The following is a 54,354-nucleotide window of genomic DNA, read 5'->3' on the forward strand; positions in this document are numbered from 1 at the left end:
ATGATGTGGGCGCGCAGCGCATGTCGGCAAGACTTGCCGAAGCCATCCAGAGCGTGGATACGTCGCGTTACGAGGCGATCTGTCTGGGGTATGGGCTCTGCAATAATGGGATCATCGGATTGACGGCCCGTGAGATTCCTCTCGTCATCCCAAGAGCGCACGATTGTATTACTCTCTTTCTAGGCAGTCACCAGCGCTACCTAGAGTATTTCCACGGAAATCCCGGAGTTTATTTCCAGACGCCCGGCTGGATCGAACGGGGTGATGACCTGTCGCAACATGGTCCCGATTCGATTGTCCGCAAAATGGGTCTTCTGGAAAGCTATGACGAATGGGTAGCCAAATACGGGGAGGAAAACGCCCGCTATCTCATCGAGCAATTGGGCAACCTTGCCAAAAACTATGGAAAAATCGCCTATATCCGAACGCACACCGGTTGCGACGCCATTTTCCAGGAAATCGCGCGGCGAAAAGCAGCGGAACGGGCCTGGCGATTCGATGTCCTGGAAGGCGATTTGAGACTCCTCCGGGCGTTAGTTGACGGTCAGTGGAACGAGCAGGAGTTTCTGATTATCCCCCCGGGTGGCCGTGTTGCGCCCTCATTTGACGAGCAGATCATCCAATTAGAAATCCTCAATGCTTAATCAGCCGATCTCCGAACGCTTGTCACCGAACACAGCTTTTCAGTCGGAATGTTCCAGCGCCCAGGACAAGCGTGCCCCCCCGAATAATCTTTCCGAAAGACCTGCTTCTCAGATCCGCATTCCAACATTTCGACAATCCGTTTCACCAATCGGGCGCCAATTGCTCGGTTCGGCTGCTGCCTAAACGGGAGGAGCAATGCATGAGTTGCCCTTACACCACGCCGAAGCTTTGGCCTCTCACGAGTCCTTATAAGCTGGCGAAACAGATCAGCCTTCACACCCGTTGCTGAAGCACATCATCACCATTATCATGAACTCCCGATCAATGACCACCGGAGGGCACACTGGGGCAAGGTATTGATCCCCAGAGGTGCCGGTCAGGATCAGCAATCTCTTTGCCGAATGGAGATCGAGCTGATGAATGGCCACGAACGCGTCATGGCAATGATCGAAGGCCGGGAGGTCGATCATTTGCCTCTCATGCCGATCACGATGATGTTTGCTGCTGACCAGATTGGCGTTCCCTACGGTCAGTATGTGCGAGATTACCGCGTTCTTGTCGAGGCCCAGTTGCGTACGGCCGAAAAATACGGATTTGACTATGTCTCGTGTATATCCGACCCCGCTCGTGAGGCCGCCGATTGTGGCGCCGTCGTGCAGTACTTCGAAGACCAACCTCCTGCTCTCGTTGAGGATAAAGCACTTCTCGCCGATAAGTCGAAGCTCAAGAACCTCAAGGTCCCCGATCCCTATGGGGGTGGCCGAATGGAGGATCGTGTGCGGGCAGCCGAACTGTTTCGAAAAAAGGTGGGTGGTGAACTGCTCATCGAGGGCTGGATTGAGGGGCCCTGTGCCCAGGCGGCGGACTTGCGCGGCATCAACACGCTGATGCTTGACTTTTATGACGATCCCGAATTTGTGCGGGATCTGTTCGACTTCGTGCTCGAAATGGAACTCGCCTTTGCTCAAGCACAGGTCGAGGCAGGGGTCGATATTATCGGAATTGGAGATGCGGCAGCCTCTCTCATTGGCCCCCGATTCTACAACGAGTTCGTGTGGCCCTACGAGAAAAAAATGGTAGACGCGATTCACCAAATGGGATGTAAAGTCCGCCTCCACATCTGCGGAAATACCAACAGAATTCTGGAAGGAATGGGACGGCTTGGATGCGACATCGTTGATCTTGATTTTCTTGTGCCCATGCGTGCCGGCCGGGAGGCCATGGGACCCAATCAGGTCCTGCTGGGAAATATCGACCCGGTGAAAGTGCTGCGAAACGGGACCCCAGAACTCGTAAAGGAAAAACTCGCCGAGTGTCACCATGCGGCGGGATTCCGATATATTGTGGGAGCCGGTTGTGAAGTTCCGCGCGGAACTCCCGATGAAAACCTGTTTGCCATGCGGGACTACGCCTGGGGACACGTCGCCGTCCCCTCTTCTTAGACTCGATGAACTCGACCAGGAGTTTGCGTGCCCTCAGAGTCACGAACCTCCACACACCGTGGGGACCTGATCAGGATGCTCGTTTTGAAGGAGTACAACCATGCTGCAAACGTGGTCCTTCCATTTGCCGACCCTCGTGCGCTTTGGGCCGGGGATGATTCGCAAATTGGGAGAGTTTGCCCAGGAGTTCGGTTGGAACGCCTTGCTGGTGGGGTATAAGGATCAGAAGGGAATGGAAAATGTGTACCAGCGGGCCCAGCGGTCCTTACGGCAAGCCCGGATGCACGTTTTCCCTTTCTTTGAGGTCGGCCCTGAACCCGTGGCAGATCTCGTCTCCCAAGGTGTGGAGCTTTACAAGAAGAACCGCTGCGAAGTTGTAATCGGATTAGGCGGGGGAAGTGTGCTCGATGTTGCCAAGGCCGTTGGTGCCCTCGTCAAAATGGAAGGCGAACCCTGGGATTTCGCCAACGCGAACGAGGGTCACCGTCGGATTACCGAATCGGCCCCCGTGATTGCTGTTCCCACCACCGCAGGAACCGGCAGCGAAGTGACGGCAATCTCTGTTCTCACCTTTCACGGAAAGGGATCGTTCCCCGATTCGCCTCTGAAAGCAGCACTGGTGGGAGAGGGCCTGCATCCCAAGATCGCGCTCGTTGATCCCGAACTGACGCTGGGTAAACCGGCCAATGTGACAGCGGCTTGCGCGGCCGACGCACTTCTCCAAGCGATCGAGGCCTGTTTAAGCCGGATGGCCAACCCATTTTCCACCGTGCTGGCTGGTCACACCGCATGTCTGGTTTTTCGCAGCCTCAAGAAAGCAATTGACGAACCGCAAGACGTCCATGCGCGAGCAGATCTGGCACTGGCGGCCTGCATGTCTGGAACGGCCTACGATACCACCGGACTGACAATTGGACATGCGCTGGCCCAGGCGCTGGGGGCGGTTTTCAACATTAGCCACGGTGTGGCGGTGGCGATCGCTGGGCCAGTCGCACTCCGCTTTTTACAGCAGTCCTGTTCCCAGCCTCTCGCCGAACTGGGGCGCCAGTGCCATATCCTGGCGGAGACTCCTGAACAACAGGCGGCTTTGTTTCTCGACAGATTGGAGAATCTGTTCCGTGATGTTGGACTGCCTGACAAGCTGACCGTTCCTCCCGATGCTCCCGGGAACTACCTCGATCGCCTGGTTCGCCATGCCCTTGAGGCCACCCCGGAAGCCTGTACGCTCACTCCAGTAAAAGTGGATGAAAACGTTCTCCGCGAGTTGTTCCAAAAGGTGCTGATCAAGTAGTAAGCGCCTTTGTTTGTTGGCGGGCATCCGGTTTCAGATTAACATTCGGGAAACGGTACAGCTTCCTACGCGTCGCTGCTATGGAGAAACTCCTCGATGAGCGTCACAAATTCACCCAGGATAAGGCACGTCGCGCCCCAGATTCGATGGCGTCCAAAGGCAAAATGTGGCGCTTCGTACGGTTGACCGCGGTATTCTCTCATGTGAGTACCAAAATTGGTTGGATCAAGGAGATGTAGCAGGGGCACCTCCAGAAGCTCCTCCACCTCGCACGATGACGCACACATAGGCGGGCGTGAATTCGCTACGGCTACCCAGGGATCGACTCGAAAGCCGCTGCGTTCGATGTAGATTGTTGACAGTTTCCCGAGGATCCGGGGCTGAAAGTTTTCAACCCCCAGTTCTTCGCAGAACTCCCGAACGGCGGCTTGACAGGAAGTTTCTCCCGGTTCCAAAGCTCCGCCGGGCAGACTGATTTGTCCTCCGTGCTCGGGCAGATCTCGCCGCCGCAACGTGAGCGGCAGCCACCACTCCGATTTATGCCAGTAAAGCAGAATCAGCACTGCCGCGGGCCGGGCGTCTGCCGGGATTTTCGAATAGTCGCGTCCGAGGGCGGGACGCGGCGCAAATCTTGTCCCCATCATGGGTCCCGGCAAAGGTTGTCGAAGGCGATTTTCGAGCCATGGAATGAGCCTCCATGATTGAGCCTCTCTGAAGCTTGCCGTCATAGAATCAGACAAATGTCCCTCTGTCAGCTCGACATCAAAGATCAAGGATATAGGCCATCCAATTTTGCACGCTCAAATGGATGGGCGAGCTATCAATCATATCGCTTCGCAATTCCACCAGGTCCTGTCGTCGGCGACGCCAACCGACTGTTCAGAGGAGAGATCAATATTCACTAATGCATTTCCGTTTTCACCTCAGCAAGCGCGGGCCGGTAAAAGTTGAACTGAACGTTGGGGTGCTCTGCCAGAAGCGACATCGGCACGGCAGAATCGGCAATTCCCTTGGAAATCATCAGTGTGGTCAGCCGCATACCGAAAGGATTGTCGTGCATGCCCGCATGCCAGATGGAAACCTTCTCAGCCTTCCACGTTTCCACCGGTCCTACTGTTGCTGCCTTGGTAGGTACTAGATGGACCTGTCCGCCGCCGGAGGTGCGTGCATTCTGCATGACGGTTGCTGGATGCAAATCGGTAATCCGCGTCTTAAGTTTGCGGTATTCCGCAGGCGGGGGCGGCTCGTCCTTCCATTTTCCCTGCCGCTTGGGCGGATCGTTAAAAGCCCAGTGTTTGATGTCTCCCTGCCCTCCTTGCATGACTACGCAGCGGATTTCATCAAAACTTCGAGAATAGGCGTCGAGATCGCCAATCGGAAACCGAATATGGTCCTTGGGCATCCTCAGCTTCGGGTTGATTCGGTTGAAACACAATTCCATGTCCGCCCGGGCAAAACTCAATGGATGATCTATCGGAACCGGCTGACCTGTCGTTTCATCCACCCATTCATCCATTCCCCAAAAGTGGCCCTCGCGCACATCGAGTCCCAATTCATTCACCAGCCGGGCGACCAGCGGCAACTGCTCAGTGGGACCTATCGGACCGCAGATCCCACAGGGATTGTCCGCGGTGGATTGCCGCCAGGCATTGATGTATTCGAGAGCTTCCGCCAGGTAGAATTCTTCCAGCGTGTCGTACATTACAATCTTGAACCCTGGCCGGGAAAGCCGTTCGATTTGGCGCACAGTGAGTTTGGCCGCATCCTGCAGCAATTCAGGATCCAAAGTCGTGTAGTCCCACCAATCTTTGGCGAGTTTGCTTAACGGCCGGGCCATAACTTGCTCCTTTCACGCAGAGCGCCTTCGCAACTGAACACTCTCCGAATTTTTGCCTCATTATCAGAAAAAGTTGGACGCAGTCAATCTCAACCCACGACAATTCCAAATGATCGAATTCGACTCTTTTCATATATGCCCCACGGTGTACGATATGGTTGTATCCGGGGTTGCTCCCTATAACGCACTTGCCTTTCCAGGTGGAAAATTGCCTAGAGGCCATGGCGCTCGCACGGCAGCCTATACGTGACGCAATTCACCGGGTCATGACTACCGATTCCACGGCAGTTCCCAAACAAGAGATTTGCGGCATCCTTGCACTCAATAAACCCAAAGGGATCACCTCGCGCGATGCCGTCAACATGATCCAGCGCTGGGCAACCGGCCTTCGCCTCGGCCACGCAGGTACCCTTGATCCACTGGCGACCGGCGTCCTTGTCGTGTGTGTCGGACGTGCCACGCGGCTGATCTCACTGATCCAGGAACTACCGAAGGTGTACCGGGCAACATTCCTGCTGGGCAGAAGCAGCCCCACCGACGATGTGGATGGCGAAATCACCATCCACGAGGGAGCGGTACCACCAACGCTCCAGCAAATCGAAACCGTCTTGCCTGAGTTCACAGGCAGGATCCTGCAACGGCCTCCAGTTTATTCCGCCGTAAAAATCCGTGGGCGACGTGGCTACGAATGGGCCCGGCAAGGAACACCCCAACTTCCGCAACCCCGCCCGGTGGATGTCTACGAACTGAAAGTCCTCCGATATGAATATCCGGAACTCGAGATGGAGATACGATGCGGCTCAGGCACATATGTGCGATCGCTGGGACGCGATCTTGCCGAGAACCTGGGTACACGGGCCGTTATGTCGGAGCTGACACGCTTGGCTGTCGGTCGATTCACGCTTGAAGAATCGGTTGATCCAAGGACACTGGACGAACGGCGATGGCTGGAGTACCTACGTCCGCCGATTGTGGCGGCGCAACATCTCCCGCAACTTCGACTCGATGAGGCCTCGCTTCGTGGTCTGTTGCACGGCCAGTGGCCCAGGTGCCAAGAAGAGCTTGTTCCCGGTCAGAAGGCGGCTGTTGTCGATCAGTTCAATAACCTTCTGGCGATTGTCGAAGTGCAGAAAGGATCTCGCCTCAAACCATTGGTCAACCTCGCGACGCCGGCGCACTGACCCACAGGCTCATCAGCCCGAACAGCACCCACGGTTGCTCGTGAAGGTTATCATATGCAACAATAAATGATTTCGTCTGTCGAAAAACGCAACCGAAGTGGCTTTGTCGGTAGCGTGACAAATTCACCATTCTGCACGCAAAGATTTTGCGAATTACTGGAGCTCAGCGTGACGCTTCTTAAGTCTACGCCTCTTGGGGATTGGCACAAAGAGCACGGTGCCCGCCTGACGGGCTTTGCCGGATGGAGCATGCCTCTGCATTATTCCTCCGGCATCCTTCAGGAACACCTTAGTGTACGGAAATTCGGCGGTCTTTTTGACATCAGCCACATGGGCCGCTTTCGAGTAACCGGGCCAGACGCCGTGTTGTTCCTCCGCAGTGTACTGACGAATGACGCAGCGCGGCTCGAACTGTGGCAAGCTCATTACACCATCCTCCCCCGGGAAGACGGATCTGCTTTGGATGATGCGTACCTTTTTCGGTTTCCAGATGGCTACTGGCTGGTTGTGAACGCGGCCAACGCCGAGCAGGACTGGCACCATTTGCAGGAGTACGCCCAGGGATTATCCGTCCTGCTGGAAGACATGACAGGCACAACAGGAATGCTGGCGGTCCAGGGACCACAGAGCGAAGAACTATTGAAAAAGGTGCTCACAGAGGGCACACTGCCACCACCTGTCCGAAATACCGTCTCTCAAGCCCGGCTTGAGGATATTGATGTGCGCATTTCCCGAACGGGATACACGGGCGAACCGGTCGGTTTTGAATTGTTTTTGCCAACTGAGGACACGGTCCGCGTTTGGGAAAGACTGGTGGAGGCAGGAGAATCCCTGGGAATTCAACCAGTTGGATTGGGTGCGAGGGATACCCTACGACTAGAAGCCGGTTTGACGCTCTTTGGGCACGAGCTCGGTCTGGCTCCCGACGGCACCCCCATCCCCATTTTCGCTGCTCCTTCCGCCAGCGTGGCTGTCCACCTTACACCAGATCGCGGCGATTTTATCGGTCGAGTCGCTCTTGAGGCCCAGGCCGCCGCTTATCAGAGTTATCGCCAAGGCCCCATCCAGCATAGTGAAAGTTTGCCGCGGCTGGTTCGTCCCCTGGCCGTTCTCGGACCCGGAATCGCTCGACAGGGTGACGAGGTGTACTGGAACGGTCAGCGAGTGGGCTGGGTCACTAGCGGTACCGTCGTGCCCTACTGGGTGTTTACTGGGCAGGAACCTGATGCCATTCCCACTGAGGAGACCGGACGGCGAGCGATCGCGCTGGCGTATATCAATGCTGACGTCCCGCGAGAGGCTGCCGTGGAAATAAACGTCCGTGGTCGTCTTCTTCCCGCCCGTGTTGTGCGGCGGCACGGTCGAAGCGATTTGCCTCCATACTTTCGACCTATCATCGTCCAGTGATGTCTTAAAAAGTTTCCTTTCTATTGAGGTCGCAATGACTATGTCGGACAAAGTCAAAACACTGCTGGAAAAAACGCTCGAAAACCACATATGGCGCCAGCAACAGTGCATCAATCTCATTCCCTCGGAAATGACGCCGTCCCCGCTGGTCCGTCTGATTCAGGTCACGGATCCCGTCGGCCGATATGCTGAACACAATTTTCTCCCGCAACTCAATCGTGAAGTGTATTACTATCAGGGCACGAAGTTTATTGAATGGGTTGAGCAGCAGCTCGTTCAGGAACTAGGTCAGTATCTTGGCACGGACCTTGTGGAACCACGCTTGATCAGCGGTCAAACAGCCAACATGGCGGTCTTTAGCGCTCTTGTGGCGTACCGAAATCAAGATAGAAAGCAGGGTGATTTGGAGCGGATTCATGGGGTTCTCAATCATCATCTGAATCTGGGCGGACATCTCAGTGCCCAGGCGATGGGGCCCCTTCGTGACTATGTGGCGAGAGATCCCGCCACCGGGCGATTCATGATCAAGCATTTCCCTGTGCGGCCGGATAACCCCTACCGCGTGGATGTCGAAGCGACGGTCTCTCTCCTCGAGACCTTTGCCCCCGAACTTATCATCTTTGGCAAGAGCATGTTCATCTGCCGCGAGCCGGTGAAAGAAGTCTGCCAAATCCTTTCCCAACTCAAGCTGAGGGCACTGGTCATGTACGACGCCGCGCACGTCCTGGGTATTCTGGGGCCCGCTTTCCAAAATCCGTTCGCTGAATGAGCAAATATCGTGACGGGCTCCACACACAAGACTTTCTTCGGAACCCAGCGCGGAATCATCGCGGCACGATTCGATCCAGACTCACCGCACGCAGCACTCTGGGATCACATCCGCCGGCGTGCTTTCCCGGGCTTTCTCAGCAACCATCATCTGGGGACTCTTCTCGGTTTGCTCCTGGCGGCCATGGAAATGAACACCTATCGAGAAAGTTATCAAACTCAGGTGCTGAAGAACGCCAAGGCATTTGCTAGGGCTCTTCACGACTGTGGGGTTCAGGTCGAAGGTGATCCCACCGTCGACTACACCGAAACGCACCAGGTGTTGGTTCGAGTGGGCTCCCATCAGGGAATCGAGGCCGCAGAGCGGCTGGAGGAATCCAACATTATCGTCAACTACCAGGCCCTGCCCGGTGACGAAAATTTCGCTGCCAGTTCAGGAATTCGCATGGGCGTGGCCGAAATGACACGCTTCGGTATGCGCGAGCGGGACTTTCAGGAACTGGCGGAACTCATCGCTGATGTGTTGCTCCGCGGGCGTCGTGTTGCCGAAGCAGTGGCCAAATTCCGTAGTCGGTTCCTGGAGATGCAATACTGCTTTGCTCCTCAAGATTGGCCGGAGCTGACCGAAAAACTGCTGGCGACATTCTGATAGCCAAACACTTTACTCCGTTGCCCTCCAGCGGTTGAACCAAGCACGTTTTTCGAACGGCAGTTTCTCTCTCTGTTGCCCTGGCTCTGCGGCAACGCCGATGGGCAAAAGGATCCGCACCTGGAGGTGGGGCGGAACTCCCAACATTTCCCCAATTCGTTCGGCAATCCGATTGTAACGCAGCGCGCCGTCGAGCCAAACCGTCGCATACCCAAGGGCTGTGATGGCCAGAAGCATGTTCTCCACGGCGGCTGCACAATCCTCGATATGGAAGGAGACATTGCCCATCACAGGCCGCGGATCCGTAACACACACAATCATAGCCTTAGCGGTGGTGCAAACAGGTTTATTTTCGAACAGCGAAGCGATCCGGTGAATGAGCTGAGGATCATCCACAATGACGAAACTCGTGGTCTGTGCATTCTTCCCCGATGGTGCACGAATTCCAGCCTCCACGATTTTCCGCAGGTGTTCTCGAGGAATCGGAATGTCCCTGAACGGTCCGCGATAACTGTAACGCTTCTCGATGGCTTCAAAGACATCCATAAATCCCTCCCGTCAATATCCTTTGTTCATAAGCGCAGCCCTTAGCCCTATTGCTGACCACGCATCAAAAGCACTTTAATGTTACCGTATGGAGGGTCTTTCTTTTATCGAAGCGATGGGATTTCACAGCGGTGCTTGCCTGTTCATGATCATGATGTGACCTTTGACAACGTCCAACAACCCTACTGCGTTGGCAACAAATGTAACAGTTGCTCCTGACATAAGGTTGTCGCTGTATGAGCCTCGCTCATCTTTCACCGGAGCCCAAAAGACCGCGGAGAGTCAATCGCTATCGGATTCGGCGACGCACGCCCCCGGGGGCGGCCCCCGGAACAATCATCCCGGAACCGATGGCACACGCCCCCCGAATCACTCTTACGCATGTCCTTCCCGAGACCATTGAAGAGCGGGAAGTCCAGCGTCCCGAGATGATCCGAGGCTGGCTGAGTCAGCCTGGTTGGATCTGGTGTGATGTCGACGGACCAGGAGACAGCCAATTCATTTCTGAGGTCGCTCGCGTTTTCAACCTCCATCCACTGGCGCTGGAAGACGTCGTCAACACACACCAGAGGGCCAAGGTCGAAGAGTATAATGGAACCCTGTTCATTACCGCGCGGATCCCGCATATCGCCAAAAACGGCATCATCGAGAGCGAACAGATCAGCATATTCCTCGGTCCAAATTTTCTGCTGAGCTTCCAACCTCGACCGGGTGATGTCTTTGCCTGCATCCGAAAACGGTTTCGCGATCCCGGAAGCCTCCTTCGTCAACTCGGCCCTCAATATTTGGCCTACTCGTTGATTGACTTGGTCATCGACCACTATTTCCCCGTGCTGGATTTTCTCGGCGAGAAACTGGAGTCGTTGGATGAAGAAGTGACGCATACCGATGCCCGCAAGGTCCTGAGCGAAATCCACGATCTCCGGCGGGAACTTCTCTATCTGCGCCGTATTCTGTGGCCCCACCGGGATGCTGTTCAAATCCTACTTCGCGACTATACCAGTTTTCTCACGGACGCTGTGAGAGTTCACCTCCGCGATTGCTGGGATCACGTGGTTTTGCTTATCGATCTGACAGAAACGTACAGGGAACTGTGCGCCGATCTCCGAGACTACTGCCTCTCAGCGATCAGCAACCGTATGAACGAAGTGATGAAATGGCTGACGCTCATCGCCACGATCTTCATTCCCTTGAGCTTTATCGCAGGTGTTTACGGGATGAACTTTGATCCCGACTTTTCTCCATGGAACATGCCGGAGTTGCGCTGGTACTACGGATATCCATTTTCTTTGCTCCTTATGCTAGCGGTAGCCATTTTGATGATTTGGGTTTTCTACCGCCGCGGCTGGATTGGCCAAGACTGGCCAATATCAGATTCGGCTTTTCACCGCTCTCCGGCCATGCGGGCTGAGAGCCAAACCTTCCGGGAAAGCACATCTTCCCCAGGGCAAAAATGAACACCAGAGATTTACGACCGTTCAGCCATAAGAAGCGTTCAGTAGCATGCCTGTTCTCTCTGACTAAAAAGGGCCGCGTTGGCGGTCCTTGTGCTCGTGCCGTTAGAATTGTTGATGGAGTAAACATGGGGAACCAGGCCGCAGTTTCACAATGGAGAAAAGACGATTGAACCATTCAGCAGCCGTTTTCATTGCTCTACTTGGGGTGAGCATTCTTGAATCGGGCGCGGACTCCGCCAACACTCAAACTCTTTCGTCAACGGTGTCGCGGCCTATCTTCGCGGCGGAAGAGGAATTCTGGCAGCGACTGGAGCGAACCACGAGCATCTACTGGACGGACGTCCCCCTCCGAGAGGGGCTGTTACGTCTCGCGGAAACTCACGGGGTGGCCATATTTCTGGATCGCCGGTGTGATCCCGGCCAGCCAGTGACACTCACCGTGCGCCAGCGAAGTCTTCGCGACGTGCTCTTGGAAATAGCTCACCAGCGCGGTTATGAGCTGGCATTTCTGGGGCCCCTTGTGTACATCGGACCGGCGGACACAGCCAATCGATTGGAGATTGTTGCAGCGCAGCGGCGAAAGGAACTGCAGGCCCTGGGCCGAATCGGTGCGTCCGCTCTGCGCCCAGCGCCCATCTCCTGGCCGCGCCTGAGCACCCCCCGAAACCTCGTCCTCCAGTGGGCACGGGAAGCAGGCTGGCAACTCGCCAACGCTGAAGAGATCCCTCACGATCTATGGCCGGAAACAAGTCTCCCCGCTCTCACGATTGCCGATCGTATAACACTGGTTCTTCTTCAGTTCAACCAGACCTATCAGGTGAGTGAAAGCGGGGTAATGACGGTTGTGCCGTTCGTGCCGCTGGATGGCGAAATCAAACGTTTTCGAATCGGAGGTGAAACCAGTGTTCTGGCGCAGCGATGGGCGCAGCAATTTCCCGATTGTGTTGTCGTGGCCTCAGGGCCGGAAATTCTCGTCCAGGGGCCGGTTGAAACGTTGAGTGAATTGTCCCGACTGGCCGCGAGCTTCGAATCATTACAACGGCCGAGCCTGGGCACTTCCCCACCAGCCACGGCGGCCATGGACCCTTTCGCTCAGCGACGATTTACTGTCAGGGATGGGCGCGGCACACTTGAAGGTGTTATCCGGCAGCTCGCGCAGCAGCTTGGAATGGAGGTCCAATTCGATGCCGAAGCGGCCAGACGGAAGGGAGTTCGGCTTGATCAACTCATTGAATTTCGAGTCACCAACGCCACTGTTGACGAACTGTGGCGAGCCATTCTGGAACCCCGAGGTCTCACTTTCGTTCGAACAGGCCGAACGATTCGAATATTCCCCGCATCGCACGCTGGCGCACCGTGAGAGGTAGGCTGCTGTTCCTGCGGATGTTCCGTCACTTTTGGGTTTCACTGGGAGCGCCGCCAGCCATGCACTTCCACGAGCGGCGGATTTGACTCATCTTCCACGAGCGGAATGGGTTTTTCGTAGAGCGCCTGCCTCACAAGAGGCTTGTCCTGGGACATTGGTAAACTCGTACCGGACGCACTCGGTGCTGAGCGCCCCTCCTCGGCGGGCTTCATTCGGGTCTCCGAACCCGATTCTTGCTTGAACGTGGGAGTGGGTTGTGTGCTGGAACTCGCCGGGGGGAGCGTGGGGATCGCCGTGGCTGGAGATGACGACCAACTGCTGGGTGTGCCCGAAGCACAAGCTGTACAACCGCTCGTGGCCGATACGTCGTAGCTTCCGGCCGGTACAACACCGCTTTCCACCGGAGCGCACACCGTTGACGTCGTTGCAGCGGGAATGTACTCGTACGTCGCAAAATAGGCTGTCGACCAGGTCGGTGTGGACGAAACCAGAGGCCAGTAGCCCGCTCTTCGGGCCCTCCAGTTGGCAAATGGACGCCACGGGAATAGGCGACGTCGAGGCTCGTACACAATTTGAACCGGCCGATACGTGACGACGGGAACCATGGCTGGGGTCGCCGCCGGTGAAGCGACTGCGTATGGAGTGGCAACTGGCAGGTAACTCGTCGTGCTCACCGCAGGAGGCGTCAGAACAGGGGCAAGACGATAGACTGTCGTCGCACCAGGTGTTACCGGCAGATAGGTCACACGATAACTTGTCGTGGGCGCCGGCGCAGAGGACACGGGCGGCATGTAGGTGGTCACCGGCGTGTACGCTACTCCGATGGGATATCCCCCGTAACCAGCCGTGTACGTCGTCGGGCGATTAAACAACCGTCCCAAAAGGCATTGGGCATCCGCAACGGAGCCAACGGCCAGCCACATTCCCAGCATTACGGCCGAGGACACAGCAGCTTTCGTTCTCATAGTTGTTATCCTTTGGGTTCTAATCCCCTCGAATTTGGGCCATCAAACACCCCGGGCACGCAACCCGCAGTCGGCAGCATTGGGCTTTTCCTTTAGTAATTGTGACTCAAAATATGCCCCCACGAGAGACGCCCCCACCTCCATCTAAGAGAAATGGGCGGGTTGAAGGTACCACCTGTGCGGTCTGTAACGGTTGGGTAAACCGGTTAGCCGCCTCTTCGCGTGCACCCAGTCTCCCGTCACCCGTGCTGCTCTTCAAGTTCATTACAGGACGGTGATACTCTCGGGCACCTGAGTCGATCACGAAAAATTCACCAAATCCTTGACTACGCTGTCCCGGTTCCGCACAATGGATACCGACGTCTGGATCACTCGTCCTCAGAAGAGCGCTCGTCCGTCCCGTTTGACCAGGTTAACCATGGGGGTATGGCCATGCGGCATGCATTCATGAAGTCCGAGAGGCCAGCGGGCAGAAAGAGCACCTCGGGTTGTTCCGCAAAACAATTGCCGCACACTATTGGCATTCTCGTTACACTCCTGGGTGTGCTTGTTATTGTTGGGCTAGCTTCAGGCTGCCGAAGATCTCAATCCCCAGTCCAAGTTGAAGAGGTGGAGCCGCTCGCGGCGGAGCCGCAACCATCCGCTGCTCAACCGCAAGAACCGATGGCGATTGCACCGATTGACAGCGTTACGCTCCGACCCGGTGAAAATGTCTCACGCAAAGTTCGGGTCGATCGGAAGGGCCGAACGGGGGCCATCAAGCTGGAGGTTAGCAATCTCCCCCAAGGGATTCACGCGAAAATCGGAGACATTCCAGACGGGCAGTCGGAAACTGAACTCGTCCTCTTAGCAGATACCTCACTAGGGGAAAACGAGCTCACTGCGGTGGCTGAAGTGCGTGCCACCCTGGGAAGCGACAGAGCCTCGCAGAATGTAGCCATCCATGTCCCCAAAACTCCTTTACCGGACTGGAAAATGCCAGGCCAGTTGTATTTGAAACCGGGGGAAGAAGTTCCCATCCAAATTGAGTTGGATCGAAAAGGTTACACAGGTCCGCTCAGCCTGCGTGTGGAGCAGCTCCCCGAAGGTGTGATCGGCGAACCTGTGAGCGTGCCAGATGACGCTCAGAAGGTTACTCTGCAACTCAAAGCCGGGACCGAGGCGAAAGAAGGCGAATTCTCCGCACAGGTGGTCCTTGCAGCGGGGGCTAGGACGGCAGCTCGCCCGATTAAATTGGTAATCCGCAAAAACCTCTTCGCGGTGGATTGTTTTCGTGTTGTCACCTTGAAACCTGGGGAAAGCCGTGACGTCGATATACCGATTCGCCGCAACGGGTACGCGGGCCCAATTACGTTCACGTTTGAAAATCTTCCTGAGGGCGTAACTCTCACCGCCTCCGAAGTTCCAGCAGGCGCCACATCCGTGAAATTCCACTTTTCCGTCAATCCGCAGGCCCATGAGCGGGTACGGTCCGTGTGGGTTCAGGCTAGAGGGAATGGGGCAGACTTCCGCGACGCCATTGTCGTTCGGGTAGCCAAGGAATTGGGTAAAGGCTTTCTTCCCGCGGAAATCGGTTATGATCCCGAGATTGCTCCTCTTTTCCGCCGGGGATCATTTGGTGGCAGACTGACGGCCAAGAGCAAGGCGGCTCTGTGCGATGCGTACGGTGGTACCCCGGAATCTGAACAGGCCGTGCTCCGTGGCTTGCGATGGCTAGCAGCCCACCAGGAAGTCGATGGTCGATGGTCATTGAAGGATTACGGCCGAACCAATCCAAGCTGTGATTGCCATTTGGATGCCGAAAAGGAAAAAGACATTGTCGATAGCGACACCGGGGCAACAGGGCTTGCGCTTCTGCCCTTCCTAGGAGCGGGTGTGACGCACGAGAGTTCGCCGGAAGAGCCCCCCGAGCTAGCACGTTACCGAAACGGTGTCCGCCGAGGGTTGTTCTACCTCATTCGTGTGCAGACGGTCGATCCAAAGTCTGAAAAGGATGGCTATTTGGGCGGGAATACGTATGCCCATGCCATCGCAACAATGGCCCTTTGTGAAGCCTATGGCCTTTCAGGGGATGAACGTATTCAGATTGCGGCCCAGCGGGCAATCAAGTATCTCATGAACGCCCAGCACAAAGAGGGCGGGTGGCGCTATGGCTTTCGTGAGGCAGGCGACATGTCCGTTGTCGGCTGGGTGTTCCTGGCCATTCGCAGCGGCCAATTGGCCGGATTGAGAATCGATAACCTGCCCTTATCGCGAGCATCGCGATTCCTGGACTCCTGCGCTGTGGGGCCTGAGCCGTATAAGCTCTCAGAATATTGTTACCAGCCCGGCCAGCCTTCAAAGATGTCACTGACAGCCTGTGGCCTTTTGACGCGACAATATCTGGGCTGGCCAAAGGACAATCCGCACTTGCTGGCCGGATGTCGCAAATTAATGACCCAGTTACCTCCAAAAGAGGCTCAATCGGCAGGGCAGCTTTATTACTATTACTATGCGACCCAGGTACTCCACCATATGGAAGGTGAGGAGTGGGATCTGTGGAACCACCGGATGCGCGAACATCTTATTCACACCCAGGAGACCTCTGGTCATCGCGAGGGAAGTTGGAGCCCCGAGGGAACAGATTGGGGTAATCGCGGCGGCCGAATTTACGCAACCTCTCTGGCCTTAATGATTCTCCAGGAGTACTACCGCCATCTTCCGCTTTACCGGCCGGTGCCCAAAGGACAGGTGACCAGCACCTCCGGAGCATCTGGCACTCCCGGTTACTAATGTGCTCACTGGCAGAGCAGCGGCTGTCAGACAGGTATACAAGCGACCATAAAACAATTACTGGTCGCAAATACTGATTTTTATGCGGTTATTATACGGTTATTTATCTTCAGGGTTTCAAGTTACGGAATTGCTGAGGAAATCCAATGAACCGATCCAGGTCGTCCTTGGTTGTATATTGTGGGACTATACTTCTATCCATGTTGGCGAGTCTCCCCGCAATAAGCGACGAGCCTCTGGATGACCCGTACTACCGCTATATCGCAACAGCTCCCGAGTTCCAGCCCGTGAAACATGACCGAACAATCCTCACCTCTCGATGGGACACTTGGCTGTATATGCCTTGGCGCTATCAGTGGACAATTGGAACAGGCGACGAAGGTGGACTATTCTGCCGTGAGTTCGGAATCAATGGCGGCTTCACAGACCACGGCGATGGTCCGTTCGAGTGGCTTGAGAAGTGGAATCTTCGTTTTTACAACGACCACACTGCCGGAAAGGGCTACCTTTATCTGCGCGACGCCAACCAGCGATCGCGTTTTCAGGCCTTTCAACGTGATGCCCGGGCAATCCGTCAGGATCGAGAAGGACTGAAACCGTTGGACGATGCACTTTTCACAAAGCTTTCCACACTTGTGCGAGAGCGGGTCACACGACTTCGTCAGAGTCCGATGCGCGTGGCTTACGCTTTGGACGACGAAATTTCGTGGGGCATCTTCGTGGTTCCCCTCCCCTGGAGGGTTCACGCCGACGACGAAGCCTATCAACGCTGGCTGGACTACTACTACGGAGGCAAGGGGCCCAAAGCCCAATTTGTTACCCCGGATGCAATACTGCCTCAGTTAAAAAGCCAACTCAAAGACATCGATCTATCGCCCCTTTTGGACCGCATTACGTACAACGATTCAGTGTGGGCGAACTTTTTGGGACGGCTGGTCGAAGTAGCCAATGAAACCGATCCAGAAACCCCCTGTGGCTTCGTAGGTGGCCAAGCGCCGAATATGTGGGGCGGATACGATTATGCCAAATTGATGAAAAAGATCCAATTCATCGAAGCGTACGATCTGGGTTCCTCGCAGGCCATCATTCGCTCCTTTAATCCACAGAATTGTATTCCACAAGTTACAACGCATTTTCACTCTGACCAGCGAGGAACGGCCAACGATGTGTGGCAGAGCTGGTACTACTTCGCCCATGGAAATCGGGGCATGATCGGCTGGGTGGAAGGCTGGTTCGAGGGCACAAAGCCGCGCCCCTGGCTTTACGAATATCGCTCGACTTTGAAAGAGTTGGGCCAGATTCAGGGACCTAAACTCGTGGGTGCCCGGTGGGTTCATGACGGGATTGCCATTTATTACTCCCATCCCTCAATTCAGGTTTCATGGTGCCTGGATAGCGAAGCACACGGTCGCACGTGGGTCAATCGGGGCAACGACCACCGATTGGGTACGTCCCATTTGGTCCGCAAGGCCTGGGAATATATTCTTACAGATAGTGGCCTGCAATACTCGTTTATCTCTTACGATAGCGTCGTTCTTCATGGCATCCCTGATGAGTATCGCGTTCTTATCCTTCCTGCCTGTTATGCCCTGTCTGATGCCGAGGCTCAGCGAATCCGTGAATTCTGCTTGCGAGGCGGAACGGTTATCGCCGACTTTTGCTGCGGTCTATTCGATCAGCATGGCAAAGCACGAGCGCGAGGAGCTCTCGATGATCTCTTCGGCGTTACTCATGACGGAACTGAGCGGGCGCAAGATTTCTTCGGCGAGAGATTTTGGGTGGAGACCGACCAGGATGCAGCCTACAACTACAAATCGTACCGGGAACTGTTCACCACCATTTCCTGCCAGATCCACGATGGTTACGCCGTTGCGGAAAAGCGGCTTCCTGTTTTGAATGTCAAGAAGGTCGGAAATGGCACGGCGGTTTACCTGAATCTATCCCCCCAACGCTACCTCCAGTACCGGGAAGAAGGCACCGCCGACGAGAAGTCTCGCGTGCCTTTCGTGGCGCCCATCTTTGAGGCGGGCGTTCGCCCGTGGATCCAGGTGACAAGCGAGGGCCGGCGGCCTGCTAATATCGAGACCTGCTACTGGAAAAACGGCGGCAGGGTCTTCGTGTTCGTGGTTCAAAACGCTCCGGTGACCGGCTCCATGTTTGGGGCAACCGGTGCAACTTCACTCAAGACGCGCACAATCCCCATTACTGTTCAATTAAACCGGACCGTCCGTGATGTGCGGGATGAACGTACCGGCCACAACCTTGGAGATGGAAACCGCTTCGAATTCCAGTTCCCTATGGCGGAGGCCGTTTTCTTCAGCTTTCGTGCTGATACTCAATAAGACCAACTCTGTGCAACAGTCAGCGCCGGTATGCCCTTGATAGCCTACCAGACGTTGCAGATTTACTCGCCGATGATTTTGATCAGCACGCGTTTGGGACGGCGCCCGTCAAATTCTCCATAAAAAATTTGCTCCCATGGGCCGAAGTCAAGTTTCCCATTGGTGATCGCCACCACAACTTCCCGACCCATGATTTGCCGTTTATGATGGGCATCCCCGTTATCCTCGCCTGTCCGATTATGGTGATACGTCTCGGGCGAGGGATCATACGGAGCCAGTTTTTCCAGCCAGCGTTTATAATCTTCGTGGAGACCGGGTTCATCATCGTTTATGAAGACGCTCGCGGTAATGTGCATGGCATTGACCAGGCAAAGCCCCTCCTTCACACCGCTTTTTTTGACGGCTTCTTCTACCTGCCTCGTAATATTCACAAAATCCATTCGCTTGGGAATATTGAATGTGAGGTACTCCGTATAGCTCTTCATACTGCGCTTCTCCGTTAAAGAATAAACGATAGCTATTGGCTCTCTGAGCGAACCCCGTACTTTGCGCAACTCGGCCATTTGGCAATGTTCTGCCAACCGCCTCACCCTCCCGCAATCCATCCCCCAGGAGGAAATCCCACGTCAGCGTGCTCTTACCGCCAGCCCACTGCGATGGTCGCTTCTAGTGGGCGAATCGTCACTCGGGAAGTGGTTGGTCCTTGGTTTCTGGCGCGAAAGGAAGTACGAGAATCCCAAGAAGGAAGAACAGACACATTGTGGCCCCTGCCACCCGCATCGGTTCCGCAAAGTTGGCGAACACGACGCCGCTCAGATAGCCCTGAAGGAACGGCCCGAATGCGGACACGTAGCGGCCGATGTTGTAGCACATCGATGTGCCGGTGCTCCGCAATCTGGTGGGGAACAGCTCGGGGAAGTAGATCGCGTAGCCTCCAAATACAGAAAGCTGCGCAAACCCCATCAACGGCGCCATCCACAAAACATCGCTCCAGCGTCGCATAGTCAGAAAGACAAACGCTGTGACGACCATAGCAAACAGGAAAAAGATGGCGAACGTCCACTTTCTACCTAACTTGTCCGTTACCATACTGAAGGCATAAATACCGAAAAACGCGCCGATATTGAATAAGAGGAGCTGAATGCTTCCCCAGCGTTGCACATACCCACCGATGTTTTTAGTCCGCTCCTGAATTCGCGCGATATGGTCGGCTAGCGAAGCATTAGAAATATCGGCCTCCGTCACAAAACCGCGTCGGCGTTCCCGGTCTTCCGGCGTCTGAGATTGTCGTTTCCGATCGAGCTTCGCCAGAACCGAACCGTCGTCCGACCATGGCTGATCGAGCAGCCGCAACGCGTTTTCGAGGGTCACCGGTTCCCCTTGAGCGACGAGTGTTAAAGCGGCGGCCAAAAGATACTGGGCATCATGATCCTCTGGACTTTCACCGATCAGATCGCGGGGTGAAATCCCTGCCTCGGCCACTTTCTCCAGTGCACCCGGTGTCTGGAACACGAGAGCCACAAACTGTCGATCCTTCTCGGAAGCTCCTTGCTTTCGATATTCTTCCGTGATGTTGGCCCGAAAAATTGACTGCACCAAATCCACGCCGAAGACCCCGATGCCCCAGAGACCGATGACACCGGCTGCTGCGAGGATAATCCCCACGATCGCCCGAACCCGCCAGCGAGGATCACCGAACAATTCGACCAAAGAACCGGCTTTCTGTTTTGCCGCTTTTCCCTCGGCCACTGCCTGCTTCCAACGTTCCGGCTCTTTCAACCAGAACATGATAAAAACGATGAGCACGGCCGGAAGAACACCCACCCCGAACATCCATCGCCACGTCTGGCCGGAAATATATCCCGCCAGCAGAAGCTGAGAAAACAGAATCCCAACCAGTCCGGCGGAGATATTTCCCACTGCGGAAAAAGCCTGTAGAAATCCGAGAGCATGTGGTCTCGCTCTATCCGGCAGAGTCTCTGCAACAATCGCTGTCCCAAGTCCAAACTGACCGCCAATCCCCAAACCAGCAATGAAACGATAGAGTAAAAAATCCCACAACCCAAAACTGAATGCAGACAACCCCGTGAACAATGAGTAGCAACCCACAGTGAGCAGCATCGTCTTGGCCCGACCAATTTTGTCACCCATGATGCCAAATACGATCCCTCCGGTCGCCCAACCGACGAGCATGACGGCTGTCGCCAAGCCCCCGTAGAAGTTGACGACATCGGGTGTCGCCGTTCCCAGAAGATCACGAATAGCGGGCTGCCTGGCCAGGTTGAAAAGCTGTTGATCGAAGGTATCAAAGGCCCAACCAGCCGTGCATACGATGAGGACAAACCAGTGGTAGCCTGTCAACAACCGATACCACTTCTCGCGATTGGGAGTGGCGTTGGCGTCACTCATTCCTCGCTCCTTTTCTCAGAGAATTTCCAACACTCTACCGCGCTATTCCCAGGGCCCGCTTAACTGTCAACACCAAGGTTAAGCGGGATTATGAGTGATAAACGATCGTTTGTCCAGAAGGCCACCATTCGACCCATCCAGAGGTTTGCTCTGCCGGTAGAAAACCACGTCCACCTCGACAGGCCTTGTTCAGAAGTGATATTCTCTCCGAAGCGACGTGCGTGTCATGTCCATATTGCGACATTGAATAATCCATTTCACCGACCGCGCTCGTCCTTCTCGCTTCGGTGCGTAGTCGTACAGGAGGGGCGATTCATGAATCGCCCTTACCCACCGAATTTTGCGCGGTGGCCGTACCGCCAATAGGGGCAACACATGAGCTGCCCGTACCATACGTTACGCGGTGGCCACTCGGGGGTTTTTGCAAAAGTGGGAATGGGTTAGGGATGACACGTTGTTGACGCGCCGCAAGCCGCGCTTTTAAATAGGCGGATGTTCGGCAGTGGCAACCGTGCGCAAACCAAACGGGAGGTGCGTTATGACGAAACAATGCGGCTTGTGTACTCCCTGGAAGATGGTGGTCATCTTAGGATCTTTGCTGGCTATCCTGCTGAGTCCGCCGGGTGGCCGTTCGGAGGAACCACAACCGGCATCGGCGACCGGAGAGAAGACGATTGTCATCAGCATGGAGGACTTATCAGCCTGGCGTGAGCCGCACGGTGAGTGGGCCATTGTGGGTGAGGCCATTATGGACCCCCAGCAACCCCAGCGACTGGCGGTGAAACCGGGCCAGGGGATCCTCTATAACGGTCCTTCCGGAAAAACTGTCGACCTTTTCACCATCGTTGAACATGGCGACGTGATCGCGCACATCGAGTTCATGGTCCCGAAGGGATCCAATTCGGGCGTCTATTTTCAGGGACGGTATGAAGTCCAGATCTTCGACAGTTGGGGTGTGAAAAAACCCACCTACAGTGATTGCGGTGGCATTTATCAGAGGTGGGGACCGCAGGTGGGTTATGAAGGGCATGCCCCCCGCGTTAACGCCGCCAAAAAACCAGGAGAGTGGCAAACTTTTGACGTGATCTTTCGGGCGCCCCGGTTTGATGCCTCGGGAAAAAAGATCGAAAATGCCCGATTCGTCAAAGTCATTCACAACGGCGTTCTAATCCACGAGAATGTGGAAGTCACCGGTCCTACCCGAGCCTCGCACTTTACCGATGAAAAGCCGCTCGGACCGCTTATGCTTCAGGGAGATCATGGTCCGGTGGCCTACCGCAATATCCGCCTCCGGTTGGTCACGCTACCTTGAAGAAAGACGCGAAGTCCATCAGAGCATTGAGACACGCTGGACTTACAGAAAAGGTCGAAGCCATGGCGAGTCAAGAAACTGGCGCCGGTTCAGTGACCAATCCGGCAAGCAATCATGAGATCTCAGAACAACTCGTGATCATCCGGCGCATGTTGCGTCGGATGGTGGTGACGATCGGATTGCTGTGTCTAGCCGTGTTTCTCCTCGCGGCCAGCGTGTTCGGCTATCTTGTGAACTATTTCTCTTTTGACCCGTTACTGGTGGGAGGTGTTTCTGCCGGTGCTGCCGTCATCGGCTTCCTGGTCGGATTGTTCGTTGGGCGACGTTAACGAAGTTTTCTGCCGGATTAGGCCAAAAGGTTGCCGATTTTATCGGAACGTTGTCGGCTCCGTTGTGGCGGCCAACTCATCGAACCTGCGCGGACTGTGGTGCAGGAGTCCGCGTGGCAATCGCCGGATCGAAGTAGTGGGCGGTCGTCTCAAAAGCAAGTTGCGTCGCTGCACTGGGACAGCGAACCTCCGCTCGGAAGATATGGTTCCCCGGCTGCTGAGCTTGGGCTTGGACGGTGAGCACAAGTTTCTGGCCAGGGGCGATTTCTTCAATTTTTTCGAACACCACTTGACCCGGCAGAATCTTGTGAGGAGCTCCTTCCGCCGCAATAGGCTCGATCCCCTCCGAGAAAAAGCCGACCACAAAGACATCAGTCGCTGCCTTGCTTCCTTTGTTCTCGACCACGATGCGATACGTTCCTTCCTGGCCAACAGGAAGCGGACGACCTGGGCCCTCCACATCAAGCACCAGATTGGGGACAGCCTGGACGACCGTCACCAACGATGATTCAGCCGTCAGTCCACCTTCCGCCACACCCTCCACCATCAGGCGTGCTTCTCCGTCGGCCAGGAACCGACAGGGTATCTGGAAACTCTGCTTATCTCCGGGCGGAAGGGTCGGGATTGTCCAACTGATGAGATGATCATCGATTCGGGCCCCCTGTAAAGCGTTTCGAACGGGTTCGACTGCACTCGAATGACGAAGTTGTACCCGCACATTCTCCGCAGGAGCGGTTCCGGGATTCTCCACGGTTACAACATACTCGTCGCTTTGACCCACGAACTGGAGGCTCGGGCCACTGACAGAGACACTCAGATCCGGCTTGACGATTGCGATCTCGTGATCAGCACGGGCCGCGATATTTCCCGCCGCTGTGGCGTCGATGCTCAAAAGCATCTTGCCGGTTTCGCGAGCCACCAGCTCCAGTTCGATGATCCGTTTCTGTCCCGGCGCCAGATTGCCCAGGAGCTGCTTGATGGGATCCTTTTGCGCCTTGTTCAGCGGTTGAATGGCAACCGTAACGTCTTCTGCTTCGGCCGAACCGACATTGGAGACAACCAGGCGATAGACTTCGGAGCGTCCAAACAGGACGTCGTGCGGACCCTCCACATCGACCTGGAGCTTGGGCTCCCGCACTTCGATTTTCGCCTCTGTACGGGGCGGAGCGAATGTGTACTGAATGGCCAGATCAATTGTTTGGCTTTCCCGCGGAATTAACTTCAAAGAAAGCTTTTCCGTTTTGCCTGCGCCAACCGTCGGGAGAGTCCAAACCAGGGTCGTACCATTCGCATCGGGTGTCGTTGCCGTATCCCCTGCGGATGCTTCAAAACCCACCACCTCAGCCCATCGCGGAATCGCAACGGTTACTCGAACGGCATTCGCCTCGCGTCCACCCTGGTTTTTCAGGTGTATCTCGTAACTACCGGGTTTTCCCAAAGTGATGCTTTCTGGCCCCACCGTGTTTACGGCGAGAACGGGACCACTCAAACCCCCGGAAACACTTCCAATCGTCCGGTGCTCCGTGGACCTGGCAGGTGGTGGGGCCGCCGACGAGGCCAAATCTTCGCCGCCCCGCACAGAAGTCGGTGATTTGGCGAGTGTCGGAGAGCTCCTGCCGGCAACAGTCAAAGTCTGCTCGTTTCCTGTACCAGCACTGTTTCCGGTAGGCGGAGGGCTTACACCTCGGGAGCTATCCGACACCTGCGAAGCATTTGGGACCAGGGATTGCCCGGACACCGGAGTCTGTACGACGGGAGACGTCGCATGAGTCGGCCGTGGTGGCTGGACTGAGGTTGATTCCACTGGTGGCGCGGCCGCGGTCTGCGGCCAGACACGGCTTTCGGAGGGAACCGCACCGCCCACCGCCCCATGTGCAGGAGCGGCCGCTGGGCTGTTCCCCTCAGGTATACTGGCCCGATCCGCAAGTGGTACCGGTGAATGTCTCGGTTGATCGGCTGAGGCCACCTTGCCTGTTGTCGTCACTGCGCGGACGGGCGCCTCCGGGGGAGCCGAACCAACCGGCTGTTGCGGGCCCGTCGGATTTGCGCCGATGGCAGTCTGATGCGCTTCGGCCGGCGGTGTTGCCAAAGTTCTACTCGAGGTAAACGGTGACTGGCGGTATCCCATCAACCGCTGGTACAGCGGTGCCCGCGCAGGGCTCTCATCGGTGGAAGTGGCTGGCGTGGACCGTTGAGGCATAGAGCTCGCGCCGGAATCCTTGGGGTTACCCTGTAACACCGACTGAGCCAGATGCGGCTCGTCTGATCGGGCAGGCAGCGCTGCCCCAGTAGGCGTCGGTCCACCGGTCGGGCGAGCGTTTGTCGGGACCGCGGTGCGAGATGCCTCACCCGTGACAAGTGGATCAGGTTGCGGAGTCAGCGGGGTCTTATCTTCGTCAACGAAAGCTGAACCAGCTCGCCTGGGAGGGGATGGCTCCGCCGTCTCGGTTTGCTCATCAGACGTCTGCGTTTTTCTTACCGGTCGTATTCCAGAGAAAAGCTTTTGGCCAAAATTTTCGATTCGATCAAGCAGTCCGAGAGGCCGATCCGACGTGTCGCTCAATGCCACGGCCTGGCCCAGCGTGCACGCCAAAACGATCGAAAGGCAAAAAGCGCTCAGCCTCATCCCCTCACTCCTCTGAAATAGGGAGTAGTCAATCCGGCCATGTGGAAAGACCGCCACTTTCCCTCAAGGACTGTATCGGACGGGGCGATTGTATTAGATTAGAGGATTTGGCGGGATGAACCAGATTTGCCGCTTATACGAACGAAATTGATAACACATTTTTGATAGGCGATAAATCATCCAGTCGGGGGGCAATTCCGGCTGGGACAAATGGGCGTTGGAAGCTCGATCCGAGCTCAGAGCATTCAAAGTCGGGCGACCTTGAATGCACTGTGTGTTGGCCTTTATGGTGGAATAAGTCCAACCAATTTAGGGGACTCCGTAAAGTTCTGTGGGGCCAAACAATACGGGCAAGAAACATCGGTTGTGACAGATAGGGCTACCCTGTATACTCAATGTTTTTACAGTCCCGCGCAACGGTGCGAGTGAGGCCCCGGTGATTTTCCTACAAAACGCACCATTGTCACACTGACGGACCGTCTTGCCATGCGGTTTTCACTGGTTGACAGGATTATCGACGTCAAGCCTGGTAAAGAAATTACCGCGGTAAAAGCGCTCTCGCTTTGCGAAGAGTATCTCGCGGATCACTTTCCTAACTTTCCTGTTTTGCCTGGTGTTTTGATGCTCGAAGCCCTCACCCAGGCTGCCGCATGGCTGGTGCGAATAACTGAAGACTTTGCCCACAGCATCGTGGTATTGAAAGAGGCAAAACGTGTCCGTTTTGGACAATTTGTAGAGCCGGGCCAGGTTCTCCGGGTCAGGGCGGAAATTATTCGAGACGACGGGCGACTCACTGAGGTGCAGGCAGAGGGAATCCTCGACGGCAAAACGACCGTTAGCGCTCGTCTCGTAATGGAACGATACAACCTGGCTGAACGCGATCCCACCTGCGCAAGTTTGGATGATTCGGTAAAAAGAGACATGCGGAAACTCCTGGGGTTGCTGCTGGGTGGTGACAAACTATCCAAAGGCGTACCCGCAAAAGAGACGGATTCATCTACGGGGTCGCAGTTGGGCGGTCAGTCGGTCATGCTCAAAAGTACCTGACTTTCAGAGTACCACATGGCTCCGTCGTGGCGCTTTGAACGATGGCACCCAAAAATTGGGCAAGGTCAACGGCCGTGGATACAACGATGAGCATGCTGTTTTCCTGCAGAGGCTGCACAGTCTGGATTAAATCGGATGCTCTCAATTCAGAAATCGGTGGCAACACATGAAGCATCGGTTTGAAGATAAGGTTGCGTTGGTGACAGGGGGCTCCCGAGGAATTGGCCGAGCCTGCGTTTTTCAACTGGCACGGGAGGGTGCGGAAGTCTGGTTTTTGTATCAGTCCAATCAGTTGGCAGCGGCAGCGGTGGTGAACGAACTCAGTGCTGAGGGGGCTAAGGTTCGCGCTGAGCAAGCCGACGTCCGTGACGCTGCGCGAATTCAAGAGATTGTGGAAAAAATTCTTAATGAGCGGGGCAAAATCGATGTACTGGTGAATTCGGCGGGTGTCATCCGCGATGGGCTCGTGGGGACGATGACAGACGAACAGTGGCGGGACGTATTGGAAACGAATTTGACGGGAACATTTAACTGCTGCCGGGCGGTTGCTCAGCCGATGCTCTCGCAACGTCAGGGGAGCATCGTCAATCTCTCCAGCACGGCCGCTGAGTTTTCTTCGCGTGGCCAGGCTAATTACGCCGCCAGCAAGGGGGGGATCAATGGGCTGACCCGCGCTCTCGCGAAAGAGTTTGCTGCTCGTGGGGTCCGCGTCAATGCGGTCGCCCCGGGTATGATAGAAACCGATATGAGCGAAGCGGTCAGAGGGCTTGCCGGGGCCAAAATAAAAGAAATCATTCCCATGCGGCGAGTGGGCACTCCTGAGGAAGTTGCTCGCCTTGTGGCATTCCTGGCCAGCGATGAAGCCTCCTACATCACCGGCCAAATTATTCGTGTCGATGGGGGGCTGAGCTTGGGCGGCTATTGAAACGACTTATAATAAGACATCCCTGCACTGGGGTCCTTCGCTCGCACGCAAATTCCAAGGGAATTGACACACATGAGGACGTCCCGGTAGTCGGACAGCGTTCATCCCACACGGCTGCCGGGGGAACGTGGAAATGTGGATTCGATAGGTTTCGGATTGGCCAAAGGGAGACTGCAATGCTCACCCAGGAGGAGATTTATCAAAAGGTTCGCGAGGTGCTTGTGGACGCACTGGCCGTGGATGAGGATGAGGTAAAGCCCGAGGCCACACTGGTAGGGGACCTCGGTGCCGAGTCGATCGACTTCCTCGACATCGTGTTCAAGCTGGAAAAGACATTCAATATCAAAATCCCGCGCGGTGAATTGTTCCCGGAGGATGTTCTGACCAATCCAGAGTACGTCAAAGATGGCAAATTCACCGAGGCGGGACTCGCCGAACTCCGCAAGCGTATGCCGTTTGCTGAGCTGGATCAATTCGCGAGAAATCCCCTCGTTCAGGATTTTGCCAATCTCCTGACGGTGCGAGATATGTGCCGGTTTGTGGAGCTGAAGCTTCAGCAACAGGAGGGCCAGGCCTCTGCTTGACAATCGGCCCTCGTCCCGGGGAAGCTGCGAACGGGTTCGCCCCACTATAGGGCCGTTCTTCAGACGTTGAGTGCGCACATGCGGTGGTATTGGATTGATCGATTTATTGAATTTCACAGTGGGCGGATGGCCAGGGCAATTAAGAATGTATCCCTGGCCGAGGAATATCTTCACGATCACTTCCCCGGCTATCCTGTCATGCCCAATAGCCTGGTCATTGAAGGCGTGGCCCAGACAGGCGGGTTGCTGGTGGGGGAATACAACCAGTTCAGGCTGAAAGTGGTGCTGGCAAAGGTCCCCCACGCCAAGTTTTATTGCGAAGCTGTGCCTGGCGACGTGCTCACTTACACGGCCACCATTGAGCACATCCATCCCCACGGAGCGGTTGTCAAGGCAACAAGTCACAAGGGGGAAATACTTCAGGCCGAGATGGAACTGGTGTTTGCCCATCTGGGTGAGGACTTCAATAACCGGGAACTCTTTGATCCCGGTACGCTGACGCATATGATGCGAATCCTTCGGGCCTACGAAGTGGGCAAAGCGGCCGACGGATCCCCCCTTAAGGAGCCTCCTGAGGAAACGGTGTAGACGGGTGCTTGGGACAAGCGTATTGCCACGTTATAGCATATCATTTCATTTAAAATACGATCGGTTATCTGATCCTGATGGCCTATCAATGAAGCTGCTAATGGAGGTCCCGCACAATTATCGGCGGCCATTGGAAATTGTAGAATCCGCTGGGAGATAATCGGAGCGAGCTCCATGAGGCGCCGCGTTGTCATTACGGGAATGGGAATGGTGACTCCGCTCGGTGCGGATCTGGAGACTGTCTGGCGCCGCCTTCTCAACGGCGAGTCAGGCATCGACTACATCACCCTTTTCGACGCCAGCCATTTTCCTACAAGGATTGCGGCGGAGGTGAAAAACTGGAGCCTGGCCGACGTCGGCGAGAACCCCGAAGAGTGGAAGTTCCAGGGACGTCACACGCATTTCGCTATCGGGGCTGCGAAAAAGGCATGGCTGGATGCAGGGCTTGATTCTGCGAAGATCGATCCCACGAGATTTGGGGTCTATACCGGCAGCGGCGAAGGACAGCAGGATTTCCATCGCTTCACCCAGATGATGGTGGCCGCCCTGTCGGATGGCGAGCTGGACGTCGTCAAGTTTACTAAAAAAGGGCTTGAAATCCTCCATCCGATTGAAGAGCTGGAACAGGAACCCAATATGCCGGCGGGACACCTCGCCGGATTGTTTAATGCCCAAGGTCCGAATATGAACTGTTTGACGGCATGCGCCGCGAGCAGTCAAGCAATCGGCGAAGCTGTGGAGATTATTCGGCGCGGCGAAGCCGACATCATGCTTTCCGGGGGCACCCATACAATGATCCACCCCTTCGGCGTCACAGGCTTCTGCCTCCTCACGGCGCTGAGCACCCAGAACGATCCGCCGCAAAAGGCGTCCCGGCCGTTCGACCGCAATCGGGATGGATTCGTTCTCGGTGAGGGGGCCGGTATGGTCATTTTGGAGGAACTCGAGCACGCCAAGCGCAGAGGGGCGCGAATTTATGGAGAAGTCATCGGCTACGGCACAACGGCTGACGCCTACCGAATTACCGACACCCATCCCGAGGGCCGCGGTGCTATAAGCTGCATGCAAATGGCACTGAAGGATGCGGGCATCAACCCGGAAGACGTGGATTATATCAATGCCCACGGCACAAGCACGGTGGTTAATGACAAGGTCGAGACTCTCGCTATCAAAAAGGTCTTCGGCGATTATGCGTACAAACTGCCGGTCTCCAGCACGAAGAGCATGATGGGGCATCTCATCGCGGCCGCCGGCGCCACAGAACTGATCATCTGTCTGCTTGCCATTCGGGACAACGTCCTCCCTCCGACCATCAATTACGAAACGCCCGATCCTGAATGCGACCTCGATTACGTGCCCAACGTTGCCCGCGAAGCCAAGTGCGATATCGCCCTCAGTAACAGTTTCGGCTTTGGGGGCCAAAATATCAGCCTCATCGTCAGTCGATTCATAGGCTGAAGTCACCGACAGGTCGCCGCGGACTCGCACGGCCGCCGGGCGGATTTTAAAAATGGATCCCATTCCACCCGGCCCGGGTTCTCCTTACCATGCGCGACAGTGTGACTTGGCACCAAGCAGACGTCGTCTTGCCCAACTACACGAACGATCAGCGGTCCCAGCATTTATTGTGGCGAAACAGTAGATTCAATGTGACAATTCCGGCGCTAGGCCACGCTGGCCAATCTTTCCAGGGTGCTGGCCACACGTTGCTTGAAGTCGTCAATCTCTTCGGGTAGCTCGAATCCCACGATCAGTGCATCCACGCACCCGGAACGAAGAGCGAACTCAATCGCTCGGTCACGCAAGGCAGGATCGTTGCGGAACGCCCCTTCGCCAACAATTTTCATCCCGATGACACCCTTCCCCGCATCGTGAATGCGTTTCAGTACCGGCATCACGACCTCGGGCTTGTCATCCATTTTCGTGCCCAAATGATTGACGCGGGCGTGCACAACGTCCACCCAATCTGACTCAGCCGCTGCCTCCAGCGCGGAAACAGCATGGCAGGAAACGCCGTGCGCCCGAATCAGCCCCTTCTGCTTGAGATCCTCCAGCAAGTCCATCTGCCGTCTCATCGTGTCGGTCCATTGACCGTTCATCATGCAGTGGATCTGAACCAGATCGATGTAATCGGTGTTAAGCTCCTTCAGGAAGCGTTTGACCGCCACATCGGCGTCGGTGCGGTCTTCCGCGGGAATACCCGACGGATGGAACCAGACCTTCGTCACAAGGACGTAGCTGTCTCGCGGTTTGTCGCGCAATGCCCGGGCGACATACTGATGGGAACCGTAAAGGTCGGCGTTGTCGAACAACCGGATGCCCGCATCATACGCATAGCGAACGACTCGCTCCGCATGATCCAGTCCGCGACGCGTGAGATTGGATTGGCGGTTGAACGCCCTCATTCCGAAGCCAATCCCGATGCGCGTCGCTTTGAGGTGCTTCCCAAGAGGAACGAGCGCGACCGGGTCGGTTATAAAACTGCCTACGTTCGCGTGTGCTAGCCGCTGTGCCGCGAGGTGACTTTCAAGCCATAATCCTGCACTAACGGTGGCTGTATTGGCTAGGAAGGAACGTCGGTCGAGCGACATCAGCGATCTCCCTCTGCTGGGTAAATCAAGAACAGCAATAAGACCCTTTACCAACGTGGTGCCATGTCGATTTTGGCAGGCGTTATTTTATCGGGGGACTGGGAGCTCGGCAACTTTGTAAACGGTTTGCGTGACGACAAATCCCACGCGTTGATAGAGGCGGATCGCCCCTTCATTTTCAGCGGTCACTTCGAGAAAGACTCGCGGAGCCCCCGCTTCCTGAAATCCTCTTAAGGCGCGATAGAGCAACCCTCGCCCCACGCCTCGATTTCGGTGCGGAGGAGTGACGCCGACATTCTGAATACTCCCAATCCCGGTATTCGGATCCAAAATGCCCTGTATCGTGCCGCAATATTCATAGACCTCTTCGTGCGAAGATTGGCCCCGAAACACGGCCAACCAGGTTGCCTGCGGAAGGAAGCCCGGCTTACGTACGATGGCCCACATCAGTCGCCGGCAGCTTGACTCATCGAGAAAGCAGGGGAACACGTTGGCGTCAATCTCTCCTCGAAAACTGATGTGTTTCACCCGAGCATGAATGTCAAGCAAGTCTTGCTGCCACGGCAGAAAAGTGTACCCCTCGGGTACCGCGGGCTCTTCCAGGACGCGATTTTGCAAGTCGATCTCCATTCGGTATCGTTTAAAATACGTCCAGCCCATGCCGCCGAGTCCCTTACAAGAGATCAGCAGGGAGTGACATCGACCTAACCTCAGTCTAGGTCACCTCCGATTATCGGTCAACGTGACAAGGATTCTTTCAGATGACCTTTGCCCGAAACCAAACCGCCAGGCTGTTGCCTCACAGGGCGACGAGTTGTAACAGCCAGGAAGTGCGGCAACCGCATCACACGAAAAAGATACTTTCTTCGCGCGAGTGGAAGCTGTTCTCTAATGTTCTATTCAGCCACACGTTGCTTCACTGCGTCGGGCTCACCTTCAATTTGTCCTCAGACCAGCCGAGACGCCTTGCCGCGGCCACTAGAGCCTGATAGTCCTCCATCATCTGCGTCTTCACCTCAACGCGATTTCGATCGGCAGCCAGCAAGACGGCCTGCGGGACCTCCATAACGCGCGATATGTTGAGGATATAGGGTCCGTTGCGATGGGTCGCCGGAATTTCTGTCAGGATGAGTTTGTCCACTGGCTCGAAAACACTGGCATAGCACGCAAGGACTCCAAAACGTCCCTGGGCTTTGATCGTTAGGGTTAACCCTTTCCACGTGTTCTGCCTGCGAACTGCCTGAATGGCCCGGATGATGTCAAAGACGCGCATTCCGTCGCTGGTTTGACCGATGAGCATAAATCGCCGTTCGATCTGAGTTCGTTTCTTCGCATCAGAATTCCAGGCCGTCGGGCCGATACCTCGTGGGAGTAACAGGATCAGCAAGGTACCGGGCGAGCTTGTTAACTGTGACTTCACGTTCTGCCACGCTTCTTCGCTCCCCTGCAGGCCTTTCTCTTCATCAGTCACAAGGTCCTGGCTGAGAATTTCAGAGAAACGCACCTTTAAACTGGATAGCCACCGGTTCCAATCATTTTCGTCGAGCAACTCCATGTCTATTCGCCTGGGCGTCCCCTCCGCGGCGGAAAGACAATAAACTGGCAGAGCGATCTGATCCTGAACCGAAAGTTCCGCCCTTGCCAGACGGATTCCGTCAGCCTCCGCCTCCTTAGCGTTGTTCCAGGCCGGCGGGGGCATGTTGCTCGGCCAGCCCCTGAAACATTTTTCTCTTAAAAGATTCATCCACCGAGTCTTAAGTTCCAGCCATTGTGCCGCGTTCTCCGGAAAGACAATTGGTGCCGCGGGAACGAAATGCTCGTGAATTGTTGTGTTGAGTTGATCTTCGGGAATCTCCTCCAGAACCTTGAGCTCTTGAGGCGTGAAAACCTTTTCCACAGGATCATAGACTTCGCGCTCCTTGCCCAAAAGATGACGATCAATCCAGCGGAAAGCGGCCTCCTGAATTGGTTGAATATCATCATGCGCCGCTTTGGTAACAAAAATGCCGATTTTATCCTCAGCGTCGTACAACCGATAAATCTTCCGCGCTGTTTCATAAACTCTGCGAACCCCATCCTCCGGGAAAATAGGGTCATGATCACCATTGACAATTAACAGCGGCCGGGGAGCCACTAGAGCTGCGACCATTGGAAAATCCCAGCGGTATGTATTCACGAAATACATGCAATCGCAGTGACCCTCCACACAGCCATCCACGACGTGGTTTTGCAGATCGGTGATACCAGCCACGGGAACTGCCACTTTAACGCGTGGATCGATCGCGGCAATCCACCAACTGTAGGCGCCACCCCCGCTGCGTCCAGTGACACCAATCCGTTCCGGATCGATTTCAGGCCGAGACTGCAAATAGTCAATCGCCCGCACACAATTCCACGCTTCAACTCCCGCGGGTGTATAGCCCCGGTTATTCCACCACCACATTCCGTAGCGATAGGTCCCGTGGTGGATACCCTCGATTTCTCCCAGTTGCAGGCTATCGAGAACAAGGCAGGCGTATCCATGCCGCGCAAACCAAACAGCGTGAAAATGGTAATGCGTCTTGTTACCGTAGCTGACGTTATCAACCTTCACCTGAGAGTGACCACAGAGATAGAGGACGGCAGGCACCCGCTCCGTAACGTTTTTGGGCAGATATAGGTTGGCCGTGACGTACAATCCGGGAAGGGATTGATAGTACAGCTTTTCCACGCGAAAGTCGTCCCGATCAATCGTGCCTGTGATCGTCACTTTCAGGTCACTCTTTGCTGGCCACGGATCGAGTCCCAGCATTTCGCGGAGTTGACGGCGGTATTCTTCACACCGCTGCTCCCAGTCCGCTCGCGTTTTAATTTCAGACAGACAGTTGTCCCGAAGGATGGCGACCTCATGCTCGAAGTACCGGCTCAACATGGCGTCGCCCGGCAAAGGCCCCAGCGGCCGCCATTCCGGCCGCGGTTGTCCAAAGGCCATGTTGCCACTGACAACTACACCCATAAATACCAGCCCCCACAAGGCGAAGCGTCCAGGATGGCATTTTTGGGCACGCATTGGCGTCTCCTCTTTCGTGTGACGGATCGGACGGAAACAAAGGGCATGAACGGGACAGGCCTCTACCAGTACCCCAGTCAGCCAAGCGCCAAATATTGGACCAACGATTTTCAGCCCTCACAAGACACCGTTTCCCCCATGTTCAGTAACATCATAAAACGTCTCAGGTTTCTGCTTGAATTCTTCCGGTGCAGTGGTTAGCTTAAACATGACCACGGAGGTCATTGTTTACGGCAGATTCGGTGACGGCTTCCAATCCCCGTTACGGATCGCTTTGCTACCGTTGTCCTGCAACTTTGCCATAAGCGGGAACGGCTGCGAGTGTTTTTGCCTAACTGCTCAACCACGCTGACGGGAGGACTAAACTATGAACACCGAGCTCTCTGTTGTCTCCGGTGGGTGTGCCTGCTGTCTCACACGAAGGCGTTTCCTCACTGGATGCGCCGCCTGCGCCGCTGCGGCGTCTGTGATTCGGCCGTCTCCGCGGGAATCCTACGGGGAGGAACCTAGCCGCTTGCGGATACGGTTGATCTTTGCTCTTCACGGTCCTGTGCAGGAAGGTCCCGACTGGCCCAATAAAGGCTTTGACTTTCGCCCGGTGATGGCTCGGATCGAACAAACACTCAAAAACGGCTGCCCGAACATGGACTTCCTACCTGCCATGGCCAACGGTCCGGAAGCGGCCGCGAAGATTGTCGAGGAAGACAAAGCAAATCCGCCCGACGGTTACATCGTTTACCAGATGAATTGCTGGAATCGTGTCGTGCAGACAATTGCGGAAACGGGCAAGCCGGTGCTCTACGTTGACTTCCAGTTTGGGGGAAGCGGTGGCTTTCTCGTGTACACGGCGAGCTTCCTTCGCCAGAATAAGCCAAATGTGGCCTTTGTGGCATCGTCCAATATGGACGACCATGTGGCAGCCGCTCGCTGTTTCCAAATTGTGAAAAACGGCGGTTCAGCTGCCGATTTTGTCGCTGCAGTCACCAAGATCCGGCGTGAGAAGACACCGGCCCCTGGTGATCTGACATCCCTACCGGATCCTGTGAACCCACTGTCACCGGAGGATACGCTCAAGGTTGTCAAAGAAGCCAAAATACTTGCCGTGGGAGGGGGTTGGCCGGGAATCTCCAATGCCATTCAGAAAGACCTGGGAGTGCCTGTGATCTCAATACCATTTGAGGAGTTGAACAAGGCCTGGGAGACCGCGGATAAAGATCAGGCCCGAGAGATTGCCGACCGATGGCAAAAGACCGCCGCGTTGATAGAAGGTGTGTCTCGAGAAACCCTGGAACAGTCAGCGGCCATGTATTTGGCAGAAAAGGCCCTTTTGCAAGCCCACGGTGCGAACGCAATCACGATCAATTGCCTGGGCGGTTTTTATGGTGGCCATATTCACGCCTATCCCTGCTTGGGATATTACGAACTAAACAACAGCGGGCTGATCGGTGCCTGCGAGTGCGATCTGCGATCCACGATCACGATGGTGGTGATGACGGCCATGACGCAGGGGCGACCGGGCTTCATCTCTGACCCTGTGATCGATACGGCCAAGCGGCAGATTATCTACGCGCACTGCGTTGCGTCCAACAGGGTGTTCGGCCCCAAGGGTCCGGCGAATCCGTTCCAGATCCTCACCCATTCCGAGGATCGCCAGGGAGCTTCTGTGCGCTCGCTCATGCCCGAAGGTTACATGACGACCACGGTCGAATTGGCACCAGAACGCAAACAGATCCTCTTCCACCAGGCCAAGAGCGTTGGGAATTCTCTCGACGACCGTGCCTGCCGCACCAAACTGTGTGGCGAACCCGTGGGCGACATCGAAAAACTATTTACTCAGTGGGACGCCTGGGGTTGGCACCGGGTGACGGTGTACGGCGACCTCAAAGAGGCGGTCTTCGCGCTGGCTGACAAACTCGGTTGGTCGGTCATCCAGGAGGCTTGAGAAACCCCGACATCGGAACCCGATTTCGTGTAACCATTGGCCGATCGCCGAAGGCCAATGATGGGGATTCGCTGGTCCTAACTACGTGGGAGCAACCGAACCCTGACGAGGACCGAATATTCCGAAAGAAATCCCATGCCGGAAAGGGCGGCGGAAAGTCGGCCTTTTCCGGCTCTTTTTTCGCACGTACATTAAAGAAATTGACGGACGGCAAATAAGGAAAAAGTTACACAGCACAGTTCATGAATGGGATAGACGGTGAGTCCCATGGCCAAGAAAAAAAAGAAAGCCGATCAGGAGGAACAGGCCATCACAACAGCAGTGGCCCTAGACGAACGGGATCAGCGGACCCTGGAACGGATCCAGTCCCTCGCGGATCATGTCATCCAGGCTGCGAAGGCACGCAAAGATCCGTATATCGACATCCCCGCGCGGACACTCTCTAACGTGTATTTCAACAAGAAAAAACGATTCATTGAGATGGGCAAGGCCAAGAACCGTCGTCACCTGTTCAACCTTGCCCAGGCCAAGAGCTATATGCAGACAATGCTCGTGGCAAGTGGGTGCAAGCGACTGATCGAGCAGGGGAAGACGACTAGTATCCGTGGATTGTTCTACCTCCTTAAGCACACCATCGAAGGAACCAAGGAGGAAACGTTCGCCACACAGGAGGAATGCGACCCGATCATTGAAGATGTCGAGGTCACTCTGAACGCCCTTCGCGAAGAACTCCATGTGTACGCCACGAACCGGGGGGCCATGGTCGGGGAAATCACCATTGTGGACAGCGGAGATGAGATCGACTGCACCCGCATGGGATCTGGCGGTTATGCGATTCCTTCGATCGTTGAACCGAACGTCATCCAGTTCGTCAAATGTGACGCCAAGTTTGTCCTCCACGTTGAAAAAGACACTGTTTGGCGGCGCTTCAACGAGGACAAGTTCTGGAAAAAGCACAAGTGCATTCTCACGCATGGTATGGGTCAGCCACCCCGTGGCGTTCGGCGGTTGCTGCACCGGCTCCATTATGAACTGGGGCTGCCGGTCTACTGCCTTTTGGATAACGACCCCTGGGGGTATTACATTTACAGCGTGATCAAGCAGGGGTCGATCAATCTGGCGTATGAATCTCAGCGCATGGCGATTCCGGAAGCACGGTTCCTCGGACTTCGATCGTTTGACTTCGAACGCTGCGGTCTTTCAGAGTCTGTCACCATTGCCCTCACCGAAGCGGACCGCAAACGGGCCAAGCAGATCATGGAATATCCGTGGTTCAAGCATAAGAAAGCTTGGCAGGACGAAATAAAGAAGCTGCTCGATAACGGCTTCAAGCTCGAGGTCGAAGCCCTTATTTCCAAGGACATCAGCTACGTCACAGAGGTGTATGCGCCACAACGATTGCGAGATGGGGACTGGCTGGATTGACCAGACGACTGCCCTTTGTACGCATACGTTGAGCGTCTCCCGCTGCCAGGTTTCAGTAGCACCCGGCAGGTAACTTGCGGTATTTTCTTATCAAATTCCTCATGAAAGCCTTCCAGTACCCGCACCACCGGCGAAGATGATCCGTTCGGAATGTCCCGGAGTCACGTGCGGATAATCGGCCCTGCATCCGTGGGGCAGCCAACGTGGCGCGCCTGATTTGTGTATATTGGAGATATTCTGTCCTCTCCAACAGGTGATTATGGCCTTTCGTTGTGTGGCAGCAGAATCATGCCGAATATCGAACAGACCATCATCCTTTTGCCGTGCTACAGCCTGGAAGATTTTCAGGTCAGCAGAAATGACGACGAATCGGAGGAAATCCTTGCAGGATGGTGTGGCCTTTTCCATCCGGTCCTGCTGCACCGAACGCAGATGCTCCCGCGTTGGGAACGGGCCTACGACCCACCGCTCGCGCCGGATCAGGCCCTGATCATTATCCCCGAGTGTTCCGAAAAGAATCTTCCCAGCACGTGGTTGGCAGACCTGCCCGCGGATCAGGTTACCGTGATCCGCCGATTCAAAGATCTGCCCGGCCTGTGGCAAGCCATTGAACAGGCAGCACCCGGACTTTTACAGGGCGTTCCTCAAGATATTGTCGATGACTTTATCGCATTGGGCTTTGCGTACCTTCAGGTGGAGTTGATGACGCGTCAACTCCGCTATATGAGTAATCTCGATGAAATCCGCTTCCGGGAGAGCGCCCTCAAAGCGGCAGCGGCCGCCGTCATGGGCAAGGCAGAAGAGGCCCGCGAACAGCTTCAACGGGGATTCGATCTACTCACCGAATCCCGTGAGTACTTTTATCCAGTCCAGGCATATCTCATTGACCTCACCCTGACGGCTGAAACAACGCTCGGCGCCGGGCTGCGGCGGGAACTGGAAAGCTTCCAGTGCGTCAATCTACTGACCACCGGCCACCTGCTGAGATACATGGCAGAACGCGAGCCGGAATCGCTTGCAGTGCTCAAGTCCGTCCTTGCTGAGGGACATGTCGTCACACTGGGGGGAGAAGAAGATGAATCCGTCAGTGCGATCCTTCCCCAACCCGCACTTTTGAGATCTTTTCGGCGGGGGCTGAACACCTGGAATGAAATCCTGGAAACCCGTCCTCCTATTTACGGGAAACGCCGATTCGGGCTGACGCCCTTGTTGCCGGGACTTCTTTCCCATTTTCGCTTTGAAGGAGCTCTCCACTTTGCCCTGGACGACGGCAAGTTCCCGGTGGGCAATCAAAGCAAGTTGCGATGGGAGGGACTTGATGAGAACGACATCGACAGCGTGGGGCGAGTGCCCGTCGACGCCTCTCGGCCTGCGACGTTCCTGAAACTGGGCGAAACAATCGGTCGGATGCTCGATCTGGACCACGCCGCAGCCATTATCTTCGCTCATTGGCCGTCTCAGGTTTCGCCGTGGTATTCTGTGCTGAAGCGAGTTGCCCAGTATTCTCCAGTTCTGGGTCGCTTTTCCTCCATGACGGAATACTTCCGCAACACGCAATACGTAGGTGCCCGCGTCTTTCACAAACCGGATGAATATCGGCCGCCCTACCTTGCTCAGGATGTGGCGGGGTCATCTTCCTGGCCGATTTCCAAATGGATCCGGTACGTTCGACAATGTGCGGAGGCGGACGCACTGGCTGCCCTGGCCGTCATTCGGGGTTTGATCACTGGTGTTTGGGATGAGCTTTCACAAAAACTCTGCGAGACCGCCGAGCTCGGGTGGCAAAACGCGGATGCTGTGATTAACGAAAGGGAATCCACTTTCGATCCACAATGGCCGGAGCGCGCCAGCGCGCTGAGACGTAACGCGTGTGACTCTTTGATGGCGCTCCTGCCACAATCGTCTGCTGCATTCGGGGAAACTGGTGTGCTTTGGCTCAACCTGTCTTGCGTCTCAGCTCGGGGATATGTGTGCCGACAAACTGGTGAAAACTGCGAAAAGAGTTCACCCGAACAGTTACCGAAACCAGCGACATTCCCGATACCTTCCTTCGGTTACGCCTGGGCATCGAGCTCGTACGCGGTAGAGTCGGCCAAGCAATCCCAAAAGCTTGAGTCCTGGTGGCGTCGCTTGTTCGGGAAGGCGAGTGAAAAACCTTCGGAAGAAGAATGGGTGATTGAAAACGAGACCGCCCGTCTGGTGGTGGACAAGCTCACGGGCGGTATTCAGGGTATTTACCCCCTTCCCTACGGACGTAACCTCCTGGCTCAGCGATTGGGGATGCGGCTTGGCAGCTCGATGCTTGACGCGGACACACAGGATCCGGAGGCTGAGTATTCCCGTATGATTGCCGAGACCATCCGTTACCTTCCTTCAACTCGGGAAGAACCTGCCATTCAAAGCGAAGGCCGTCTCGTCGATCGACAGGGAGAAACGATTGCTCGGTTTACTCAGATTGTCAGTGCCCCGGCGCATCTGCCATTCTTTCGAATCCGCATCCAGCTTGAACCGCGGCGAATGCCGGATTCCAATCCCTGGGCGTCTTATTATGCTTGTCGCTTTGCCTGGAACGATGAAACGGCTACGCTTTCGCGCTCACTCGGATGGTCTCGAACTGACACGGAACGTGAGCGGTTTGAAAGCCTGTATTTCAATCAGGTGACAGGGGGTCATCACACGATCACGCTCCTTTGCCCCGGATTACCCTATCACCGGATGGTCGGACCGCGCAAACTCGACACCCTGTTGATCGTACGAGGAGAGGAAGCAAAGGATTTCGAACTGGGCGTCGGCCTGGACATCCGATACCCCTTGCACGCCGCTTTACAGCTTTTGCAGCCACCCGTCCTGCTCTCTGTGGCGACGGCGCCGCGCGTGCCTCAATCCGCTTGGTGGCTCACCTTGGATGTGCGCAATGTGGTGGTATCGTCGCTCCAACCTGTTGTGGAGGGGCATCACCTGGTGGGCCTGCGGCTTGCTTTGACCGAAACAGAAGGGCGGGCCGGTCCTGTCACCATTCAGACGTGTCGGACTTTGTCCGCCGCTTATCGGATTGACGGCTTGGGGGAGATTGTCGAGCCGCTGGCATTGGACGGGGATTCGGCCCACATCCAATTAGGACGATTCCAGACAGTGGAGGTGGAATTGCGGTTTGAAGCTATTCGGCGCGAGTGAGCAGGACCACTGTGCCCAAACAACGTGATGGGAGGAAAAGAGAGAGTGGACATGGAACCGTCGGCTTCCTGCTATGACAGTGCCGCTCATGAATCTTGGGAACCCCTGATTGTTACCATCGACGGTCCAGCCGGAGCGGGAAAGAGTACGGTCGCTAAAAAGCTGGCCGAAAAGCTCGGCATTCGCTACCTGGACACCGGCGCCATGTACAGAGCGGTCGCACTGGCCGGCTACAGAGAGGGTGTGAACTGGCAAAACGATGAACAAGTTCGGCGTTTGCTCCAATCAATCGAACTCCGTGTAGAACAAGATCGCGTCTTGCTCAATGGAGAAGATGTCTCGGAATTAATACGTTCTCCCGAGATCACCCGCGAAACCAGTCGCGCGGCCGACGTCCCGCTCGTCCGCGAGTTTCTCATTGTCCAGCAACGCGCCATCGCATCCCGGGAGTCCCTCGTCACTGAAGGGCGCGATCAGGGCACACTCGTTTTCCCTGATGCGCGTGTCAAATTTTTTCTCGTTGCCTCGCCAGAGGAACGGGCCCGGCGACGCTGGCAGGATTTCAAAATGAAAGGAATCGACACCTCCTATGAGAAAGTCCTGAAAGAACTTTTGGAGCGGGACGAGCAAGACGCACGGCGTCCGTTCGGTGCCCTTAAGAAAGCGCCCGATGCCATTGAAATCTCTACCGACGGCCTTTCCGTGGACCAAGTCGTCGATATCCTTCTCGAACATATCCGAAGACACGTGGGCACACAGTCCGGCTCGGATTGATCGGGCTAAGGGGCCCCAGCGTTATTGACGAGATTTCCCATACTCAGCCCAAGTCCATACGGCGCGGCTGCAGAATATTCCAAAACGCAGCCGGGGCAGTGTAGGGCAGGAAGAAAGAGCCACCATAAAAAAACCCGGGCTCGACATTGAGCACGGGCGTCGATCTCAAACGGGAAGGAAGTCGGTTCGCTCAGTTGGCCGGTGCATCACCCTGGCCCGCCGGTGACTGTGAAACGGCGCCGCTCTGGCCAGATCCCCCATCACCTGGGGATGTGAGCTGCACACCGCTGTTCCGGGTCCCCCCGTCGCCCTGGGCCGCCGATTCCGCAGGCTGAGATCCAGGAGCGGGGATATCTTCCAGGAGTGCGTAACGGTGGGTGCTCGGTGTCGTGGCGCGGGCGGCCAGCTTTTCGAGGGCTTCCGGCCGCAGACGCACCTCAGCCTCCTGATACTTGCGGAACCCCGTACCGGCCGGGATCAAACGCCCCAGGATGACGTTCTCCTTCAAGCCGACAAGCCTGTCGACTTTACTAGCGAGCGCTGCCTCAGTAAGTACCCTCGTCGTTTCCTGGAAGCTCGCTGCCGAAATGAAGCTGTCACTTTGCACGGCGGCACGGGTGATACCGAGCAACTGCACTGAAGCCCGGGCAAGCGTGGGCGCTACAGCCTTCGCCGGCCGACCACCCCGGCTTTCCACCTGAGCGTTTTGCTGTTCGAACACCTCGCGCGGAACGATTTCACCTTCGTGATAATTTGTATCGCCCGGATCGACGATCTTCACGCACTTGGCGAGTTCTGCGTTGCGGCGTCGGAATTCGAACTTGTCGATGAGCGTTCCTTCCAGCAACCCGGTGTCACCCCCTTCCATGACCTTCACCTTACGGAGCATCTGCGCGACGATGATTTCGATGTGTTTGTCGTTGATGTCCACCTGTTGCTGGCGGTAAACGCTCTGAATTTCCTGCACAAGGTATCGCTGAAGTTCTTCCTCGCCGGAGATCCGCAGGATTTCGTGGGGGTCGAGCGGACCCTCCACCAAGCTGTAACCCGCCTGAACGTAATCGCCGGTGTGGACACGAAGGTGTTTGCCGGGTCCCACCAGGTGCTCGCGCTCGATTCCGCTCTCGCTGCGGATGACAATCGTGCGTCGTCCACCTTTTCGCTTTTCGCCGAGAATTTCCACGTACCCGCTGATTTCGGCGATGACGGCGGGATCCTTAGGCCGTCGGGCCTCGAAGATTTCTGTCACCCGGGGCAGACCACCGGTGATATCCTGGGTGCGAATAACGTCGCGAGGCTGCTTTGCCAGCAACGTACCAGGCTGGATGATATCCCCTTCGCGCACAAGGATCTGGGCTTTCTCCGGCAGATACTGGTACTCAACAATCTTGCCGGTTTGCGGATCCTCAATAACGATCTGCGGTTGATAATCGCCCCGGTACTCCAGAACGAAGAGACGTTCCGCCCCGGTGGTCGGATCGTGCTCAATACGGAGCGTCTCGTTCTCGACGAGGTCTTCGAACCGCACCCGGCCACCACGTTCGGCGATCACCGGGATACTGTGCCGTTCCCAGCGGCAGATGATTTGACCGGGGGCCACCTTTTCGCCTTCCTTCACCAGGAGGAATGCACCTTTGGGCACGTCGAACTTTTCCAACTCCCGGTGCTTCTCATCCTCAATAATGACCTGCCCGCTGGGCGATACGATAACGTCCATGCCTTCCGGGTTAGTCACAACGTTGACCCGGACAAGACGGACGTACCCCTCACGTGTAGCTTTAACAGAGTCTTCCTCCAGAGCGCGGGCTGCCGTACCTCCGATGTGGAACGTCCGCATCGTGAGTTGCGTCCCCGGCTCGCCGATGCTTTGCGCCGCGATAATCCCCACCGCCAGCCCTTCTTCTACCAATCGGCCTGTGGAGAGGTCCATGCCGTAGCACAGGGCACAGACACCCAGCGGTGCCTCGCACGTCATCGGACTCCGGACCTGGATCTTTGTCAGCCCCAGTTCCTCGATCTTTCGGGCGATCTCAGAAGTGATGAGCTCGTTTTCACGGACAATCACCTCATCGGTGATGGGGTTCACGATGTTGTGGCGGCTGACACGGCCCTTGATCGATTCCGCAAGCCCTTTTTCGACCTTTTCACCACGATGGATCACGCTCTTGGTGACACCCTGGGTTGTGCCGCAGTCGTACATCGTCACCACTACATTTTGCGCCACATCGGCGAGCTTACGGGTCAGATAACCCGCGTCGGCCGTCTTTAATGCGGTGTCCGCCAAACCCTTTCGAGCACCGTGAGTCGAGCTGAAGTACTCGAAAACGGACAGCCCTTCGCGGAAATTCGCCTTGATCGGCGTCTCAATGATTTCTCCGGAGGGCTTGGTCATCAAACCGCGCATTCCTGCGAGCTGCCGAACCTGCTCGATATTTCCCCGAGCACCGGACTTAGCCATCAGGTAAATGGGATTGACGTAGCCCGGGTAACGTCGGTCATTCTCAAGCAGCTTTTCCAGCTCGCGAGTGATTGTTTCCCGGGCCACCGTCCAGGCGTCCAGAATCTTGTTCTTTCTTTCGTTTTCCGTCATCGCGCCGAGTTGGTAGCCCCTATCGGCTTTAATGACCTCTTTTTCCGCCTCCTCAATCACCTTCTTCTTATTGGGGGGCATGAGGAGGTCATCCGTTGCGAAGCTCAGGCCGCTCCGAGTCGCCCAGTAGAATCCTTGTCGGTTCATCGTGTCGAGGAGGTCGATCGTGGCGGGCCGACCCAAGAGCTCGTAACAGTCCGAGATGACCTCTGACAGTTTCTTCGAAGTCATCACTTCGTTGTAGAACTGCATTCCCTTGGGCAGGATCCGATTGAAAATGACCCGACCCACCGTGGTCTGAATGATCGATCCTGGCGGCAAGTCGTAACGGCCTTTCACCCACATATCCTGTGGCAGCCGAACGCGGATGCGGGCATGGGTGTCCACTTTGCCCAAGCTGTACGCAAGCTCCACCTCGTCCAGCGAGGAGAACACCATATCGTCACCCTTGCGGTCAGGAATGGTGTCCAACGTCAGGTAATACCATCCCATGACCACGTCCTGCGACGGGCTGATGATCGGCTTACCGTGAGCCGGGCTGAAGATGTTGTGGAAGGACATCAGCAGGGTGTGGGCCTCCACAATGGCCTCAACGGACAGCGGGAGGTGCACCGCCATCTGGTCCCCATCGAAGTCCGCGTTGTATCCCTTGCACACAAGGGGATGGAGCTTGATGGCGTTTCCTTCCACGAGCACCGGCTCAAACGCCTGAATGCCCATGCGGTGGAGTGTCGGTGCTCGGTTGAGCAATACCGGGTGGTTCTGGATCACTTCTTCCAGAATGTCCCACACCTCCTCATCCCGCCGCTCGATCATCTTCTTGGCGCTTTTGATGGTATCCGCATGCTGCAACTCGCGGAGTCGGCGGATGATGAAGGGCTGATACAGTTCCAGTGCAATGCGCTTCGGCAAGCCGCACTGATGCAACCGCAGCGTAGGACCAACCACGATCACGCTTCGTGCGGAGTAGTCCACACGCTTGCCAAGCAAATTTTCGCGGAAACGCCCCTGCTTACCCTTGATCATGTCGGTTAGCGACTTGAGAGGCCGATTGCTCGAACCGAGCACCGGTCGTTTGCACCGGCCGTTGTCGAAAAGCGCATCCACCGCCTGCTGAAGCATGCGCTTTTCGTTCTTGATGATCACCTCCGGGGCATTCAGATCCACCAGCTTTTTCAGCCGGTTATTCCGGTTGATAATCCGCCGATAGAGATCGTTCAGGTCGCTGGTGGCGAAATTACCGGATTCCAGAAGCACCAGCGGGCGAAGGTCGGGCGGAATAACGGGAATGACATCCAGGACCATCCACTCCGGACGATTTTCACTGTCGCGGATGGCCTCCACGAGTTTCAGGCGGTTGATTAGCTCCTTCTGCTTCTGTTTCGACGTGGTCTGCGCCAGTTCCGCCCGCAACTCCCGAGACAACTGAACAAGGTCGAGGTCCATCAAAAGTTTGCGGATGGCCTCCGCACCCATATCGGCGTGGAAGGCCCCCTCACCGTACTCGGCTCGGGCCTGACGATATTCCTCATCAGTGAGCAACTGGTATTTTTGAAGCGGCGTATCGCCGGGGTCGATGACCACATAGTCCTGGTAGTAAATGATCTTCTCTAGGCTGGTACCCTTCATATTGAGGAGCGTGCCCAGCCGGCTCGGTGGGGCTTTGAAAAACCAGATGTGCACCACCGGGCTAGCCAGCTCGATGTGCCCCATCCGCTTGCGACGGACCCGGCTGTGCGTGATTTTGACGCCACAGCGGTCGCAGACCATGCCCTTGTATTTCATACCGCGATATTTGCCGCAGCTACATTCCCAGTCCTTTTCGGGACCGAAAATGCGCTCACAGAACAGCCCATCGCGTTCGGGTTTATACGTGCGATAGTTGATGGTCTCCGGCTTTTTCACTTCGCCGAAGGACCAGCTTCGAATATCGTGGGGACGAGCAAGGCTGATCTTGACCGCCACGTAATCGTTAACACGTTCGTAGGTTGTTTCGGCGTAACTCACCGCTCACACTCCTTATTTTGCCGCACAGATGGACCACCGACCCTCAACCCGTAAAGCCACCCGGTTTCTTGCCTCCTTTGAGCCAATGCCGCGGACGGATGCCTCCTTTCCCTCCAGCTCATCAGAGGGACGGACCTTTTTCCAATTGCATATTGAGCGCTAATCCACGAATCTCGTTGACCAGCACGTCGAAGCTGGCCGGTGTTCCCGCTTCCAGGGTGTTTTCTCCCTTAACCATGGCCTCGTAGATTTTGGTCCGTCCTTCCACATCGTCGCTCTTTACAGTCAGCAGTTCCTGAAGGATGTAAGCCGATCCATAGGCTTCCAAGGCCCACACTTCCATTTCTCCGAAGCGCTGTCCACCAAACCGCGCTTTTCCCCCCAAAGGCTGCTGCGTAATAAGGGAGTACGGCCCTGTCGCCCGAGCGTGAATCTTGTCATCCACCAGGTGGTGGAGCTTCATCATGTAGATGTAGCCCACCGTTACCTTCTGTTCGAAAGGTTCTCCGGTTCGCCCGTCGTACAGTGTTACCTTTCCGTTTTCCGGGAGACCGGCCTCCTTCAAACACTGGCGGATCTGCTCTTCGTTCGCGCCGTCGAAGACCGGCGTGATCGCCCGGAATCCCAGCTTGGCTCCCGCCCAACCGAGGTGCGTCTCCAAGATCTGACCGACGTTCATACGGCTGGGCACGCCAAGTGGATTGAGGAGGATTTGCACCGGCGTTCCGTCGGCCAGGAACGGCATGTCTTCTTTGGGCAAAATCTTGGCGATAACCCCTTTGTTCCCGTGACGACCGGCCATCTTGTCGCCCACGGAAATGTGGCGCTTCGTGGCGATGTACACCTTGACCATCTGGAGGACGCCGCTTTTCAGCTCGTCGCCCCGCTTTAGCGAGTTCACTTTGCGATCGCGAGCATCAATGGCTGCCTCCACCGCCGGCCACAATTCTGCATAAACTTTCTCAGCCTTTGCGCGCTTCTGCGCACTGCGGATTTCCAAGCGGTCAAGCTGGAATCGCTGTGCCTGTTCCGCAATGTAACGATGCTCCTTGCCTTCCAGCAACGGCATACCATCTTCATCCGTAATCCGCTGCCCAAGTGCCTGTTCCAAAGCCTCAATCAGTTTCGTGAAAGCCGCAGCAATTTGTGCATTGCCTTCGGCTTCCGCCTGTTTCACTGCCCGATCATACTCCTCGCGTTCGGCCTCGGAGAGACTTGTCCGTCGGGCGAACTTCTGGGTATGGATGACAATTCCTTCCACCCCCGGAGGGACTTCCAGGGAGTCGTTCTTTACATCCTCACCCGCCCGGCCGAAAATCGCTCGCAGGAGTTTCTCCTCGGGCGTCAGTTCGGTCTTAGATTTGGGCGTCACTTTACCCACCAGGATATCGCCCGGCTTGACATGGGTCCCCACCCGCACGATTCCGTTCTCATCAAGATTGCGAAGCTGTTTTTCGCTAACGTTGGGAATATCGCGGGTGAACTCCTCGCGACCCAGCTTGGTTTCGCGAATCTCAGCGTCAAATTCCTCGATATGGATCGAGGTATACGCATCGTTATGGACGAGTTCTTCGCTGATGATGATCGCGTCCTCAAAGTTGAAACCTTCCCAGGACATGAACGCAGCAAGGACATTTCGCCCCAGGGCGAGTTCACCCTGGCACGTGGCAGCTCCATCGGCGATAATCTGCCCTTTCTTGACTTTGTCGCCCACCCTCACAATGGGCTTTTGATTCTGACAGGTTTTTTCCGTCAATCCCACGAACTTCTGCAGAAGATAAACATCCGTGTTATCGATCACAATTCGGTTAGCGTCCACGTAGGTGACAGTTCCGTCACGCCGAGCCCGGACCACAAGACTGGAGTTTTCGGCAACTTTTCCTTCCAGTCCGGTTGCGACGAGCGGCGGCTCGGTCACCAAAAGCGGCACAGCCTGCCGCTGCATGTTGGAGCCCATCAATGCCCGGTTGGCGTCGTCGTGTTCCAGGAAGGGGATCAACCCAGCGGAAACGCCCACGATCTGAGCCGGGGAAACATCCATGTACTGGATTTTGGAAACGGGAACCAATTTGAAGTCTCCCCGGTGTCGGGCCACGATGGTGTCACCCTGAATCTTGCCATCCTTCACGGGAGCATCTGCGGGCGCCAGATAGCTATCGAACTCCTCGTCGGCACGGAGCCAGCGGATCTCATCCTGGAGGACGCCATTTTTCACAACCTGGTACGGGGTGATCAAGAAACCGTATTCATCAAGGCTGGCGTAAATAGCCAGGCTGGAGATCAATCCGATATTCGTACCTTCAGGGGTTTCGATGGGGCACATCCGCCCGTAGTGCGAGGCGTGTACGTCGCGTACTTCGAAGCCGGCCCGCTTGCGGTTCAGACCGCCGGGCCCCAGGGCAGACAAACGCCGCTCATGCGTCAGCATGGACAGCGGGTTGGTCTGGTCAACGACCTGAGAAAGCTCCCCGCGTCCGAAGAAATACTCGATGGCCGCGGAAACGCTTTTCGGATTGATGAGACTCCGCGGCGTCATATCAGCCACGTCGCTGAAATTCATTCGGTCGGAAACCGTTCGCCGGAGCTTCAAAAAGCCTTTTCGCAGCTCCTCGCACGCCAGCTCGTCAATTGTCCGCACCCGTCGATTACCGAGATGGTCGATATCATCGGGTTCCGCTGTGGGATCTCCGGCACGAAGTCTAGCCAGATACTTGATCGCCGCGATGAGGTCTTCCGCCCGAAGGGCCATCTCATCTTCCGGCACATTGAGCCCCAGCTTGCGGTTGATTCGGAACCGTGCCACCCGCCCCAGGCGGTATCGGCCGGGGTCCCGGAACCGCTCATAGAATAGCGTTCGGGCCCGCTCCAGTTGCGGTGGATTCCCTGGCCGGAGCTTCTGATAAATCCGCAGCAGCGCTTCCTCGTGGCTGGCGGTCGGGTCTTCGGCCAAGGAATCGAGGATCAGCCGATTTCGGTCATTCGGCATCACCCAGACGCTCTTCAATCCGGAGGTACAAATTTGCTCGGCCGCACTCTCCGTGATGACCTGGCCGCATTCCACGATGATTTCCCCGGCGTTCGGACTTTCGGGTGGATAGACGATATCCTCAACCGCAACCTTTTCCTTAATTTTCGACGCCGACGCTCGCGAGGCGATCTTCTCTTCCTTGATCACGTCGCCATAAAACGCACGGATAATATCCGAGTTCTGGCTGAACTTCGGATCCATCGCCCGGAGCAGCGTCATCACGGGAAACTTGTTGCTCTGGTCGATTCGGACAGCCAGCGTATCCCGCTTGGTGAGGATGATCTCGATCCAGCTTCCCCGCTCCGGGATGATGCGGCAGCTATAAACCTTGCGGTCGCCCTCCTTGTCCTCGATGAAGTCCATCCCAGGACTGCGGTGGAGCTGACTGACCACCACTCTTTCGGCCCCGTTGATGATAAACTCCCCACCGCCAAGCATGATGGGAATTTCGCCGAGAAAGACCTCTTCTTCAACAGGCTGATCCTTCTTGAGCCGCAGCCAGACGCGGAACGGTCGTCCGTACGTCAAGCGGAGTTGCTTGCACTCCTCAGGGGTATACCGAGGCTTGCCCAACTCGTACCGGATGTATTCCAGGCGCAGAGACTTATCGAGGTTTTCAATAGGGAATGTTTCGCGGAGGAGCGCCTCTAGCCCTTCATTTTTCCGCTTGTTCCAGGGAACATCGGCCTGGAGAAATCTCTCATATGCCTTGGTCTGAATTTGAGTGAGGTCTGGGATCGGGAAATCGTAACGGCGGCTGCCGAAATGACGAACTTCCTTAATTTCAAGACGACGTTGGGCCGGAACTGCCATTGCCGTTGAACCCTCCAGAGTGACAACCAATCAATGGGGCCCCAAGAAAACAATAAACGAGCTGGCACCGAGCAGCGGTCTGGTCACAGAACAGCGACAGCGCGCGCACCCATCACTCGGCCCAGACTCGTTACGAGCATGGAGCTCCCATAGGACATTTTGCGGAAAACTGTGCGGACTACCACTCCGCCTCTCCGAAGCCACACCTCCCACGGGACGCGACGACCACCGCCCACCCGTTAACATAACCCCATCGCACGCAACCCGGCTCCCTGCCGGTGAAGACGAACCAAGCCCACAGGCTTCACTTGATGGAGACAGTAGCGCCTTCCTTTTCCAGGGCCTGTTTGATCTTTTCCGCTTCCTCCTTGCTGACGCCTTCTTTGATCTTCGAAGGAGCGCTTTCCACGAGCTTCTTGGCGTCGGCCAGGCTAATTCCTGGCAGAAGGGATCGCACAGCCGTGATCACTTTCAGCTTGTTGGCGCCAAAGCTCTCAAGAACGACGTCAAATTCGGTTTTCTCGGCTGCGGCGGGCTGTGCGCCAGGAGCCCCGGCACCTGGGGCGGCCGCCACCATAACTCCGCCAGCCGCTGGCTTAATCCCATGAACGATTTCCAAATAATCGTTCAACTCCTTCACGTCCTTAAGGGGCAGCGCCACAATCGCGTCACCCAGTTCTTTAATTTTCTGGCTGAATTCACGTACAGGTGCGTCGGTTGCCATCGGTCACTCCAATCCTTAGCCAATCACTTAAACCCGTTATTTCGCTGATACAAAACCTGAACCACGTTTTCCCATTAAAGATCCGCTTCGCTTTTTCAGTGGCCCCGAGGCCGACACACGTCACGAAGCGCTTCCCGCTGCCGCCCCAGAGCCCTCCTCTGAACCGGCCTTTTCGCCTTCCGCAAGCTGCTTCAATTGCCCAGCCAGAGTTGAGCCCGGTCCCGCCAGAGCGTTCATCAATGTGGAAGCTGGCCCCATCAGCCGGGCTGCCAGTTGCGCCAGGAGTTCCTGACGCGACGGCCACTTGCTGATCTCCTCTACTTGCTGGGGAGTGAGAGGCTCTCCCTCCAACACACCGCCCTTCGTAGTGAAGGGAGCGAAATCCTCATCCTTCGCAAATCTCACAACCTCCTTGGCGAGGCTTACGATGTCTTCACCACCCCAGCAGATGGCCGTCGGCCCTGAGACGTTCTCAAACGCCTTCTCTAGCGGCGTTCCCCGGAACGCCCGAGCGGCCAGCGTGTTCTTCACGACCATCAGGTGAATGTTTTTGTCGGCAAGCTCTTTACGCAGGCGTCGCGTCCTGTTGGCATCCAAACCAATTACATTCACCAGGACAGCGGAATCCACTCCCTCGAGCCGCCGCCGGTAATGTTCGGTGATCAGTTGCTTGACGTACTTGCTCATTGTTTCCAGGAACTCATCAAAACCTATTTCCTACGATGCGTCGTGCGCCGGATTTACGGGGAAAGGATACCCAACAACAAACGCTCAAACTGCCACTCGAATGCCCGGAGACATCGTCGCGGAAATCGTCACTCCTTTTATAAATTGCCCCTTCAAACTGGCTGGCCGCATCCCCTGGATGTGTTCGACAAACGTTCTGATATTTTCGACAAGTTTCTGCTCGTCAAAGCTGAGTTTGCCGACCGGTGCGTGAATGTTGCCGCTGCTATCGTTCCGGAACTCAACCTTTCCGGCCTTGTATTCCCGCACGGCTCGCCCCACATCCGGAGTGACAGTGCCTGCTCGGGGTGAAGGCATCAATCCCCGCGGCCCTAGAATCTTCCCAAGAGGCCCCACAACGCCCATCATATCCGGTGCCGCGATGCACACGTCAAAATCCAGCCATCCATTTTTTATTTTCTCAGCCAGGTCCGCCCCGCCCACCTCGTCAGCGCCGGCCGCCCGGGCCTGGTCAGCCTGATCACCTTTGGCGAACACGATTACCCGCACCGGCTTGCCAAGACCGTGCGGCAATACCACCGACCCGCGGATATTCTGATCTGCCTGTCGGGCATCAATGCCGGTGCGAATGGCGACCTCAACGGTCTGATCGAACTTCGTATTGTTGAAAGTTTTCAGAAGCTTGACTGCTTCCTCCAAAGGTAACGGACTTTTCCCCGGTACCTTTTGCGCAAGTGCACGATACCTTTTCGACCGCTTTGCCATCTTGCGAACCCTTCCGAGCTCTCCCGCCCTCAACTCTGACCACTCCGTACGCCGTGATCGATGGGGCGGTATGTTGGCAGCTAATTCCTACAGGTTAACTGAACTTCCCCGATCTTTATACCTTTGATAGCGGCCCAGCCTCCACACTGACCCCTGTGCAGAGCTTGTCAGTCCACGACATCCAGCCCCATACTGCGGGCCGTTCCTTCGATAATGCGGCAGGCGTGCTCCAAATCTCGCGCGCTCAAATCGGCCATTTTCGCTTTAGCTATCTCAGCAATCTGAGCCCGGGTGACTTTCCCTACCTTCTCCTTCGGGGTGTTTCCTGAGCCCTTCGCAATTCCGGCAGCCTGCTTCAAGAGGTCGGATGCGAACGGGGTGTGTGTCTCCATCTCAAACGAGCGATCGTTGTACACCCGAACAACGACCGGAATTCGTAATCCAAGGTATTGTCGCGTTCGCTCGTTAAACTGCTGAACAAATTGACCCAGATTGATTCCGAATCGTCCCAATGACGTGCCCACAGGCGGAGCAGGCGTCGCCTGACCGCCGGGCACACAAAAGCGGACTGTACCAACTAATTGCTTTGCCATTCCGTTACTACCCTAGCCAACGATATTACCTGAGACGAATTGATCTCGCATTAGGATTTGATTGATAAACCGGAGAAATCGGTCAACTCTCCAAGGCGGGCACTCTCACGCCGCAGGCTCCACCTGCCAGTATTCAAGCTCCACAGGCGTGCTTCTCCCAAAAATGTTGATCATCACGGTAACACGCCCATTGGCCTCATCCACCGCCGACACCTCTCCCTCAAAATTCGCAAAATGTCCTTCGTTGATTTTCACCCGATCGCCCACCCGACAACCGATTTTCAACTTAGGAGCGTCCTCCGCCTTTTCTTCTGCGAGCTTTGCCAAAATACGATTAACTTCGTGCGGGAGAAGCGGGGTTGGACGCCCGATCGCGCCCGTAAAGTCTCCGATACCTGGGGTTTCCCTTACCAGAAACCAGGTATCGTCATTCAACTCCATCTGCACCACAATGTAGCCTGGGTACAGCTTTCGCCGCACCACCCGCTTTTTTCCGCCTTTGACCTCCGTAATTCGCTCAACCGGGACAATGATCTGGCCGAAGTACTGATCGAGCCCAGCCACCTTAATCCGCCGCTTGAGGGCCTCGCACGCGGAGTCCTCGCGATTGGTCTGGACCTTGACGATATACCAGGCCATCTGCGAACTTTTCTGCGGTTCGCTCTCAGCTCCCGCGCCCGAAGCCGTTGCCGTCTCCGGCCTGGCCCGTCGCCGGGTTTTCTTCGATCGCTGTTCGCCGACCCCTTGGTTTTCCGCTGCTCGACTTTCCGTCCCCTCCGGCTGGCCCACGGCTTGCGGCGTCTGCTCGGACCCGGCCTCGGCCGGCATTGTGCCTTCCGGTCCCCAGTCCGCCTCAGCCGGACTGGGCTTTTCCGCCATCGCGTTTTCTTCTAAAGGGACCTCATCCGAAAACATGCGTCACCGCAAGTGGACACGTATGCCGTTTTTGGGCGAAAAACTTCAATATATGGATTCCCGAAGATACCTTCCAGGGGCACCCCACTCAAAAAGCTTGATTCAGGTATTCACAGGTTGCGCTGGAGACACCCCACAAACTTAAAGAACCCCAAGCCAGCGAAGGAACGTGGCCCAAACAAAGTCGTATATGGTCAGACAAAACGCCAACGAAAACATGGTTACCAAAACCACGACACAGCTTCTGATGAGTTCGTTTTTCGTTGGCCATGTCACCTTTCTCATTTCAGCTTCCACAGCGATCAGGAAGTCGGCCACAACCGGGACGTTCATCAGACGGTAGGCGAACCACCCAACGGCAGCCACCAACAGAATCGGGATGCCGAGTCTCACCTCGGTATCGAACCCCCAGGAACCCAAAGTCCCTTCCAGCCTCCAGGCCGCGAAGATCCCCATCGCCAGAATCGCTGCGAACGTACTCTGCCGAACGACGCGCCCCTGTGTGCGTTTGTACAGCGTCGTCCGAAACAGCTCGGAAATTATGACACCAAGTACAGTCGTTTTGCGTTTGCTTGCGGCTTGGAGCATGAACGGCCGCCGTCTTGGCTAGAGACCTTCCTTACCCGACCTGGTCGGCACCCTGCGAGAAGCCAACCCCCGTGTCGCTCGCCAAATGAAAATCACCGAATTAATTAACGGCAAAGCAGGGGCGGAGAGACTCGAACTCCCAACCGCCGGTTTTGGAGACCGGTGCTCTACCAATTGAGCTACACCCCTACCGCGCGCACC

At 56.0% G+C, this 54,354-nt stretch carries 38 protein-coding genes, 1 tRNA gene and 1 pseudogene; 21 read left to right on the forward strand and 19 right to left on the reverse strand.

The features are described from left to right. The 3 genes from ABJK56_RS05795 to ABJK56_RS05805 form a co-directional block, all read left to right on the forward strand. Nucleotides 1-644, forward strand: a 644-nt coding sequence (locus ABJK56_RS05795) for a DUF1638 domain-containing protein (protein WP_347243718.1), incomplete at its 5' end; no start/stop codon positions are given. Nucleotides 645-1,061: 417 nt separating this feature from the next. Then, nucleotides 1,062-2,087, forward strand: coding sequence for a uroporphyrinogen decarboxylase family protein (locus ABJK56_RS05800; RefSeq protein ID WP_347243719.1), 1,026 nt, complete (start codon nucleotides 1,062-1,064; stop codon nucleotides 2,085-2,087). Between the two features lie 100 nt (nucleotides 2,088-2,187). Continuing rightward, complete coding sequence (locus ABJK56_RS05805; RefSeq protein WP_347243720.1) at nucleotides 2,188-3,378, forward strand: iron-containing alcohol dehydrogenase; 1,191 nt, start codon at nucleotides 2,188-2,190, stop codon at nucleotides 3,376-3,378. Nucleotides 3,379-3,443: 65 nt separating this feature from the next. Here ABJK56_RS05805 and ABJK56_RS05810 read toward each other — a convergent pair whose 3' ends face one another. Together ABJK56_RS05810 and ABJK56_RS05815 are read right to left on the reverse strand one after the other, a co-directional pair. Further along, nucleotides 3,444-4,106, reverse strand: coding sequence for a CoA pyrophosphatase (locus ABJK56_RS05810; RefSeq protein WP_347243721.1), 663 nt, complete (start codon nucleotides 4,104-4,106; stop codon nucleotides 3,444-3,446). A 173-nt stretch (nucleotides 4,107-4,279) separates the two neighbouring features. Next, on the reverse strand, nucleotides 4,280-5,215 hold the full coding sequence (locus tag ABJK56_RS05815) for a glucosamine-6-phosphate isomerase (RefSeq protein WP_347243722.1): 936 nt from the start codon (nucleotides 5,213-5,215) through the stop codon (nucleotides 4,280-4,282). Between the two features lie 221 nt (nucleotides 5,216-5,436). Here ABJK56_RS05815 and truB point away from each other — a divergent pair, with 221 nt between their 5' ends. The 3 genes and pseudogenes from truB to ABJK56_RS05830 all read left to right on the forward strand — a co-directional run bounded on the left by truB (nucleotide 5,437) and on the right by ABJK56_RS05830 (nucleotide 9,220). Then, the gene (truB, locus tag ABJK56_RS05820; RefSeq protein WP_347243723.1) at nucleotides 5,437-6,396 is read left to right on the forward strand and encodes a tRNA pseudouridine(55) synthase TruB; all 960 of its coding nucleotides are present in this window, start codon (nucleotides 5,437-5,439) and stop codon (nucleotides 6,394-6,396) included. A gap of 168 nt (nucleotides 6,397-6,564) precedes the next feature. Continuing rightward, nucleotides 6,565-7,803, forward strand: coding sequence for a glycine cleavage system aminomethyltransferase GcvT (gcvT, locus tag ABJK56_RS05825; RefSeq protein WP_347243724.1), 1,239 nt, complete (start codon nucleotides 6,565-6,567; stop codon nucleotides 7,801-7,803). A gap of 40 nt (nucleotides 7,804-7,843) precedes the next feature. Further along, nucleotides 7,844-9,220, forward strand: a pseudogene (locus ABJK56_RS05830) (hypothetical protein). Nucleotides 9,221-9,232: 12 nt separating this feature from the next. Here ABJK56_RS05830 and ABJK56_RS05835 read toward each other — a convergent pair. Next, a complete protein-coding gene (locus ABJK56_RS05835; RefSeq protein WP_347243725.1) occupies nucleotides 9,233-9,766 on the reverse strand; it encodes a nitroreductase family protein in 534 nt (177 codons plus the stop codon). A gap of 236 nt (nucleotides 9,767-10,002) precedes the next feature. Here ABJK56_RS05835 and corA point away from each other — a divergent pair, with 236 nt between their 5' ends. After that, nucleotides 10,003-11,223 (forward strand): magnesium/cobalt transporter CorA, encoded by a 1,221-nt coding sequence (corA, locus tag ABJK56_RS05840; protein ID WP_347243726.1) that lies wholly within the window; start codon nucleotides 10,003-10,005, stop codon nucleotides 11,221-11,223. 166 nt (nucleotides 11,224-11,389) lie between these two features. After that, nucleotides 11,390-12,583, forward strand: coding sequence for an STN domain-containing protein (locus tag ABJK56_RS05845; protein WP_347243727.1), 1,194 nt, complete (start codon nucleotides 11,390-11,392; stop codon nucleotides 12,581-12,583). Between the two features lie 44 nt (nucleotides 12,584-12,627). On the opposite strand, the gene ABJK56_RS05850 is transcribed toward ABJK56_RS05845, so the two are convergent. Then, a complete protein-coding gene (locus ABJK56_RS05850; RefSeq protein WP_347243728.1) occupies nucleotides 12,628-13,554 on the reverse strand; it encodes a hypothetical protein in 927 nt (308 codons plus the stop codon). Nucleotides 13,555-13,986: 432 nt separating this feature from the next. On the opposite strand from ABJK56_RS05850, the gene ABJK56_RS05855 reads away from it, so the two are divergent. Next, nucleotides 13,987-16,326 (forward strand): hypothetical protein, encoded by a 2,340-nt coding sequence (locus ABJK56_RS05855; RefSeq protein WP_347243729.1) that lies wholly within the window; start codon nucleotides 13,987-13,989, stop codon nucleotides 16,324-16,326. A 200-nt stretch (nucleotides 16,327-16,526) separates the two neighbouring features. Next, entirely contained in the window at nucleotides 16,527-18,668 is a 2,142-nt protein-coding gene (locus ABJK56_RS05860) for a beta-galactosidase trimerization domain-containing protein (RefSeq protein WP_347243730.1), read from the forward strand. 62 nt (nucleotides 18,669-18,730) lie between these two features. Here the strand turns inward: ABJK56_RS05860 and ABJK56_RS05865 are convergent, their stop codons facing one another. Both ABJK56_RS05865 and ABJK56_RS05870 read right to left on the reverse strand, forming a co-directional pair. After that, nucleotides 18,731-19,153 carry a secondary thiamine-phosphate synthase enzyme YjbQ gene (locus ABJK56_RS05865; RefSeq protein WP_347243731.1) on the reverse strand — a complete coding sequence of 141 codons (423 nt, stop codon included), beginning with the start codon at nucleotides 19,151-19,153 and terminating at the stop codon, nucleotides 18,731-18,733. 196 nt (nucleotides 19,154-19,349) lie between these two features. Further along, nucleotides 19,350-21,077 carry an MFS transporter gene (locus ABJK56_RS05870; protein ID WP_347243732.1) on the reverse strand — a complete coding sequence of 576 codons (1,728 nt, stop codon included), beginning with the start codon at nucleotides 21,075-21,077 and terminating at the stop codon, nucleotides 19,350-19,352. Nucleotides 21,078-21,615: 538 nt separating this feature from the next. On the opposite strand from ABJK56_RS05870, the gene ABJK56_RS05875 reads away from it, so the two are divergent. After that, a complete protein-coding gene (locus ABJK56_RS05875) occupies nucleotides 21,616-22,389 on the forward strand; it encodes a DUF1080 domain-containing protein (RefSeq protein ID WP_347243733.1) in 774 nt (257 codons plus the stop codon). A gap of 62 nt (nucleotides 22,390-22,451) precedes the next feature. Continuing rightward, complete coding sequence (locus ABJK56_RS05880; RefSeq protein WP_347243734.1) at nucleotides 22,452-22,718, forward strand: hypothetical protein; 267 nt, start codon at nucleotides 22,452-22,454, stop codon at nucleotides 22,716-22,718. Between the two features lie 76 nt (nucleotides 22,719-22,794). On the opposite strand, the gene ABJK56_RS05885 is transcribed toward ABJK56_RS05880, so the two are convergent. Beyond that, nucleotides 22,795-24,207: a hypothetical protein gene (locus ABJK56_RS05885; RefSeq protein ID WP_347243735.1), complete on the reverse strand. Its 1,413-nt coding sequence runs from the start codon at nucleotides 24,205-24,207 to the stop codon at nucleotides 22,795-22,797. Nucleotides 24,208-25,830: 1,623 nt separating this feature from the next. Here ABJK56_RS05885 and ABJK56_RS05890 point away from each other — a divergent pair. The 5 genes from ABJK56_RS05890 to fabF all read left to right on the forward strand — a co-directional run bounded on the left by ABJK56_RS05890 (nucleotide 25,831) and on the right by fabF (nucleotide 29,946). Next, a complete protein-coding gene (locus ABJK56_RS05890; protein WP_347243736.1) occupies nucleotides 25,831-26,391 on the forward strand; it encodes a 3-hydroxyacyl-ACP dehydratase FabZ family protein in 561 nt (186 codons plus the stop codon). A gap of 166 nt (nucleotides 26,392-26,557) precedes the next feature. Beyond that, entirely contained in the window at nucleotides 26,558-27,316 is a 759-nt protein-coding gene (gene fabG, locus ABJK56_RS05895) for a 3-oxoacyl-ACP reductase FabG (protein WP_347243737.1), read from the forward strand. A gap of 176 nt (nucleotides 27,317-27,492) precedes the next feature. Continuing rightward, on the forward strand, nucleotides 27,493-27,900 hold the full coding sequence (locus ABJK56_RS05900) for an acyl carrier protein (protein ID WP_347243738.1): 408 nt from the start codon (nucleotides 27,493-27,495) through the stop codon (nucleotides 27,898-27,900). A gap of 78 nt (nucleotides 27,901-27,978) precedes the next feature. Next, on the forward strand, nucleotides 27,979-28,488 hold the full coding sequence (locus ABJK56_RS05905; protein WP_347243739.1) for a 3-hydroxyacyl-ACP dehydratase FabZ family protein: 510 nt from the start codon (nucleotides 27,979-27,981) through the stop codon (nucleotides 28,486-28,488). A gap of 174 nt (nucleotides 28,489-28,662) precedes the next feature. Beyond that, the gene (gene fabF / locus ABJK56_RS05910) at nucleotides 28,663-29,946 is read left to right on the forward strand and encodes a beta-ketoacyl-ACP synthase II (RefSeq protein ID WP_347243740.1); all 1,284 of its coding nucleotides are present in this window, start codon (nucleotides 28,663-28,665) and stop codon (nucleotides 29,944-29,946) included. A gap of 206 nt (nucleotides 29,947-30,152) precedes the next feature. Here fabF and ABJK56_RS05915 read toward each other — a convergent pair whose 3' ends face one another. From ABJK56_RS05915 to ABJK56_RS05925, 3 genes are all read right to left on the reverse strand, one after another. Next, entirely contained in the window at nucleotides 30,153-31,079 is a 927-nt protein-coding gene (locus ABJK56_RS05915; protein ID WP_347243741.1) for an aldo/keto reductase, read from the reverse strand. Nucleotides 31,080-31,166: 87 nt separating this feature from the next. Next, nucleotides 31,167-31,739 (reverse strand): GNAT family N-acetyltransferase, encoded by a 573-nt coding sequence (locus ABJK56_RS05920; protein WP_347243742.1) that lies wholly within the window; start codon nucleotides 31,737-31,739, stop codon nucleotides 31,167-31,169. A gap of 256 nt (nucleotides 31,740-31,995) precedes the next feature. Continuing rightward, nucleotides 31,996-34,128, reverse strand: coding sequence for an acetylxylan esterase (locus ABJK56_RS05925; protein WP_347243743.1), 2,133 nt, complete (start codon nucleotides 34,126-34,128; stop codon nucleotides 31,996-31,998). A 367-nt stretch (nucleotides 34,129-34,495) separates the two neighbouring features. Here ABJK56_RS05925 and ABJK56_RS05930 point away from each other — a divergent pair, with 367 nt between their 5' ends. The 4 genes from ABJK56_RS05930 to cmk all read left to right on the forward strand — a co-directional run bounded on the left by ABJK56_RS05930 (nucleotide 34,496) and on the right by cmk (nucleotide 41,443). Further along, nucleotides 34,496-36,070: a twin-arginine translocation signal domain-containing protein gene (locus tag ABJK56_RS05930; RefSeq protein ID WP_347243744.1), complete on the forward strand. Its 1,575-nt coding sequence runs from the start codon at nucleotides 34,496-34,498 to the stop codon at nucleotides 36,068-36,070. A gap of 267 nt (nucleotides 36,071-36,337) precedes the next feature. After that, nucleotides 36,338-37,495, forward strand: a complete 1,158-nt coding sequence (locus ABJK56_RS05935; protein ID WP_347243745.1) for a DNA topoisomerase IV subunit A — start codon at nucleotides 36,338-36,340, stop codon at nucleotides 37,493-37,495. A 288-nt stretch (nucleotides 37,496-37,783) separates the two neighbouring features. Further along, the gene (locus ABJK56_RS05940; RefSeq protein WP_347243746.1) at nucleotides 37,784-40,669 is read left to right on the forward strand and encodes a hypothetical protein; all 2,886 of its coding nucleotides are present in this window, start codon (nucleotides 37,784-37,786) and stop codon (nucleotides 40,667-40,669) included. Between the two features lie 51 nt (nucleotides 40,670-40,720). Next, a complete protein-coding gene (gene cmk / locus ABJK56_RS05945) occupies nucleotides 40,721-41,443 on the forward strand; it encodes a (d)CMP kinase (RefSeq protein ID WP_347243754.1) in 723 nt (240 codons plus the stop codon). 190 nt (nucleotides 41,444-41,633) lie between these two features. On the opposite strand, the gene rpoC is transcribed toward cmk, so the two are convergent. The 9 genes from rpoC to ABJK56_RS05990 form a co-directional block, all read right to left on the reverse strand. Beyond that, nucleotides 41,634-46,040 (reverse strand): DNA-directed RNA polymerase subunit beta', encoded by a 4,407-nt coding sequence (gene rpoC / locus ABJK56_RS05950; RefSeq protein ID WP_347243747.1) that lies wholly within the window; start codon nucleotides 46,038-46,040, stop codon nucleotides 41,634-41,636. A 121-nt stretch (nucleotides 46,041-46,161) separates the two neighbouring features. Then, entirely contained in the window at nucleotides 46,162-49,881 is a 3,720-nt protein-coding gene (rpoB, locus tag ABJK56_RS05955) for a DNA-directed RNA polymerase subunit beta (RefSeq protein ID WP_347243748.1), read from the reverse strand. Between the two features lie 304 nt (nucleotides 49,882-50,185). Further along, nucleotides 50,186-50,605, reverse strand: a complete 420-nt coding sequence (gene rplL, locus ABJK56_RS05960) for a 50S ribosomal protein L7/L12 (protein ID WP_347243749.1) — start codon at nucleotides 50,603-50,605, stop codon at nucleotides 50,186-50,188. Between the two features lie 120 nt (nucleotides 50,606-50,725). After that, entirely contained in the window at nucleotides 50,726-51,292 is a 567-nt protein-coding gene (gene rplJ / locus ABJK56_RS05965) for a 50S ribosomal protein L10 (protein ID WP_347243750.1), read from the reverse strand. 84 nt (nucleotides 51,293-51,376) lie between these two features. After that, entirely contained in the window at nucleotides 51,377-52,057 is a 681-nt protein-coding gene (gene rplA, locus ABJK56_RS05970) for a 50S ribosomal protein L1 (protein ID WP_347243751.1), read from the reverse strand. 167 nt (nucleotides 52,058-52,224) lie between these two features. Further along, complete coding sequence (rplK, locus tag ABJK56_RS05975) at nucleotides 52,225-52,650, reverse strand: 50S ribosomal protein L11 (protein WP_297029235.1); 426 nt, start codon at nucleotides 52,648-52,650, stop codon at nucleotides 52,225-52,227. 105 nt (nucleotides 52,651-52,755) lie between these two features. Continuing rightward, nucleotides 52,756-53,565 (reverse strand): transcription termination/antitermination protein NusG, encoded by an 810-nt coding sequence (gene nusG, locus ABJK56_RS05980; RefSeq protein WP_347243752.1) that lies wholly within the window; start codon nucleotides 53,563-53,565, stop codon nucleotides 52,756-52,758. Between the two features lie 141 nt (nucleotides 53,566-53,706). Continuing rightward, nucleotides 53,707-54,153 (reverse strand): preprotein translocase subunit SecE, encoded by a 447-nt coding sequence (gene secE, locus ABJK56_RS05985; RefSeq protein ID WP_347243753.1) that lies wholly within the window; start codon nucleotides 54,151-54,153, stop codon nucleotides 53,707-53,709. Nucleotides 54,154-54,269: 116 nt separating this feature from the next. Then, nucleotides 54,270-54,342 (reverse strand) — tRNA-Trp (locus ABJK56_RS05990). Nucleotides 54,343-54,354: the final 12 nt, after the last annotated feature.

It is taken from the genome of Thermogutta sp., from assembly GCF_039793925.1.
Lineage (GTDB): Bacteria > Planctomycetota > Planctomycetia > Pirellulales > Thermoguttaceae > Thermogutta.

Coding starts and splice junctions, on each gene's coding strand:
- ABJK56_RS05800 (WP_347243719.1), top strand. CDS start 1,062: ATGAATGGCCACGAACGCGTCATGGCAATGATCGAAGGCCGGGAGGTC.
- ABJK56_RS05805 (WP_347243720.1), top strand. CDS start 2,188: ATGCTGCAAACGTGGTCCTTCCATTTGCCGACCCTCGTGCGCTTTGGG.
- ABJK56_RS05810 (WP_347243721.1), bottom strand. CDS start 4,106: ATGACGGCAAGCTTCAGAGAGGCTCAATCATGGAGGCTCATTCCATGG.
- ABJK56_RS05815 (WP_347243722.1), bottom strand. CDS start 5,215: ATGGCCCGGCCGTTAAGCAAACTCGCCAAAGATTGGTGGGACTACACG.
- truB (WP_347243723.1), top strand. CDS start 5,437: ATGGCGCTCGCACGGCAGCCTATACGTGACGCAATTCACCGGGTCATG.
- ABJK56_RS05835 (WP_347243725.1), bottom strand. CDS start 9,766: ATGGATGTCTTTGAAGCCATCGAGAAGCGTTACAGTTATCGCGGACCG.
- corA (WP_347243726.1), top strand. CDS start 10,003: ATGAGCCTCGCTCATCTTTCACCGGAGCCCAAAAGACCGCGGAGAGTC.
- ABJK56_RS05850 (WP_347243728.1), bottom strand. CDS start 13,554: ATGAGAACGAAAGCTGCTGTGTCCTCGGCCGTAATGCTGGGAATGTGG.
- ABJK56_RS05855 (WP_347243729.1), top strand. CDS start 13,987: ATGCGGCATGCATTCATGAAGTCCGAGAGGCCAGCGGGCAGAAAGAGC.
- ABJK56_RS05860 (WP_347243730.1), top strand. CDS start 16,527: ATGTTGGCGAGTCTCCCCGCAATAAGCGACGAGCCTCTGGATGACCCG.
- ABJK56_RS05865 (WP_347243731.1), bottom strand. CDS start 19,153: ATGAAGAGCTATACGGAGTACCTCACATTCAATATTCCCAAGCGAATG.
- ABJK56_RS05870 (WP_347243732.1), bottom strand. CDS start 21,077: ATGAGTGACGCCAACGCCACTCCCAATCGCGAGAAGTGGTATCGGTTG.
- ABJK56_RS05875 (WP_347243733.1), top strand. CDS start 21,616: ATGACGAAACAATGCGGCTTGTGTACTCCCTGGAAGATGGTGGTCATC.
- ABJK56_RS05880 (WP_347243734.1), top strand. CDS start 22,452: ATGGCGAGTCAAGAAACTGGCGCCGGTTCAGTGACCAATCCGGCAAGC.
- ABJK56_RS05890 (WP_347243736.1), top strand. CDS start 25,831: ATGCGGTTTTCACTGGTTGACAGGATTATCGACGTCAAGCCTGGTAAA.
- fabG (WP_347243737.1), top strand. CDS start 26,558: ATGAAGCATCGGTTTGAAGATAAGGTTGCGTTGGTGACAGGGGGCTCC.
- ABJK56_RS05900 (WP_347243738.1), top strand. CDS start 27,493: ATGCTCACCCAGGAGGAGATTTATCAAAAGGTTCGCGAGGTGCTTGTG.
- ABJK56_RS05905 (WP_347243739.1), top strand. CDS start 27,979: ATGCGGTGGTATTGGATTGATCGATTTATTGAATTTCACAGTGGGCGG.
- fabF (WP_347243740.1), top strand. CDS start 28,663: ATGAGGCGCCGCGTTGTCATTACGGGAATGGGAATGGTGACTCCGCTC.
- ABJK56_RS05915 (WP_347243741.1), bottom strand. CDS start 31,079: ATGTCGCTCGACCGACGTTCCTTCCTAGCCAATACAGCCACCGTTAGT.
- ABJK56_RS05920 (WP_347243742.1), bottom strand. CDS start 31,739: ATGGGCTGGACGTATTTTAAACGATACCGAATGGAGATCGACTTGCAA.
- ABJK56_RS05925 (WP_347243743.1), bottom strand. CDS start 34,128: ATGCGTGCCCAAAAATGCCATCCTGGACGCTTCGCCTTGTGGGGGCTG.
- ABJK56_RS05930 (WP_347243744.1), top strand. CDS start 34,496: ATGAACACCGAGCTCTCTGTTGTCTCCGGTGGGTGTGCCTGCTGTCTC.
- ABJK56_RS05935 (WP_347243745.1), top strand. CDS start 36,338: ATGGCCAAGAAAAAAAAGAAAGCCGATCAGGAGGAACAGGCCATCACA.
- ABJK56_RS05940 (WP_347243746.1), top strand. CDS start 37,784: ATGCCGAATATCGAACAGACCATCATCCTTTTGCCGTGCTACAGCCTG.
- cmk (WP_347243754.1), top strand. CDS start 40,721: ATGGAACCGTCGGCTTCCTGCTATGACAGTGCCGCTCATGAATCTTGG.
- rpoB (WP_347243748.1), bottom strand. CDS start 49,881: ATGGCAGTTCCGGCCCAACGTCGTCTTGAAATTAAGGAAGTTCGTCAT.
- rplL (WP_347243749.1), bottom strand. CDS start 50,605: ATGGCAACCGACGCACCTGTACGTGAATTCAGCCAGAAAATTAAAGAA.
- rplJ (WP_347243750.1), bottom strand. CDS start 51,292: ATGAGCAAGTACGTCAAGCAACTGATCACCGAACATTACCGGCGGCGG.
- rplA (WP_347243751.1), bottom strand. CDS start 52,057: ATGGCAAAGCGGTCGAAAAGGTATCGTGCACTTGCGCAAAAGGTACCG.
- rplK (WP_297029235.1), bottom strand. CDS start 52,650: ATGGCAAAGCAATTAGTTGGTACAGTCCGCTTTTGTGTGCCCGGCGGT.
- nusG (WP_347243752.1), bottom strand. CDS start 53,565: ATGTTTTCGGATGAGGTCCCTTTAGAAGAAAACGCGATGGCGGAAAAG.
- secE (WP_347243753.1), bottom strand. CDS start 54,153: ATGCTCCAAGCCGCAAGCAAACGCAAAACGACTGTACTTGGTGTCATA.